Annotated in this window: 48 protein-coding genes, 2 tRNA genes and 3 pseudogenes (2 of these 53 running past the window's edge); 14 read left to right on the top strand and 39 right to left on the bottom strand. The window is 64.5% G+C overall.

Annotated elements, in window-relative coordinates:
* The 6 genes and pseudogenes from LL964_RS09680 to LL964_RS20150 all read left to right on the top strand — a co-directional run.
* Positions 1-1,246, top strand: the 3' portion of a protein-coding gene (locus tag LL964_RS09680) for an RNA-directed DNA polymerase (protein ID WP_104587541.1). It extends 131 nt beyond the left edge of the window; the window shows 1,246 of its 1,377 coding nt (coding positions 132-1,377); its start codon lies off the left edge, out of view; the stop codon is at positions 1,244-1,246.
* Positions 1,239-1,595: a hypothetical protein gene (locus LL964_RS09675; protein ID WP_104587542.1), complete on the top strand. Its 357-nt coding sequence runs from the start codon at positions 1,239-1,241 to the stop codon at positions 1,593-1,595. Before LL964_RS09680 ends, LL964_RS09675 begins: the two co-directional genes overlap by 8 nt.
* Complete coding sequence (locus LL964_RS09670; RefSeq protein WP_104587543.1) at positions 1,588-2,241, top strand: ASCH domain-containing protein; 654 nt, start codon at positions 1,588-1,590, stop codon at positions 2,239-2,241. The genes LL964_RS09675 and LL964_RS09670 overlap by 8 nt, the downstream gene beginning before the upstream one ends.
* On the top strand, positions 2,238-2,411 hold the full coding sequence (locus LL964_RS09665) for a hypothetical protein (protein WP_167395330.1): 174 nt from the start codon (positions 2,238-2,240) through the stop codon (positions 2,409-2,411). Before LL964_RS09670 ends, LL964_RS09665 begins: the two co-directional genes overlap by 4 nt.
* Complete coding sequence (locus LL964_RS20155; protein ID WP_104587544.1) at positions 2,404-2,757, top strand: helix-turn-helix domain-containing protein; 354 nt, start codon at positions 2,404-2,406, stop codon at positions 2,755-2,757. The genes LL964_RS09665 and LL964_RS20155 overlap by 8 nt, the downstream gene beginning before the upstream one ends.
* Before the next feature lie 176 nt (positions 2,758-2,933).
* Positions 2,934-3,581, top strand: a pseudogene (locus tag LL964_RS20150) (tyrosine-type recombinase/integrase); the annotation flags it as partial.
* Between the two features lie 142 nt (positions 3,582-3,723).
* Here LL964_RS20150 and LL964_RS09660 read toward each other — a convergent pair.
* Positions 3,724-3,799 (bottom strand) — tRNA-Phe (locus tag LL964_RS09660).
* Between the two features lie 178 nt (positions 3,800-3,977).
* Here LL964_RS09660 and LL964_RS09655 point away from each other — a divergent pair.
* From LL964_RS09655 to dxs, 5 genes are all read left to right on the top strand, one after another.
* On the top strand, positions 3,978-4,514 hold the full coding sequence (locus LL964_RS09655) for a lipocalin family protein (protein WP_104587545.1): 537 nt from the start codon (positions 3,978-3,980) through the stop codon (positions 4,512-4,514).
* 88 nt (positions 4,515-4,602) lie between these two features.
* Entirely contained in the window at positions 4,603-5,079 is a 477-nt protein-coding gene (locus LL964_RS09650; RefSeq protein ID WP_104587546.1) for an LEA/WHy family protein, read from the top strand.
* A 37-nt stretch (positions 5,080-5,116) separates the two neighbouring features.
* Positions 5,117-6,910 carry an acyl-CoA dehydrogenase C-terminal domain-containing protein gene (locus LL964_RS09645; RefSeq protein WP_104587547.1) on the top strand — a complete coding sequence of 598 codons (1,794 nt, stop codon included), beginning with the start codon at positions 5,117-5,119 and terminating at the stop codon, positions 6,908-6,910.
* Positions 6,911-7,123: 213 nt separating this feature from the next.
* Complete coding sequence (locus LL964_RS09640) at positions 7,124-7,780, top strand: HNH endonuclease (RefSeq protein ID WP_104587548.1); 657 nt, start codon at positions 7,124-7,126, stop codon at positions 7,778-7,780.
* A gap of 348 nt (positions 7,781-8,128) precedes the next feature.
* Entirely contained in the window at positions 8,129-10,045 is a 1,917-nt protein-coding gene (gene dxs, locus LL964_RS09635; protein WP_104587645.1) for a 1-deoxy-D-xylulose-5-phosphate synthase, read from the top strand.
* A 330-nt stretch (positions 10,046-10,375) separates the two neighbouring features.
* Here the strand turns inward: dxs and LL964_RS09630 are convergent, their stop codons facing one another.
* From LL964_RS09630 to thrS, 28 genes are all read right to left on the bottom strand, one after another.
* Positions 10,376-11,629, bottom strand: a complete 1,254-nt coding sequence (locus tag LL964_RS09630; protein ID WP_104587549.1) for a glycosyltransferase — start codon at positions 11,627-11,629, stop codon at positions 10,376-10,378.
* Positions 11,619-12,230, bottom strand: coding sequence for a hypothetical protein (locus tag LL964_RS09625; protein WP_104587550.1), 612 nt, complete (start codon positions 12,228-12,230; stop codon positions 11,619-11,621). Before LL964_RS09625 ends, LL964_RS09630 begins: the two co-directional genes overlap by 11 nt.
* On the bottom strand, positions 12,208-13,359 hold the full coding sequence (locus tag LL964_RS09620) for a glycosyltransferase (RefSeq protein WP_104587551.1): 1,152 nt from the start codon (positions 13,357-13,359) through the stop codon (positions 12,208-12,210). The genes LL964_RS09625 and LL964_RS09620 overlap by 23 nt, the downstream gene beginning before the upstream one ends.
* Positions 13,350-14,309, bottom strand: coding sequence for an NAD-dependent epimerase/dehydratase family protein (locus LL964_RS09615; RefSeq protein WP_104587552.1), 960 nt, complete (start codon positions 14,307-14,309; stop codon positions 13,350-13,352). The genes LL964_RS09620 and LL964_RS09615 overlap by 10 nt, the downstream gene beginning before the upstream one ends.
* Positions 14,306-15,154: an MBL fold metallo-hydrolase gene (locus LL964_RS09610; RefSeq protein WP_104587553.1), complete on the bottom strand. Its 849-nt coding sequence runs from the start codon at positions 15,152-15,154 to the stop codon at positions 14,306-14,308. Before LL964_RS09610 ends, LL964_RS09615 begins: the two co-directional genes overlap by 4 nt.
* The gene (locus tag LL964_RS09605) at positions 15,154-16,185 is read right to left on the bottom strand and encodes a 3-oxoacyl-[acyl-carrier-protein] synthase III C-terminal domain-containing protein (RefSeq protein WP_167395332.1); all 1,032 of its coding nucleotides are present in this window, start codon (positions 16,183-16,185) and stop codon (positions 15,154-15,156) included. The genes LL964_RS09610 and LL964_RS09605 overlap by 1 nt, the downstream gene beginning before the upstream one ends.
* Positions 16,186-16,338: 153 nt before the next feature.
* Positions 16,339-17,352, bottom strand: a complete 1,014-nt coding sequence (locus LL964_RS09600; RefSeq protein ID WP_104587554.1) for a TraB/GumN family protein — start codon at positions 17,350-17,352, stop codon at positions 16,339-16,341.
* Between the two features lie 80 nt (positions 17,353-17,432).
* The gene (locus LL964_RS09595; protein ID WP_104587647.1) at positions 17,433-17,894 is read right to left on the bottom strand and encodes a cupin domain-containing protein; all 462 of its coding nucleotides are present in this window, start codon (positions 17,892-17,894) and stop codon (positions 17,433-17,435) included.
* Positions 17,895-17,923: 29 nt separating this feature from the next.
* Positions 17,924-18,715 carry a WecB/TagA/CpsF family glycosyltransferase gene (locus LL964_RS09590; protein WP_104587555.1) on the bottom strand — a complete coding sequence of 264 codons (792 nt, stop codon included), beginning with the start codon at positions 18,713-18,715 and terminating at the stop codon, positions 17,924-17,926.
* A 7-nt stretch (positions 18,716-18,722) separates the two neighbouring features.
* On the bottom strand, positions 18,723-19,517 hold the full coding sequence (locus tag LL964_RS09585) for a polysaccharide pyruvyl transferase family protein (protein ID WP_104587556.1): 795 nt from the start codon (positions 19,515-19,517) through the stop codon (positions 18,723-18,725).
* A 40-nt stretch (positions 19,518-19,557) separates the two neighbouring features.
* Complete coding sequence (locus tag LL964_RS09580) at positions 19,558-20,757, bottom strand: GumK N-terminal domain-containing glycosyltransferase (RefSeq protein ID WP_104587557.1); 1,200 nt, start codon at positions 20,755-20,757, stop codon at positions 19,558-19,560.
* Between the two features lie 64 nt (positions 20,758-20,821).
* Positions 20,822-22,324, bottom strand: coding sequence for a lipopolysaccharide biosynthesis protein (locus tag LL964_RS09575; RefSeq protein WP_104587558.1), 1,503 nt, complete (start codon positions 22,322-22,324; stop codon positions 20,822-20,824).
* Positions 22,321-23,370, bottom strand: coding sequence for a glycosyltransferase (locus LL964_RS09570; RefSeq protein WP_104587559.1), 1,050 nt, complete (start codon positions 23,368-23,370; stop codon positions 22,321-22,323). Before LL964_RS09570 ends, LL964_RS09575 begins: the two co-directional genes overlap by 4 nt.
* Positions 23,367-24,509, bottom strand: coding sequence for a glycosyltransferase family 4 protein (locus LL964_RS09565; RefSeq protein WP_104587560.1), 1,143 nt, complete (start codon positions 24,507-24,509; stop codon positions 23,367-23,369). Before LL964_RS09565 ends, LL964_RS09570 begins: the two co-directional genes overlap by 4 nt.
* 179 nt (positions 24,510-24,688) lie before the next feature.
* Positions 24,689-25,774, bottom strand: a complete 1,086-nt coding sequence (locus LL964_RS09560; protein WP_104587561.1) for an acyltransferase family protein — start codon at positions 25,772-25,774, stop codon at positions 24,689-24,691.
* Positions 25,771-27,060, bottom strand: coding sequence for a polysaccharide biosynthesis protein GumE (locus LL964_RS09555; RefSeq protein ID WP_167395340.1), 1,290 nt, complete (start codon positions 27,058-27,060; stop codon positions 25,771-25,773). Before LL964_RS09555 ends, LL964_RS09560 begins: the two co-directional genes overlap by 4 nt.
* A 94-nt stretch (positions 27,061-27,154) precedes the next feature.
* Positions 27,155-28,609, bottom strand: a complete 1,455-nt coding sequence (locus tag LL964_RS09550) for an undecaprenyl-phosphate glucose phosphotransferase (protein WP_104587563.1) — start codon at positions 28,607-28,609, stop codon at positions 27,155-27,157.
* A gap of 242 nt (positions 28,610-28,851) precedes the next feature.
* A complete protein-coding gene (locus LL964_RS09545; protein ID WP_146092373.1) occupies positions 28,852-30,291 on the bottom strand; it encodes a GumC family protein in 1,440 nt (479 codons plus the stop codon).
* Positions 30,273-30,971: a polysaccharide biosynthesis/export family protein gene (locus LL964_RS09540; protein WP_167395333.1), complete on the bottom strand. Its 699-nt coding sequence runs from the start codon at positions 30,969-30,971 to the stop codon at positions 30,273-30,275. The genes LL964_RS09545 and LL964_RS09540 overlap by 19 nt, the downstream gene beginning before the upstream one ends.
* Positions 30,972-31,440: 469 nt before the next feature.
* A tRNA-Pro gene (locus LL964_RS09535) sits at positions 31,441-31,517 on the bottom strand.
* Positions 31,518-31,578: 61 nt separating this feature from the next.
* Entirely contained in the window at positions 31,579-31,935 is a 357-nt protein-coding gene (locus tag LL964_RS09530) for a MerR family transcriptional regulator (protein WP_005995911.1), read from the bottom strand.
* Positions 31,916-32,215 carry an integration host factor subunit alpha gene (locus LL964_RS09525; RefSeq protein WP_002811076.1) on the bottom strand — a complete coding sequence of 100 codons (300 nt, stop codon included), beginning with the start codon at positions 32,213-32,215 and terminating at the stop codon, positions 31,916-31,918. The genes LL964_RS09530 and LL964_RS09525 overlap by 20 nt, the downstream gene beginning before the upstream one ends.
* A gap of 21 nt (positions 32,216-32,236) precedes the next feature.
* Positions 32,237-34,615: a phenylalanine--tRNA ligase subunit beta gene (gene pheT, locus LL964_RS09520; protein WP_104587564.1), complete on the bottom strand. Its 2,379-nt coding sequence runs from the start codon at positions 34,613-34,615 to the stop codon at positions 32,237-32,239.
* Between the two features lie 115 nt (positions 34,616-34,730).
* Positions 34,731-35,726 carry a phenylalanine--tRNA ligase subunit alpha gene (gene pheS, locus LL964_RS09515; protein ID WP_104587565.1) on the bottom strand — a complete coding sequence of 332 codons (996 nt, stop codon included), beginning with the start codon at positions 35,724-35,726 and terminating at the stop codon, positions 34,731-34,733.
* A gap of 370 nt (positions 35,727-36,096) precedes the next feature.
* The gene (rplT, locus tag LL964_RS09510; RefSeq protein WP_003484828.1) at positions 36,097-36,456 is read right to left on the bottom strand and encodes a 50S ribosomal protein L20; all 360 of its coding nucleotides are present in this window, start codon (positions 36,454-36,456) and stop codon (positions 36,097-36,099) included.
* Positions 36,457-36,466: 10 nt separating this feature from the next.
* The gene (rpmI, locus tag LL964_RS09505; protein WP_002811096.1) at positions 36,467-36,664 is read right to left on the bottom strand and encodes a 50S ribosomal protein L35; all 198 of its coding nucleotides are present in this window, start codon (positions 36,662-36,664) and stop codon (positions 36,467-36,469) included.
* Between the two features lie 242 nt (positions 36,665-36,906).
* Positions 36,907-37,449: a translation initiation factor IF-3 gene (infC, locus tag LL964_RS09500; protein WP_104587566.1), complete on the bottom strand. Its 543-nt coding sequence runs from the start codon at positions 37,447-37,449 to the stop codon at positions 36,907-36,909.
* A 48-nt stretch (positions 37,450-37,497) separates the two neighbouring features.
* Positions 37,498-39,402 (bottom strand): threonine--tRNA ligase, encoded by a 1,905-nt coding sequence (thrS, locus tag LL964_RS09495; RefSeq protein WP_005930235.1) that lies wholly within the window; start codon positions 39,400-39,402, stop codon positions 37,498-37,500.
* 321 nt (positions 39,403-39,723) lie between these two features.
* Here thrS and LL964_RS09490 point away from each other — a divergent pair, with 321 nt between their 5' ends.
* Positions 39,724-40,845 (top strand): LacI family DNA-binding transcriptional regulator, encoded by a 1,122-nt coding sequence (locus LL964_RS09490; RefSeq protein ID WP_167395334.1) that lies wholly within the window; start codon positions 39,724-39,726, stop codon positions 40,843-40,845.
* Positions 40,846-41,013: 168 nt separating this feature from the next.
* Here the strand turns inward: LL964_RS09490 and LL964_RS09485 are convergent, their stop codons facing one another.
* From LL964_RS09485 to LL964_RS09475, 3 genes are read right to left on the bottom strand one after another with little or no spacing between them, the layout of a single operon-like run.
* Positions 41,014-42,639 carry an alpha-amylase family glycosyl hydrolase gene (locus LL964_RS09485; RefSeq protein ID WP_167395341.1) on the bottom strand — a complete coding sequence of 542 codons (1,626 nt, stop codon included), beginning with the start codon at positions 42,637-42,639 and terminating at the stop codon, positions 41,014-41,016.
* Between the two features lie 47 nt (positions 42,640-42,686).
* Complete coding sequence (locus LL964_RS09480) at positions 42,687-44,165, bottom strand: MFS transporter (protein WP_104587569.1); 1,479 nt, start codon at positions 44,163-44,165, stop codon at positions 42,687-42,689.
* Entirely contained in the window at positions 44,162-46,348 is a 2,187-nt protein-coding gene (locus LL964_RS09475) for a glucosidase family protein (RefSeq protein WP_104587570.1), read from the bottom strand. The genes LL964_RS09480 and LL964_RS09475 overlap by 4 nt, the downstream gene beginning before the upstream one ends.
* 241 nt (positions 46,349-46,589) lie before the next feature.
* Between LL964_RS09475 and LL964_RS09470 the strand changes: the two genes are divergently transcribed.
* Both LL964_RS09470 and LL964_RS09465 read left to right on the top strand, forming a co-directional pair.
* Positions 46,590-48,671, top strand: coding sequence for a glycoside hydrolase family 97 protein (locus LL964_RS09470; protein WP_104587650.1), 2,082 nt, complete (start codon positions 46,590-46,592; stop codon positions 48,669-48,671).
* A gap of 308 nt (positions 48,672-48,979) precedes the next feature.
* Positions 48,980-51,754 (top strand): TonB-dependent receptor, encoded by a 2,775-nt coding sequence (locus LL964_RS09465; protein WP_104587571.1) that lies wholly within the window; start codon positions 48,980-48,982, stop codon positions 51,752-51,754.
* A gap of 752 nt (positions 51,755-52,506) precedes the next feature.
* On the opposite strand, the gene LL964_RS09460 is transcribed toward LL964_RS09465, so the two are convergent.
* The 7 genes and pseudogenes from LL964_RS09460 to LL964_RS09430 form a co-directional block, all read right to left on the bottom strand.
* Positions 52,507-54,123 carry an alpha-glucosidase gene (locus tag LL964_RS09460; protein ID WP_104587572.1) on the bottom strand — a complete coding sequence of 539 codons (1,617 nt, stop codon included), beginning with the start codon at positions 54,121-54,123 and terminating at the stop codon, positions 52,507-52,509.
* 180 nt (positions 54,124-54,303) lie between these two features.
* Positions 54,304-54,540, bottom strand: a pseudogene (locus LL964_RS09455) (type IV secretion system protein); the annotation flags it as partial.
* Positions 54,541-54,622: 82 nt separating this feature from the next.
* Positions 54,623-55,696 (bottom strand): peptidoglycan-binding domain-containing protein, encoded by a 1,074-nt coding sequence (locus tag LL964_RS09450; RefSeq protein ID WP_228329416.1) that lies wholly within the window; start codon positions 55,694-55,696, stop codon positions 54,623-54,625.
* Between the two features lie 30 nt (positions 55,697-55,726).
* On the bottom strand, positions 55,727-56,047 hold the full coding sequence (locus LL964_RS09445; protein ID WP_146092374.1) for a hypothetical protein: 321 nt from the start codon (positions 56,045-56,047) through the stop codon (positions 55,727-55,729).
* A gap of 32 nt (positions 56,048-56,079) precedes the next feature.
* Positions 56,080-56,964: a hypothetical protein gene (locus LL964_RS09440; protein WP_228329415.1), complete on the bottom strand. Its 885-nt coding sequence runs from the start codon at positions 56,962-56,964 to the stop codon at positions 56,080-56,082.
* A gap of 40 nt (positions 56,965-57,004) precedes the next feature.
* Positions 57,005-57,499, bottom strand: a complete 495-nt coding sequence (locus LL964_RS09435; protein ID WP_104587574.1) for a DUF4189 domain-containing protein — start codon at positions 57,497-57,499, stop codon at positions 57,005-57,007.
* Between the two features lie 31 nt (positions 57,500-57,530).
* A pseudogene (locus tag LL964_RS09430) lies at positions 57,531-57,671 on the bottom strand (type IV secretion system protein) (its annotated part continues 297 nt past the right edge of the window); the annotation flags it as partial.

Raw genomic sequence — 57,671 nt, 5'->3', positions numbered from 1 at the left:
CAACAACAACGGGTTCGCGTTGGCGGTTCGCCGCGCCGGTGAGTTTCAGGGGAATGGAGTCCAGCTGCAGGATCTGTATCAAGCCTGGCGTCGTGCACGCCGGCAGAAAGTGCCCAGCCACAACCAGCTGCGCTTCGATTCGGAATGGATGTGCAAACTGCTGCAGTTGCAGCGGCAGATTACAGCCGGCGAATGGTCGCCGCGTCCATCCACGTGCTTCATTGCCACACGGCCGAAGGCGCGCGAGATCCACGCGCCTGACTTTGCCGACCGCGTGGTGCATCACTGGCTCGTGCCGCAGCTGGAAGCGATCTACGAGCCAAGCTTTATCCATGACAGCTACGCCAATCGCACCGGGCGCGGTGGCCACGCCGCTGTGCGGCGCGCGCAAGACTTCACCCGTCAGGTGGATAGCGGCCAGGGTGGCGGCTGGTATCTGCAGTTGGACATCGCCAACTTCTTCAACAGCATCCACCGGCCGACGCTGTGGGCAATGCTACGCAAGCGACTGGAGCGTGCTGGAGCCGATCGCCAGGTCATGCAGACAACGCACGCCCTGCTGCGCCGCTCGCCGCTGCATGCTGGCGTGCAGTACCGCGCTACCGACGCAGAGCGGGCGCAGGTGCCGATGCACAAGCGACTGGAGAATGCTCCGGTCGGGCATGGCTTACCCATTGGCAACCTTTCGTCGCAGTTCTTCGCGAACGTCTATCTCGACGCGCTGGATCAGTTCGTCAAGCGCACCCTGAAGGCCAAGCGGTATCTACGGTACGTCGACGACTTCGTTCTGTTCCACCAAGACCGCGCACAACTCCAGACCTGGCAGACCCAGATCGAAGACTTTCTGCACCAGACGCTTCGCCTGCGGTTGAAATCCGATATCCGCATGCGCCGCCTAACCGACGGCCTGGACTTCCTGGGCTACGTGATCCACCCAACGCACACGCTCGCTCGGCAGCGCGTGGTCGGCCACGTGCGGGCAGCCATAGCGGAATGGGAAGGCAAGCACGTCCAGGGCAGCACGATCAAAGCAACTCCGCAGGAACTGCGCGACATCCGCGCGCGGCTGGCCAGCTACGACGGCCACCTGCGTCACGCCAATAGCTATCGGCTCCGGCAGCGGCTTGTGCAGCGCTTCGCCTGGCTACCGGCGGCCACTCGGCCGCGCCGATTCAGCGCCCGCCAAGAAGGCCGGCGGCTATCCATCAATTTCGCATCACCACACAAGGAACAAAGCCATGCGTGATTTGACGCAGAAAGAGTTAGACGTGCTGCGCCACTCGCTGGGCACCGGCGAAGACGGACGCAACCCGAGCTACCGAAACCACTTCGTCACCGGCGAAGGAAGCACCGACCATCCGACGTGCATGCAACTGGTTGACCTGGGACTGATGCAGCACCGCAGCGGCAATGCGCTGTCTGGTGGCGATGACATCTTCATCGTCACGGCAGCCGGGCTCGCCGCCGAAGCTGCGCGGGTCGAGCCTGCGCCGAAGTTGTCCCCCGGGCAGCGCCGTTATCAGGCATTCCTGGATGAGGACTCGAACATGACCTTCGGACAGTGGCTTAAAAGCCGAGGGCCAGCCCATGCGTGAACGCCCCATCCTGTTCAACGGCGCCATGGTGCGCGCCATCCTGTCCGGCGCGAAGACGCAGACCCGGCGCGCGGTGAAGATGCCGCCGGGCTTCGACTTCATCGGCGGTTCCGGAGACGACCTCAACGATCCCGCCAACTGGGGCGCAGAGGACGAGGATGCACGCTGGTGGGCGCTGGCCGCTGGGCCGGACACCGATCATGTGCTGCCCTGCCCCTTCGGCCAGCCCGGCGACCGGCTGTGGGTGCGGGAGACTTTCATGGTCGAAGCTCACCCGGCAGACTTCGGGCTGACACGCGAAGACTTGCCGCACACCTGGGATACCCTAGTCGCTGCGGCTGGGACCGTGATCTATGCGGCTGATGCCGATAGCTGGATAGCCGCTGATGGCCGCCCGTGGCGCCCCAGCATCCACATGCCGCGCTCGGCCTGCCGCCTGGTGCTGGAGATCACCGACGTGCGCGTCGAGCGGCTGCAGGCGATCAGCGAGGCCGATGCACAGCGCGAGGGCGCCGGCGACAACGTGGACTACACGCGCAACCGCACCTACCGCGACGACTTCCGCGACATCTGGACCAGCACCGGCGGCAACTGGGACGCCAACCCCTGGGTGTGGGTCATCAGCTTCCGGAGGATCGAACAATGAAGTCGGCCGACACCCAGATCCCGCTCGGCATCAAGCCGAAACCCACTGCCGATGACTGGCGCCAGGCCGCAGAGAGGTGCGCCGAGCAGTACCCCGGCGATCAGCGGCGATTGAACTACTACCTCGACGGCTTGGCGAAGGTCGAGAACATGGAGACGGCACATGGGTGAGTCCGAGACGACCGAAGTAATGACCCTGCCCCAGGCAGCCGACTATTTGCAGCTGCACCCAGTCACCCTGCGGGCAATGATGAAAGCACGCAAACACCCGCCTGGACGCAAACTTGGCGGCAGGTGGCGGTTTCATAAAGCAGCACTCGATGCATATCTCTCTGGTGAACCATGGCAAGAAGTCCCTACACCCTCACTCAGCGCGGCAAAAAAGGCATCTGGCACGTCCGCTACACCGACCCAAGCGGACAGCGCGTATTTCGAAGCACTGGGACTGCCGACCGGACGCTCGCAACCGAGTGGGCTTCAAAGCTCCACGCGGAGACGTACCGCACGAGCCGCCTAGGCGAGAAACCGCAGCGCAGGTGGGTGGAAGCCGTGCCACGCTGGCTGGCCGACAAGCAGGCCAAGCGAAGCCTCGGCAAGGACCTACATAACCTGCGCTGGCTCGACTCCCATCTGCGTGAGAAGAAGCTGGGGGAGATCGACTCGGATCTGCTTGCAAAGCTGTTGGTCCTCCGCATGGCCGAGCCGCGCGTCAAGCGCGCTGGCCGCAAGGACGAGCGCACAACCTCCCGTTGCACCGCGGAGAAGATGCTTGCACTGGTGCGTTCCATCCTGCGCGCGGCGCACAGCTGGGGATGGCTCGACCATGTTCCCGCGATGCGTCTGCAGGAGAACGGCAAACCGAAAGAAGACTACCGGTGGCTTACCGTCAAAGAGGCCGAGCGGCTGCACGGCGAATTGGCCGAGCATCTTCGGGCGCCCTACCTATTTGCACTGGCCACTGGCTGGCGCGAGCAAAATGTCTTGCGCCTGGAATGGAGCCGGATCGATCTGCGCCGCAAGGTGGCTTGGGTGGCCGGCACCCAGGTCAAGGCCAAGCGCGCGATCGGCTCGCCACTCAACGATCAAGCAATGGCCGTGCTGGCCACCCAGAAGGGCAAGCACCCGCGCTGGGTGTTTCCGAACGATGAAGGTGAGCCATACGACCGCGGCAACAACCACGGTTTCAAGGCAGCACAGCGTCGTGCACGCATCGCGCCATTGCGTTGGCACGATCTGCGGCACACATGGGCCAGCTGGCACGTGATGGCCGGCACTTCGCTGCGGTCGCTCATGGAGCTGGGCGGATGGCGCTCTTACCAATCGGTCTTGCGCTACGCTCACCTGTCACCGGAACACCTGGCGATCGACGCAGCACGTTTACCGACTTTGGCAACTGGTGCAAAATCGGATCAAATCAACGGGAAGGCTTTGGGGTCAACAGCGCACAGAAGGGGCGAAACGCCTGCGCTGCAATACTTAGAAATGGTGGCCGAGGACGGAATCGAACCGCCGACACGGGGATTTTCAATCCCCTGCTCTACCAACTGAGCTACTCGGCCACTGTCGCAACATGCTGCCTGCGTTGCGAGGACGCGCATCATAGCGAGCAGCCGCACTTTGGGCAAGCGTTGTGACGAAGTTTGTTGTGCGCCCGCCTTCCGCCCCGATTCCTGGGACCGGTTCACGCCGCGTGGCAGGGTCCATGGCCTAGCCTGCGCGCGTCCACCGGAGATCGCCATGCGCCTGCCTCGCCTGCTGTTGTCGTGCCTTGTCCTGTTGCCATCGGCGGCGTTTGCGCAGCAGCCGGTGCGCGCGGTGACGCAGCTGGAGATCTCGCGCTATGCCGGGCAGTGGCATGAAATCGCGCACCTGCCGGTGTCGTTCCAGAAGAAGTGCCGCAGCGACATCACCGCCAGCTACACGCTGCGCGACGATGGGCTGATCGGGGTCCGCAATGGCTGCCGCACCGCCGACGGCACGCTGGCCCAGGCCGACGGAGTGGCGCGTCCGGTCGAAGGCCATCCCGGCCAGTTGCAGGTCCGTTTCGCTCCCGAGTGGCTGAGCTGGTTACCGCTGGTGTGGGCCGATTACTGGGTGATCGCCCTCGACCCGGAATATCAATGGGCGGTGGTCGGCGAGCCGGATCGCAACTACCTGTGGATCCTGTCGCGTTCGCCGCAGATGGAACGCGCCCGGTTCGAGCAGCTCAAGGCGCAGGCCGCGCAGATGGGCTACGACCTGTCACCACTGATCGTGGCCGCACCGCTGCGCTGACTCTCCACGGCCCGCCCGGCGGCCGCGCGGCGATGCCCATACTGCGTAGTATTCTTGGCACCGTCTCATCCGCCAAGGATTCCGCCGCATGCGTCGTGTCTCTCGTCTCCTGATCGTGTCGCTGGCCTGCGGCCTGCTGCTGAGCGCCTGCGGCGGCGCGGTCCGCCGCGTGTCCGAGCCGGCCGCCAGCATCCAGCAGCTCACCGTGCGCGCCGACGGCTCCTGGTCGCTCGACCTGCGCCTGCAGAACTACAGCAGCATCCCGATGCAGTTCGAACGCGTGGCGCTGGACATCTCTGCAGGCGATCAATTGGCCGGCAAGCTCGACCAGACGGTGGGCATCTCGATCGGTCCGGAGACCGCCGATGTGGTGACGGTCAGCGTGCAACCCACCTCGCTGGGCCGGATCACCGTCGCCGACGTGCTCGCCGGCGGCCGCTCGCTGCCGTACACCCTCAAGGGCACGGTATGGGCCAGCCCGCAGGACAAGAAACAACGCGAGTTCGCGGTGCAGTCGCGCAACACGCTCAGCCCGGCCCCCGGCCTCGACGGCGTGCTGCGCTGACGCGCACGCCCTCCCCCCAATCTTCGAAGGATTTCGCATGAGCAGCTACACCGCCCCGCTGACCGAGTTCCGCTTCGCCCTGCACGATGTCCTGGGCGCCGACGCCCTGTTCGCCCGGCTCGGCTATACCGAAGCCAGCGCCGACATCATCGATGCCGTGCTCGAGGAGGCCGGCCGTTTCACCAGCCAGGTGCTGGCACCGCTGAACAGCGTCGGCGACGAGATCGGCTGCGCGTTCGACAAGGGCAGCCATGCGGTGACCACGCCGCCAGGCTTCCGCGCCGCCTACGATCAGTTCGTCGAAGGCGGCTGGAACGGGCTGACCGCAGAGCCGGAGTTCGGTGGCCAGGGCATGCCGCATCTGCTGGGCGTGCCACTGAACGAAATGATCAACTCGGCCAACCTGGCCTGGGGCAATTTCCCGCTGCTCTCGCACGGCGCCACCGAGGCGCTGCGCCAGCATGGCGAGGCCTGGCAACAGCAGGTGTTCCTCAAGCCGCTGATCGATGGCCGCTGGACCGGCACCATGTGCCTGACCGAGCCGCACTGCGGCACCGACCTCGGCCTGCTCAAGACCCGCGCCGAGCCCAACGCGGACGGCAGCTACGCCATCACCGGCACCAAGATCTTCATCACCGCCGGCGAGCACGACCTCACCGACAACATCGTGCATCTGGTGTTGGCCAAGTTGCCCGACGCCCCCGCCGGCGCCAAGGGCATCTCGCTGTTCGTCACCCCCAAGTTCAAGGTGGGCCGCGACGGCGTGGTGGGCGAGCGCAATGCGCTGCATTGCGGTTCGATCGAGCACAAGATGGGCATCAAGGGATCGGTGACCTGCGTGATGAATTTCGAGGGTGCCCAGGGCTACCTGGTCGGTCAGCCGCACAAGGGGCTGCAGGCCATGTTCACGATGATGAACACGGCCCGCCTGAGCGTGGGACTGCAGGGGATCGGCCTGTCCGAGCGCGCCTACCAGAATGCGCTGCGCTATACCCGCGAGCGCCTGCAGTCGCGTGCACTCAGCGGCGCCAAGGCGCCCGACAAGCCGGCCGACCCGATCATCGTGCACCCGGATGTGCGGCGCATGCTGCTGACCATCAAGGCCTTGACCGAAGGCAGCCGCCTGCTGGCACTGCACGCGGCCAGCCTGGTCGACGTGGCCCACCGCGGCGCCAGCGAGCAGGAACGTGCCGACGCAGAAACGCTGGTGAGCTTCCTCACCCCCATCTCCAAGGCCTGCCAGACCGAGTGGTCGATCGAGAACACCTACCACGCACTGCAGTGTTTCGGCGGCCACGGCTATATCCGCGAATACGGCATGGAGCAACTGGCGCGCGATGCCCGCATCACCACCATCTACGAAGGCACCACCGGCATCCAGGCGCTGGACCTGATTGGCCGCAAGACCGCTGCCAGCCAGGCTGCCGGGCTGAAGCTGTTCCTGGCCGAGCTGGACACCTTCGCCAAGGCACAGGAAGGCAATGCCGCGCTGGCCGAGTTCATCAAACCGTTGCGCGACAAGGCCAGCGAGTGGGCCATGCTGACCCGCGACGTGCTCGACCGCGCCGCACGCAACCCCGACGAGCTGGGCGCGGCAAGTTACGACTACCTGTTCTATTCCGGCTATGTGGTGCTGGCCTATTGGTGGGCACGTAGCGTGGCAGCGGCCGATGCCTCCGCGCACGGCGACGACTTCAAGCGCAGCAAGCGCGAGACCGCCCGCTTCTATTTCGCCCGCATCCTGCCGCGCACCCTGACCCACGCGGCCACGATCCGCAGCGGCGCCGCCCCGCTGATGACGCTGGAAGCAGAGCTGTTCGGCGAAGGCTGAATCGCGTCTCGCGGCCGCCGCCGCGGCAGGAGCGGACCTGGCCGCGACGACGCCATACCGATCGGCAAGACGTCGCGGCCGAGAAGTGACCCCACAGTGGCGCCCGGCATCGCCGCTTGGTCGGTCTGCGCTAATCCCCAATAGCCAGACCGCGCCGACGCCCTTCGCAGCGATACACAAACTGTCAACGATCGGGTATAAGCTGTCTTCCCGATGGAGACAGACACGCACGCAGGTGATGTGATCGTCCCCGGAGGCAGCCCTGCTCCGGTCGCGGGCAACGCTGTCGCTGCGATCCGGCAACCTCCTTCCCTGCGTCTGCTTTCGCTCGATGCGCATGGCCGCGTGCTGGACTGGATCAACTGGCAGGATGCGGCCTGTCTCTATGCGCGCGATGCGGTGTCCTGGACGCTGGGCGAGCCCTGCATGCAGATCCACGGTGGCATTTCGCGGCTGACCGGCGAACGCAGCACGCTGGACCTGCACCCCATCATCGCCGCCCGCGGCCATGCGCGTTCGCGCGCGCTGGACCCCACCCCGACCTTGAGCAACACCGCCCTGTTCGCGCGCGACGCGCAATTGTGCATGTATTGCGGCCAGCATTTCAGCCGCCCGCATCTGACCCGCGACCATGTCATGCCGGTCTCCAAGGGCGGGCGCGACAGCTGGGAAAACGTGGTCACCGCCTGCTTCCAGTGCAATTCGCGCAAGGCCAACCGCACCCCGCAGCAGGCGCACATGCCGTTGCTGGCGGTGCCGTACCGGCCAAGCTGGATCGAGCACCTGATCCTGTCCAACCGCAACATCCTGTCCGATCAGATGGCCTTCCTGCGCGCGCAGTTGCCCAAACGCTCCAAACTCTCGCTGTAGGCGCGCGCCCGAACCGGCCGTCAAAACCCGCCGCATCGCTCCGCCTGATCGATTCCGGCAGCCGCCCAAAGCGGCTGCGGCACCACGGTGCCCACTGCGCGATCCGACCACCGGGCCGCTCGCCGATGTGCATGGCAGATCGGCGCGAACAGTGCCGATACGCGCACCCGGCCACCCCGATACCCAACGACCAGGGGGTGCGGCAGATTGCCGCAGGCGTGGGCGATCGTGGCGCAACCCAGCAATGACGGCCCGCGCCGCCATCACCGCACGCCGACAACCGAACCGGTTTGCTTGCCGGGCCTTCGCATGGGGAGGACAATGTGGTTTCAGCAGATTGACACGATGATGATCGACTCCACCCGCTATCCGCGCCTGTCGCGCATCCAGACCCCCGACGACCTGCGCCGCTTCGACGAGGCCGAACTTGCGGCGATCGCCGACGAGCTGCGCGCCTACCTCATCGAATCGGTGGGCAAGAGCGGCGGGCACTTCGCGGCCGGGCTGGGCGTGATCGAACTCACCGTGGCCCTGCACTACCTGTATCAGACCCCGGTCGATCAGCTGGTGTGGGACGTCGGGCATCAGACCTACCCGCACAAGATCCTCACCGGCCGGCGCGACCAGATCCATACAGTCAAGCAGAAGGACGGCGTGGCGCCGTTCCCCAAGCGCGAGGAGAGCATCTACGACACCTTCGGCGTCGGCCATTCGTCGACCTCGATCTCGGCCGCGCTCGGCATGGCGATCGCCGCCCAGCGCACTGGCGACGAGCGCAAGGTGGTGGCGGTGATCGGCGATGGCGCGATGACCGCCGGCATGGTCTACGAGGCGCTCAACCATGCCGGCGGCATGGATCCGGAGCCCAATCTGCTGGTGATCCTCAACGACAACCGCATGTCGATCTCCGAAGCAGTGGGCGGGCTGACCAAGATGCTGGGCCGTGCCAGCGGCAGCCGCACCCTCAACGCCATCCGCGAGGGCGGCAAGAAGATCCTCGGCGACAAGAAGAACAACCCGACGGCGCGCTTCGTGCGGCGCTGGGAAGAACACTGGAAGGGCATGTTCGTGCCGTCCACGCTGTTCGAAGAGATGGGCTTCCACTACACCGGTCCGATCGATGGCCACGACCTGCCCGGTCTGGTCAGCGCGCTCAAGACCCTGAAGACGCTCAAGGGCCCGCAGCTGCTGCACGTCGTCACCACCAAGGGCAAGGGCTACGAGCTGGCCGAAGGCGACCAGATCGGCTACCACGCGGTCGGCCCCTTCGATCCGAGCAAGGGCCTGGTGGCCAAGGCCGGCGCCAGGAAGCCGACCTACACCGATGTGTTCAGCGACTGGGTCTGCGACATGGCGGCCGCCGAACCGGGCCTGCTGGTGATCACGCCGGCGATGCGCGAGGGCTCGGGCCTGGTGCGCTTCAGCAAGGAGTATCCGCAGCGCTACTTCGACGTGGCGATCGCCGAACAGCATGCGGTGACGCTGGCGGCCGGCATGGCGACCCAGGGCGCGAAACCCGTCGTGGCGATCTATTCCACCTTCCTGCAACGCGGCTACGACCAGCTGGTGCACGACGTGGCGGTACAGAAGCTGGATGTGCTGTTCGCGATCGACCGCGGCGGCGTGGTCGGCCCGGATGGCGCCACCCATGCCGGCAATCTCGACCTGAGCTTCCTGCGCTGCGTGCCGCACATGGTGGTGATGGCGCCGGCCGACGAAGCCGAATGCCGCCAGATGCTCAGCACCGGCGTGCAGTACGAAGGCCCGGCCGCGGTGCGCTACCCGCGCGGCACCGGGCCGGGCGTGGCACTGGATGCCTCGCTGACCACCCTGCCGATTGGCAAGGCGCAGCTGCGCCATAGCGGCACGCGCGTGGCCCTGCTCGGCTTCGGCGCGACCGTGGACGCGGCCGAAGCGGTGGGCCGCGAACTCGGCCTGACCGTGGTCAACATGCGCTTCGTCAAACCGTTGGACAAGGCGATGCTGCTGGAGCTCGCCAGCACCCACGACGGCTTCGTCACCATCGAAGACAACGTGGTGGCCGGCGGCGCGGGCTCGGGCGTGTCCGAACTGCTCAATGCCGAGGGCGTGCTGATGCCGATGCTGCACCTGGGCCTGCCGGACAGCTTCCAGCACCACGCCAGCCGCGAAGACCTGCTGGCCGAAGCCGGTATCGACCAGGCCGGCATCCGCGCCGCCGTGCTCAAGCGGTGGCCGCAGTTGATGGCCGACAGCGCGCCGCCCTTGAACGCCGCAGCGGGCTGAGCCTGGGCCGCCCCTGCCGCCAACCGATCATTGGCGGCAGCAGGGAAACCGGCATCCACGCTGCGTGCAGGGGTTTTCGACGACTGATCCGACGGCGCATCCTGATTGACGCGTTGAACCAGGCGCCGCGCGCCTGGAGCCCGACAGCGGCCAGCAGAACGAACGCGCCATCGCCGGGTATGGACGCGGAGCATACGAACGGCTTCTGCCGATTCCGGGCATCGCCCGGCAGCGGCGTAGCGGTCCTGTCAGCTGGTTTCCGCAATCACCGCAGCATGCTGGCACCGCAAACGATGGCCGCTTCAACCCGCCGCATCGCACGCCGAACATCTACGCTGGTAGCGCGCCAGTGTGTTCAAACGCCTCCACCAACGCCGTGACACGCGCACTGGCCTGCAATGCATGCAATTCCGACTGCAGGCGGCGTACGCCCGGGCCCGGCGCGGTAGACGCCAACGCCTCGTGCAGGAGCGCCGGCAGTCCGTCCAGGTCCCGCAGCCACCAGGCCGCGTCGGCGACCTGCAGTCGCGCCGCGTGATCGAACTGGTCGTAGTCCAGTGGATACACGATCGCCGGCAGCCCCGCATCCAGGCAGGCATACAGGATGCCCGCCCCGCCGTGGTGGACCACCAGCGCGTAGCGATGCAGATGCTGCGCGTAATCCACGTATGGCAACCGTCGATAGTTGCCGTCCGCCGGCCGTTGCGGTGCGGCGGTGTCGCCATCGCTGAAGTGGAACACGGTATCGGGAAACTGCGGCGCCAACGCGCGCAGTACCGCATCCATACGCTGTTTGACCCATTGCAGGTGCGTCCCCAATGTCACCAGCACATGCCGCCGTCCGGCGACGAACGGCGGCGCCTCCACCGCCGACGGGGGCGTGCACAACTGCGGCCCGACAAAGCGCAGCACGGCGGGCCAACGCCGTGCGAACTCGAACGACGGCAGCCCCAAGGCCAGGATGCAGTGCGGCGAATACACCGCTTCGCTGCCATCGCTGCGGTACAGCGCCGGCAATCCGCAGGCGCGCATCTGCCGCCGATAGCAGACATGCAGGCTGCGCTTGAAGCCGCGCGTGAGCCGTCGCGCGAGCGCATGCCCGACCCGCTGGCGTGCGGTGGCAGCCGGTAGCAGGCCGCCGAAGTAGGCCGGCGGGCCGTCTGCGGTTTCGATCACGCAGGGTGATGGCATGCTGGTCCACCACGCGATGCCCATCGCCTGCGCGGCCAGGCCGGCGCTGGGCAGGGTGAAGTCGGCGATCACCAGATCCGGCCGTTGCACACGCCAACGCCTCTGCAGCGCATCTCCTACCTGTGCCATCAACCCCAGCGCGTTGTGCAGTTGCCGACGCAGACGCAAGGGGTTGTGTCCCACCGCGTGCGGCGGATTGGCGATGTCCAGCAAGATCCGGTCGGCTTGCGCATCCAGCAGCTCCGCGCCGCGCAGCCCGCAGTCCCGGATCCGCGTCTGCGCCGCCGGCGTGCTGATCACATGCACCTCATGATGTGGCGCAAGCTGGCGGGCGATGGCCAGGATCGGATGCAGGTGCCCGCTGTACGGCGGGGCGATCAGGTCAATGCGCATGCGCCCTGCCCCGCAGCGTCTGCTCGATGTCGGCGACGAAGGCCTGGCAGGCGGACAGCACCGCCGCGTTGCGCAGGTAATCCATATGCCCGCAGGCCGGTGCCAACTGCACCGGCCCGCGAAACAACGCGCGCGATATCCAGTCGCCACGCCCCTGCACGCTGTACAACTGCGCGAAGGTGGCCGGCGCATGGCAGACCGGACCGAACGCGAACACCGCCAGACGCGCACGCAGATCCTGCGGCAGCTGCAGCGCGGTGAGCAGCTGCAGTCCGCAGCTACCGGCCAGCAGCACGGTCATCGGCGCCTGCGCCAGCATTGCCTGCACCCGCAGGCGATCGTCCTGCGGCATGCGCGCGGCGCGCGCGGCCAGGTACTGGCGCGCGTTGGAGACGCTGGCGCGCCACAGCGGAATGCGACGGTGCGACGCCATGCCGGCACGGTACGGGTAATTGCACGCGACCAGCAGCCGGCCATCGCCCTGCAGCCGATGCAGGAAATCGTGTTGCTGCGCGCTCAACGCGCAGCTCGCCGGATCGCTCTGCCCGGTGAGGAAGGCGATCTGCAACGCAGGCGCGTCACTGCGCACGGAAGCGCCCATCGGCCAACACGCGGTAACGCCGGGTGCGCCAGGCGATGCTGCGCACGCAGGCCGCGTGCAGCAGGTGCAGCGGCTGCAGGCATTCGGCCAGCACCGACAGCAGCGGGCGGTGACGCGCCGCGCCGCTGGCGCGCCATTGCACCAGGCACAGCAACAGCGCGCGCAGCAGCAAGGTCGCCAGCCCGCATGCGATGGACCAGCCGCTGGGCTGCACGCAGATGCCAAGCAACACGCTCACCAGCAGCAGCGGCGGCAGCCCTTGCAGCACCGAGATGGCAGCGGCGGCACCGCCGCGTTGACGGCGCAGCAGGAGCACCGCGAACAGCATCCATCGATGCATCTGCCGTACGTAGCTGGGCAGGTCCGGCAAGGCGGTCCGCATCGCCACCGGCGCGACGGATTGCCGGATGCGGCCGCCGCGCTCGCGCACCAGCTCGGCCACCGCCAGATCGTCGGTGAGCTGCTCCAACACCCCGGCAAAACCGCCCCAGGCGCGCAAACACTCGGTGCGCGCGGCGTAGCACATGCCGTTGATGGTCAGCGGCGCGGCGAACGGCAACCAGCCCAGATAGGTGAGCGCAGCGTTGTTGTTGACGAATTGCGCCAGGAGCCGTGCGGCAAAGCGATCGCCGTCGCGGTAGTACGGCAGCGCCGTCACCAGATCGGCGTGCTGCAGGTCGCGCAGCAACTGCGCCAACGCGGGTGCGTCCAGCTGCGCATCGTCGTCCAGGATCAGGCTGATCGGCGCCTGCACCCGTGCAAGCGCATACTCCAGCTTCCATGCCTTCGGGTTGAGCTGTGGGGGCGCGGCGGGTACCTGCATGCGGCTGATGCGCAGTTGCGGATGCATCGTCACCAATGCGTCTGCCACCGCGTTGCCGGCGCGATCGTCGGCATCCAGCAGCCAGAAAAAGTGTGCCTGCGGCAGCGCCTGCAGGTTGGCGGCGAGTACCTGCTGCAGGTGCGCATCGCCGCCAAGAATCGGCTGCAGGATGGCCACCTGCGCCTGCTCGCCCCACCCGGACTGCGCCGGCATCGCGCGCGCGCCACGCATCACCCATAGCGCAGCCGCCGCCTTGGTCAGGAGCAACAGCAGATACAGCGCCGCCACCGCCGACACTAAGCCCATTGCGCCGCCTGCCAGCGGACGAATGCGTCCAACCCCTCCTCCAGGCCGACACTAGGCGTTCCCAGATCGGCCAGCGTGCGCTGCGGGTTGAAAGTCTTGGAGTAAGCGAAGGCGCCCACCCCGAAGCGCGTGATCGGCGGCTCGCCGCGCAGCCGCAGTAGCCGGTACGCACCCTCCACCACGCTGGCCATGCGCAACGCGGTGCCGATGCGCAGCTCGCGTTGCGGCAATGGCAGATGCAGGCGCGCCAGCACGTCCAGCAACAGCTGCTGCAAATCCACCGGCTGCGCATTGGTCAGGTTATAGGACCGCTGCAGCCGTGGCGCGGTGGCGGCGCGGTACAGGTAATCGCACAGCGTATCGATATAGATCAGATCGCCCATCACCGGCTCGGTCTGGCCGACGAAACGCGGCAGCGCGCCCTTGCGGGCCGCGGCAATCACGCGCGGGAACAGCACCGTGTCGCCCGGTCCGAACACCGCACGCGGACGCAGTATCGCGGCCTGGCCCGGATACGCATCGAGCAGGGTTTCGCCCAGATACTTGGTGTGCGCGTAGGTATTGACGAACGCCGGGCCGATCGGACTGTCCTCGTCAAGGTCGTACTGGTGCTGCTCGCGGTAGAACACCGAGCTGGACGAGACGTACAGCAAACGCGGGCAACCATGCCGCATGCAGAAATCGACGACATTGGCGGTGGCCTGCACATTGTGTCGATGGAACTGCGCGCGCGTTCCCCACGGCGAGGCCAGCGCAGCGGCATGGATCACCACATCCGGTCGCCAATCCAACGCAAATGGCTGGCTAAGATCGATGCGGTGATAGTTGGGCAAGTCGCTGGCGCGGCGCCCGATGCCGTGGATTTCCACGCCAGGCGTCGCGTGAAAACGGCGCAGGAAGGCACCGCCGACGAAGCCGGATGCGCCGGTCACGAGAATCCGCAGGCTCATCGCCACTCCGGTTGATAACGGTCCAGACTGGGCTGGCAGTGTGAGGGCAGGATCGCCACCTCCGGGTGCGCCTGCGACAGCTGATGCAACTGGCGCACGGTACGCTGGAACGCCGACCAATCGTGCATCAGCAAACGGGTGGGCCAGGCAGGCCATTGCAAGGTCTGCCAGGTGGCCGACGACCACACGGCATCGGCGCACAGCAGCACCTCGCGATCGTGCTGGTCGCGCAGCCATAGCCCCATCTGGCCAGGCACATGGCCTGGCAACGGGACGGCGAGCACGCTGCCATCCTCGAACAGATCGTAGGCAGCGCCCAGCCCCTGCCAGGCGCCGGTCAATGCGCGCTGCGGTGCCAGCTCGGCGAACTGCAGGCGCCGATCGAAATCCTCCGGCAACAGCTGTGGCAGCAAGGCGCGGCGCAGGCCGCCCAGGCGCGAGCAGCTGCGCATCTGCTGGTAATCCGCACGCAGGCAGATGAAACGTGCATTCGGCACGTCGCGCAGGCCGCCGATATGGTCGGCATGGAAGTGCGAGATCAGGCACCAGGCAATCTCGTCCAGCTGCACGCCACGGCGCGCCAGTTGCGCCTCCAGGGTCTGCTGCGTTGGCAGCGTCACCGGCGTGGCCCAGCGGTACAGACGCTCCGGCCACGGCTCGGTGGCGCGAAAGAAATGCGCCGCATATCCGGTGTCGTAGAGCAGTGCGCCGCGCTGCGGATGCCGGATCAGCACGCTCAAGGCCGGGAACTCGACCGCATGCCAATGTCCATCCGCGCGCACCATGCGTTCGCAATGCCGGCAATGGCCCACCCGCAGCAGTTCGAGGGAAACCCGCGGCATCATCAGTAGCGCAAGACCATGCCGCCGATGGCCAGGCCGGCGCCGGTGCCGAGCAACGCGATCAGCTCGCCACGCTGCAGCTGCCGATCGACCACCGCATGATGCAGGGCGTGCGGCAGCGAAACGGCTACCTGGTTGCCGGTGCCCTGCAGAATGCGCACCACCTGGTCGGCAGGCAGCCCGAGCGTCTGCACGACATGATCCAGTCCGCTCCCGGAGGCCTGATGCGGCACCAGCCAGCGCAGCGCGGTCGGCGCGATCCCCGCCTCGTCCAGCAGCTGCGTCCAGAACGCCGGCAGGTGCCGTGCCGCGAAGCGATAGGCGCCGCGGCCGTCCATCTGGAACACGCGCGACGCCCGGGGCGTGCTTGCATCGGCATGCGGCGCACGGGTGCCACCGCCATCGATGCGGCACAGGTCTGCGCCGCTGCCGTAGCTGGCGAGGCGACTGCACAACAGTGCCGACGTCTCATCGGCGGCGCTGCGCCCTACCACCACAGCCGCAGCGCCATCGCCGAACAATCCGGCGGTGGCCGGTACGGCATCGTCCAGACCGGCCGATGCCACTTCGCTGGAGACGATGAGTACACGCCGATAGCGGCCCAGCGCCAGCGCATCGGCGGCCATCTCCAATGCGACCAGGAAGCTCAGGCAGGTGGCATTGACATCGAATGCGGGGATGCCGGAATCGCCCAGCCCCAGCGCACGCTGGATCAACACCGCCTGACAGGGAATCGGTTGTTCCATCACGGCGCAAGCGGAGATCAGGCAATCGATCTGGCTGCCTTCGAGCCCGGCGTTCGCCAGCGCCTGGTGCGCTGCAGCGGCCCCCATCGACGACGCGGTTTCGCCCTCCCCCACATAGTGACGGGTGAACACGCCCACACGGCTGGCAGTGGTTCCGGCCGGCAATTGCCAACGCGCGTCCAGTTGATGCGAGGTGACTTCCCGCGCCGGGACATGACGTCCGGTGCCCAGGATGCGCAGCGGCAGTGCGTTCAACACGGCGTTCCCATTCGACAAGGCGCGCAGCATACCGTGACTGCAACCACCGTCCTAACCGGTCGGCCCGCGCTCCACCGTCCTGCGCATGCGCCCCGCACCGCGCCACAGCGCCGTCCGGGTGCACCGCCAGCACCTTGCACGGGCTCGGCTCCCGCAACCTGGGCGACGCGCCGGATCAGACGATCAAGGCGCCTCCACCGCATAGCCCAGCGCCTGCAGGCGGGCCAGATAGCCATCGGTTGCGGTCAGCCGACTGATCGGCAGCACCGCGAAGGTGCTGCGATTGCGTTGCAACGCGGTGGTGGCGATGCTCAACCAATGCTCGCGCATGCGCCGCTCCAGATCGTCGATGCCGCGCTTTCTGGCCGCACCGGAACTGGCCATCGCACTCATGCACGCGGCCTGCGGATCTTCGCGCGGCAGCTGGCGCAGCGCCTCGATATCGCCGACCGACCAGGCGTTGGCACGCTCGACCATGGTGGGCAGGTCGCGCTCCACCGTCACCAGGATGCTGCGGAAACACGCGGTGTCGTCCATGCCGCCGGCACGGAATTCCTTGAGCGCCTGGCGTGGATCCTTGACCTTGTAGTCCAGCGCCGTGGGCGTGGGCTTGATGCCCGCACGCTTGGCTGCGCGCTCCACCACCGACCAGATCACCGGCGCGCGGGCCAGGCCGGAACGTTTGATCGCTGCCTGGTACAACTCGCCGGCCGCCAGCATCGGGCGCTTGCGTTCCACGCCGCGATCCCTGCCCAGGTAACGCGCCTTGGCCACGCTCCACCGCGCATACAGGTCGGCCGGCAACACCTCGCTCAGTTCGCGGCCGTCCTCGTTCTTCATCGCCTTCATGGCCGACGGCAACAGGGCCAGCTTTCCGAACAGGCCCAGATCCGCATCGACCTGGACGGTTGGCGCCATCAATACCTGCTGGGACTGCCCAATGATGGTTTCCACCTCGGTCGACCGCCATTGCAACCGCTTGGGCAATGGCGACACCGTGCCGAGAATCCACAGCACATGCTCGCCCTTGCTCACCTTCCATAGCCCGGGTCCGGGCTGCTCGCCACGGACGACCATCGCCTCCAGATCGACCACCGGCGGCATCGCCCCGCCCGCGTGCGGCGGCGTCTCGCTGGCGCTCGCCAGCAACGACGCCAGCATCAAGCCCGCCCCCCATACCGCTGCCCTGTGTCGCATCGCGCATCGCCCCCTGGTTTGAGCGGACATTACGTGAAGCGCAGCATCGTCGCGTTAGGGAAGCGTTCGGTCGCACACTCTCAGCGCGGGACCAGCGTTGCCAGGTGCGCTGCCAGCGGCGACGCCGCATCGAGCAGCGCAAAACCTTCCCAGACGAAACCCGGCGCCACCGTGCACCCCACCAGGGTGAACTCGCCCAGCGGGCGCGCCGCCTGCCAGTGCCCTGCAGGCACGACGTGCATCGGCTGGCCCCGTTCGGCGGCATCCAGGATCACACGCTGCAGCTGTCCACAGATTTCATCGTAGACCAGCAACTCCAGCGCATCGCCCTGCTGCCAGTGCCAGCTTTCGTCCGCGTCCACCCGGTGCCAGGCACTGCATTCGCCGGCACCGAGCAGAAAGCGGATCGCGGTCAGCGCCGGACGCAGCCGACCGTGGTCGTCAACCTGGCGGGCCGAGGTGTACACGCGACGGAAATACCCGCCTTCCGGATGTGGCGACAGTTCGAGCGAACGAATGAGGGCAGCGGCGGTCGGATGCATCGGCGCATGGTAGCGCCAGCCGGCGCGCATCAGGGCAGATGCTTGCCCGCGCGCAGGCAGGTACGGAAGAACACCAGCAGATCCCAGCTGTAACGCTTGAGCAGGCGGCGCGGCTCGTTGAGCAACCGGTACATCCATTCCAGATGCAGCCTGCGCACCCAATCGGGCGCCCGTTTGGCGGTGCCGGAAAGGAAGTCGAGCAACGCCCCGACCCCGAACACCAACGGCACACGCAGCGCGTGGCTATGGTCGAGGATCCAGCGTTCCTGCAGCGGATTGCCGAACGCCACCAGCAAGACGTCTGCGCCGGAGCGGTTGATGCGCTCGGCAAGCCCCTCGCCAGCGGCGGCGAACTCCCCATACCCATCGCAGATGCCGACCACCTGCTGCCCCAGGGTGTCGGTCAAGCTGGCCGCAGCGGTCTTGCCGACGCCGGGCCGGCCGCCCAACAGAAAGAATTTGAGCGGGTGCGCGCTCTGCCGGCACAGATACGGGATCAGGTCGGTGCCATTGAGATTGCCGGCAAAGCGGCGGCCATGGATCAGGCGTGCCGCCAGATCCATGCCGATGCCGTCGTTGACGATACGCACGCTGGGCTCGCGCATGCGCATGCGCAGCCCCTGGCACTGCACCACGAAATTGGTGTTGGCGAAGAACACCCGACGCGGTTGCTGCGCGGCCAGGGCATGGAACAGGTCCAGCGCAAACGCCTCCTGGGTCGTGGACATCACCGCAAAGCCGCCCAGCGGTATCACCACGCCCGCTGGCGCCGCCTGCCCGGCCGCCGTGGTCGTCTCCACATCCATCCCCTGGCTCTGCATCGTCGGATCACCAAAGATCGTAAGGGAACGCCGCCAGCAAACCGGCCTGCAACGCCTGCACGTCGAAGCTGCCGTTGCCGCCCAACTGCAGACACTCTTCCACGCTATTGCCGGAATGCCACTGAGTGCGCCCGGTACCGTAGTAGTAGTCGTCGTACTTGAAGCGGTCTTCGCCGTTACCCCAATCCAGGTACACCGCCGGAATGCCATAGGCCTCGGCGAGGATCAACCCGTGCAGCGAACTGCTGACGACCAGTTCCGCGCCAAGCAACTGGCTCATGAAGGTCGCCGGCTTGACGTTGGGGAACACCAGATGCTCGGCATACGCGCTGTACTTTTCGACCGGCTCGTTGAAATGCGGCACGATGGCCAACGAACGCTTCTGCACCTGGCCCAGCGCCTCGGCCGGGAAGAACATCGGCGTCAGTAATCCGGGATCGCCATAGACCTCCGGCACCGCGATGCCGCGCTCCAACAGGAACTGCCGGGTCTTGGGGCCGCGAACCGCACGTACATCGAGCGTGCTGAAGGCATTGCGCTCGGCCGGGATCTTGCCGTTGATCCCGCTGCCCCACACGGTGTCGCCATCCTTGGCGAAGTGCAGCACCGAGCCGATCGCGATCAGCTTCCTGCTCAGATCACGCTTTTCGAGCAACGTCTTGTCCTGCAGCGACAACACGCAGGACACGATCACCTTGGACAGGTGGTCTCCCATATTCACGCCCGCGTTTTTCGGCTGCCACCAGAACAATGCACGGCGCTCGGCATGTTCTACCCATTTCTGCAGCAAAGCGTTGGCCATTACAAAGGGTCTCCTGAAACGAAAGATAAGGTGCGCCGCATCAGTGCGAAAGCGCAGCCTCCGTGGAAGCATGCGTAGCCGATCCGGCCTGCTGCGGGTACAAACGCGTCTCCGGATACGCGGCCGGGTCCAGCACGCGGTCGGTGGTATCGGCCCAGTTCAAGCACTGGCGGTAACGCACGTGCGGCGCCTCCAATGCCTGTCTCAGCGCAGCGACGATCGAATCGGCATCGCCCGGGGTATAGCCAAAGCGCGACTGATACGGCCCGACCACCGCATTCGGGCACACCGCAGGTAATCCGAAGAAGTCGTACTGCAACAGCTTCATCGAGCTGTCGGCCAGGTACGCCGGCACCTGTTCGGAGGCATAAGGCGCGATACCGAAGCGGGCGTGCTTGATGTAACCGATGGTCTCGGCGTGCTTCATTTCGCCATACACCACCACGTTGTCGCCGTAGCCGGGATGGCGCCCCATGCCGGAGCCGATGACGTGGAAGGTGACCTGCGGAAACGCCTTGCTGGCGACCACGAAGAACTCCGGATCGAACAACATCGAACCAACCGCAACGGCGTGAATGCCATCGCCGTACGGCGATGGATCACCCAGCTGATCCAGGTTGTGATCCACCCCATGACCGACGTGATAGACGTTGTCGCGGCTCGCCACCTCCTCGGCCATTGCCGGGGACACCAGCGCGATCACATCCAGCGTCGGCGCCATCCGGTCGAACTCGCGTTCGATATAGGACGCCACATTGATCGTACTCAGGCCATCGGAAGCGCGATACACCAACTTGGCCGACGGGTTGACGCGCTTGGCCAAGGCGATGAAAGCCACCGCAATGCCGCTCTCGAACACGATCACGTCGGCCTCGCGCATCCAATCCAGCAGCTGACGCGGGGGATGCGCCGCATACCAGCGAAACATCGCGTCCTCGGCCGCACGCAGCCAGCTCCGCCGTGTATTGAACGGATGCACCGTGGTGCGCCAGAGATAGCAGTCGACGCCTTTGTGCGTCACCACGCGATTGGCTGTCTCGTCCAACGGTAGACGCATATCCCCCTTCATGCGCGACAGTCTGCTGTAACGCAGCGAAAAAAAACGCGTCGTACCGCGCAATGCGAGTTGATCGGTGATGAAGTGGATGTTGGCGCGGCGCGGCGTGCGGTAATCGTGTGCGGACAAGACCAGATAGCAGGGCCGGCGAATGCCGGAAGCGGCGGCGGGTGTGTCGCTCATGGGCCGTGTCCTATGAATGAGTGAGAGGGAGCATGCATCACTGCTGGCGAAGGCGATGTCGATCTCATCGGTGTGCCTTGGCCTGGGACAACAGTTTGCGAATGTTGAGGATGGAGATCACGTCGCGGCGGAACGCTGGCCAGATGCCCAATGCCAACAGGCACGCGGCGGCCATGACCGCCGCGCCGACGGACAACTGCTGCCACAACGGGCCGCCAACGGAGATCGAGGCGTAGTAGGCGCAGGTGCCAGCCAGGCCATAGGCCACCATCGCGCGGACCGCATTGACGAACAATGCGCCTACCGGCGTGTCGGAGATCCGGCCCACCCAGATCAGCGACAGCGGCCAGGTCACCAGCAGCCCGAACGAATACCCCACCGCCACGCCCATCGCGCCCCAGCGCGAGCCGAGGAAGATGCAGCCGATCAATACCAGGCGGCTGACCAGCGAGAACAGCAACTGCTGCCGCATCAGGCCGCGGGCAAGAAACACCCAGTAAGTGGCGTACGACGCGGTCTGGAAGATCCCGCCCAGGGTCAGCACCTGGAACAGCGGCACCGCCTCGCGCCATTGCTCGCCCAATACCAGCACGATCAACGGCATCGCCAACGCACAGGCGAAGGCAAACATGGCGAAGATCAGGTGCACCATCACCGTCTGACCGCGCAGCAGGAACGCACCGAAACGCTCGCGATCGTCCTGAAGCTGCGACAGCACCGGCAAGGCCACGCTCGTCGCCGGCGCATTGATCTGGTTCAAGGGCATCATCAACAGTTGGAACGCGCGGTTGTACAGGCCCAGCGCATCCGGTCCTGCACGCCAACCGATGATCACCTGCCCGACGTTACGGCTGGCATATCCCAACAACTGCGCGGCCATCAGGTTCCATCCGAAGCTCATGAAGTCGCGCATCGGCGCGGAACGCTGATAGCGACCCGGCAACCAGCGCGCGCAGCCCGCAGCGATCACCAGGTTGACCGCTGCCTGCACCACCTGCTGCACCACCAGTGCCCAGTATCCCCACCCCAGCAACGCGGCAGCCACCGCGGCCGCCAGGCCCAGGACCTGCGAACCCACGTCGCTCAGGGCCACCTGTCCGAAGCGCAGCCCGCGACTCAGGTGCGCGCGGTACTGCGTGGTCATGCCGTTGATCAGGAACGTCACGGCCAGCGCCTGCGAGATCGTGACGAGCGCCGGCTCCTTGTAGAAGTTGGCGATCAGCTGCGCCGACGCGAAGACGCCGACCGACAGCAGCAGCCCGATGCCGCTGTTGATCCAGAACAGGTTGTCGCGCTGCGCACGACTGACCTGTTTGGCTTGCACCGCTGCGGCGGACAGGCCGAAATCGCGCAGGATCTCCGCAGCCCCGACGATCGCCGTGACCATCGCCATCAAGCCATAGTCGTATGGCGTCAACAGGCGCGCCAACAGGATGATGCCGCCGAACTGCACCACCATCTTGACCGACTGGCCCAGCATCGTCACCGCCGCACCTCCGGCGGCACGCGAGCCCAGGCTCCGCTGCGGCGGCGCGGGAGGCGGCGTCGTGGGGGTGTCCGCGGTCACGGCGCAACGTCTCCATCCTTGCCCAGCGCTTCCAGATAGGTGCAGTAATGCAGTTGCCCGATCCGCGGCCAATCGCGCTGCGACAGATCCGGCGCAGCGCCACGCGGCGCGGCACGCACCCGATCCAGGATGCCGCCCAGCAAGCTCGCGTCGAATTCGTCCTCGTACAGGAACACCCAGCCCGGCCCCACTTCCTCGGCGATGGCGGCGTTCGACTCGCTCCATGGCGCCAACACCGGCCGCGCCAGCGACAGCGCCAACAACAGGGTTCCGGAGTTGTGCATCTGCCGATACGGCAACACCACCAGCTCGGCCTCGCTCACTTCGTGCGCCAGCACCGGCTCTTCCACATAAGCGAGCAATGCACCGATGCGCCGATCCTGCACGCAGGCCTGTTCGACCAGGCTGCGCATGTGCGGTGTGGCGGGGTTGCCCACGATGCGCAGACTCAACCGCGGATCGTCCACCTGGCGCATCACCTCCAGCAGCGTCTCCACCCCCTTGTACGGGCGAATCAGACCGAAATGCAGCAACCGCCCGGGCACGGTGGTGCCCTGCGCCATCGTGGCGAACCAGTCGCGGTAATGGCCATGCAGAATGGTGTCGGTAAACGGCGGTCGCGGCGGCGTGGTCGCATTGATGCGGATCCAGCGCCGGGTCAGCCGATCGATCCAGCCCAGCAAGGCGCGTTCGCGCCAACCGCGATCCTCGTGCGGCGCCAGATTGTGCAAGGTGCGTACGATCGGCGTACCGGTGAGCTGCAACTTGAGCAGCAACAGGGCCGCACAGACCTGCTTGGCCAGGGTGCCTGCCGCACTGGGATGCCGCAGCAGATACTCCGGCCAATGCAGATGCAGCACGTCATAGCGCGACAGCAAGGCATCGCGCATCGAGAAGAAGCGCAGCTGCACCGCATCCGGCAGCGCCGCGTAGAGCTGGGTCAGGTAAGGATTGGTATTGGCGTTGGGCTTCTCGGTGGAGAACAGCACGGTGAGATGCGGCGCCTGCGCCACTGCCCTCTTCGCCGTCGATGCAGGCTCGCTCATCGCCGCGTCTCCTGCGGACGCGGCGTGCCCAGCGCAGCGTGATACTCCTCCACGTAGCGCCCCACCACGTGTTTCCAGTCGTACCGGCTCACATACGCCATCGAGGCAGCGCGGCGCGTGGCGAAGTCGATGTCCGCTGCCAGCGCCAGCGCCTGCACTTGATCGGCGGCCGCCTCGATCCGCTCGCGATTGACCACCACACCCTGCCCCGATTCCGTGGCCAGGCGCACGAACGGTGGAATGTCGCTCAGGATCGGAATCAGGCCAGCGCTCATCGCCTCGACCGCAGCGATACCGAAGCCCTCGTGCCGCGACAGGCAAACGAAGAACTGTGCCTGCTGCATCAGCGCACGCAACTGCTCCTGCGACGGCGACATGCTCAATTGCACCTTGTCCTGCAGACCGCGCTCGGCAATCGCCTTGCGCAGATCCGTCTCGTTCAGATCGTATTCGCGGCCGGCAACGATCAGGCGCCACTGCGAGTCGCGTGCAAGCGCGGCCTGCAACAGCTCCAGGGTTTCGATCAGTCCCTTGTTCACCGACCAGCGACCGAAATACAGCATGGTCCGCCCGGGAGCCGACGCGCCCTGCCCGGCATATTTCTCCACGTCCACGCCGTTCTCGATCACCCGCAGACGGGACGGCGCCACGACCTTGGCGAACAGATCGCCATCGTTCTCGCTGGTCGCAATCACCCGCGCGTACGCGAGAGCCGAGGCACGGGTCAGGGTCTGGAACCAGAGCTGCTTCAGGCGCGATGCGTAGGCGGTATGGAAGAACCCGCCATGGGTGGAGACCACCATCGGCTTGCCGTGCAGCGGCTTGGTCAGTGCGAGGTAGTCGTAGAAGAAGTCGATGCCGTGCAGGTGCACCAGATCGGCGGAACCGATGGCGCTCAACACCGAAGGCGCCAGTGGATACCGCGACGAACCACGGTAGCCGATCCGCCGAATCGGCAGGCCCTGGTGGACGTCCTGCGACGCGAGCCGTGCCCCTGGATCGGTGAAGACCCGATCCAGGGTGACGATTTCCACCGCATCGGCACTGATGGCCCGATGCTGCCGAGCCACGTTGAGGACGACCTCCTCCATACCTCCGATCGAAGGATGGAATTGGCGGACGACATGCACCACTTTCATTGACACCACTCTCCTGTGCCAGCGGCGCACGCGCCACCGCAGCTGATGATCCCGGAACCCGTCATCGACCCTTCAACCCCAACATCCAGGGCACCACCCGCACCAGCACTGCACGCATCGGCGCCGCGGCAGCGATCGCCACCGCGCTCAACGGCGCGGCCCTCATGCTGCAGCGCCAGTCATGCCGCCACCGCACGCGCACCCAAGGTCCACGGCGCGAAACGCATCAGTATCCAGCGCATGGGCACGCACGCGGCCAGCGCGAACAGGGTGACGAACACCGCCCAACCCAGGCCGGGACGCGCCCCGCCAAACCCGCCTGCCAGCGCGGCCACGCCCGACAGTACGAAGAACACCAGCATGTGCGTGCACAGGATCAGCAGCGTATTGCGGCCGATCCACTGGATCCAGGACCAACTCTGCACCAACCGCGCCGCGCAGATCACCATCAACGAGCCCAGCACCGCGCTGAGCAGGAACAGCCCATGTGCGTGCCCGAACTGCAGCATATTGACGTCGATGCGGCCGTTGCGCTGCGACAGCCACACAAGCACCGAGGCCAGCAGCACCGTCACCAGCGCGCTTGCCGGCAGTGTCCTGGGCAGATGCGGCGATACGTGGACCAGCAAGGCGCCCAGCGCATAGAAGCACAGCGACACCGGTAGTACATCCAGGCCGAAGAAAAGCCGCATGCCCTGGCCCGGGAACCAGTGCATCCATCCCCATGCCAGCGGCAGCGCCAGCAGCGCGATCGCCACCGGCGGCAACAGGCGGCGCAACAGCAGGTAGGCGATCGCCGTCACCAGCATCACCGGCAGGAACCACAGCGGCGGCTGCACGTACAGGTCCGGGCCGATGCCGGTGAACAGCGATACGATCGGCTCCCACCACGGATGGCTGCCCCAACGCGCGGCTTTCTCGCCGATGTTCCGGGTCAACAGCCAGTACGCATAACCCAACAGATAAAACGTCGCGTAGGGAAGCAACAGGCTGCGCGCCTGCTTTGCGATGGTCTGCGCCAGATTGGTCGTGCGCGAAGCATAACCGGCCGCCAACCACCCTGACACCAGGAAGAACAGCGGCACATGGAAACTGTAGGCGAACAAGGTCATGCCGTGCGGCACGCCCTTGGCATGGCAGAACACCACCAACAGGATCGCAATCGCCTTGGCGGCATCGATGCGCGGATCACGTGCACGCCCGCCGCCGGTCGCCTGCAGCTCGGCTGGGCGTGTACCGCCCGCAGCGGAGGCGACGCTGCTCATCGCACCGCTCCGGCGGGCATCGGTGTCCCGGCGTGCGCGTGATTCGCATCGTCCCCGCTCGGCACAGAGGCGACGGTCGCAGCGGACCAGGTCGGGCGCAGATGCCATAGACAACCGCATACGAACCACCACAGTGCCGAAGTCTTGATCGAGAAGTAGCCGTTGGAAACCAACAGACTCAGCGAAAACGCGAAGATGGCCAGGTTCTTGAACTGCTGCCCTTCCTTGCTCGGCATCAGCAGCAGGAACGAATACGACAACAGGAAGGCCAGCACCCCAATGATGGATTGCGATGCGATGAAGTACGAAATCCCGCTATCGAAGTAGCGATACGCCTGCGCGAAGTCCAGCCCCAACCACGAATTGAACGACAGATTGTTCATCGAATTGACGGTGAAGAACACCCGTCCCATGGTGGTGTCCTGGTATGCCGTGATGCCGGTGACCCAGACCAGCAACCACGCGCTCATGATCACCAGCAAGAACAGCAGGAACGCCAATCGCTGGTCCAGACGTTTCAACAGTGGCGCCAGCAGCACCATCAACACGCATGTACCGGCGGCCAGTCGCCCGTCTGAAGCGACAATCATGAAGCCGATCAAGCCAACCGACAGGAGCAGCGCCGCCGGACGCATCCAACGCCAGAACACCAGCACGATGGCAGTGAAGAAACAGATGTAGTTGCCCATGGTCACCGGCTCGATGAACATCGAGGAGGCGCGCGGAAGATTGGAACCCGGCAGGAAGTTCCGCTCACCAGGGCGTGTCGCGCTGACGAACAGATTGCTGTCCTCGTTCCAGAATCCCTCTGCGGCCATGCCACGCGCATTGACGAAGAAGCTCTTCGGATTGACCAGGTCGCCGTATGCGATGGGCATCGCCAGCTCGAACGCGGCGACCAGCGACACGATGATGGTCATGCGGATGAACAACTTGGGCAGCGAACCGGTGTAGGCAGACCCGAGCACCACGAACGCGAACACCACCAGTGCGTCGCGGAAGAATTTCGGATCGATCTGCCAGTTCACCAGGAACCGGACGAACATCAGCAATACCACCAGTCCCAGCCCGCTGATGATCAGCGCCAGACGCTTGCGGCTGAGCGAGCCCAGACCGAGCAGGAAGCAGGCGCCGTAGACGAGGAATTCGACCGCATAGGTGATCACCGGTCTGACGGTGAACACATTGGCGTTGATCAGTGCCAATACCAGGTTGTAGCCCACGCCCACCAGCAACGTCAGCTCGATCAACGCGTTGTGCCAGCGCACACGCGTCTGCTCGTCCATCCGGATCAACATGCGGCCGCCTGCGGAAATGCGGCGGCTGTCACGCAGCCGCCGCAGACGCCGGACGCGCCAGTTCGCATGCGTCCGGCCCTCATCAGTACGCTGTCTTCTGTCCGAGCACGCGCACGGCAGTCAGCACGATGATGCGGATATCCAGCCACAACGACCAGCGACGGATGTAGTCCAGGTCGTACTGGATACGCTTCTTCATCGTCCGCAGCTCCGGAGTCTCGCCGCGGAAACCGTTCACCTGCGCCCACCCGGTGATACCCGGCTTGACGTAATGGCGCTGCATGTAGTGATTGATCAGCTTTTCGTAATGGGTGTTGTGTTGCGCCGCATGCGGGCGCGGACCCACGATGGACATGCTGCCACCCAGCACATTGAAGATCTGCGGCAGCTCGTCCAGGCTGCTACGCCGCAGGAAGGCACCGAAGCGGGTGATGCGGCTGTCGTTGCGGGTAGCCTGCTGGATGGTCGGGCCATGATCGTCGTGCACGCGCATGGAACGGAACTTGTACATATGAAATTCGCGGCCGCCCAGGCCATGGCGACGCTGGCGGAAGAACACCGGCCCCGGCGAACTCAGCTTCACGCCAACCGCAATCGCCGCCATCAGCGGCCACAGGCCCATCAGTGCGATCACCGCAAGGATCTTGTCCTGCAAGGCCTTGGCGACCACGAAGTAGTTGTCGCGGTCCACACCGCCCTGGCGCAGGTTGATCACCGGGGTATTGCCGATCTGCTCGCCGGACTGGTTCAACAGACCGAAGTCGAACAGATCGGGCACCAGCTTCACGTTGATCGGATAGCGATCCAGCCGCTGCAGCAACTGCTTGATGTGGTCGCGCTCGCCCAGCGGCAGCGAGATCCAGACCTGCTCGACCTGGTTCTGCTTCAGGTAATCGATCAAGGCATCCGGCTCGCCCAGGCAGGGCAGCGACTGGCGCTGCTCGGTCACGGCGATGTCGTAGGGGGTACGGAAATAGCCCACCAGATTCATGCCGACCCAGGAATTGCGGCTCAGATAATGGTTGATCTTCATCACCGGGTGACGCAATCCGACCACCACCACCCGCTGCACATCCACGCCCTGCGCACGCAGGTGATTCAGAAAGCCACGCAGCAAGGTCCGCGCAGCCACCAGCGATGCCAAACCACCGACGAACCACAGCCCGATCCAGCCACGCGACACCTGCTCACCTACCTGCACGATCAGCGCATGCACCGCGAATAGCGCGAACACACCGCCGAACGCGCCGCCAAGCACCATCAGCTCGCGCAGCAGCCCACGTCCGCGCCAGCTGCGATACAACGGAAACAGCGCGAAGCAGATCACCGAATACAACAGCGTGGTGGCGATGGCGACACGATACGGAGCGGCCGGCACCCAGGTACCGAACACGATGCGGTAGGCGATCAGTCCCGAGACGACCACCATGGTCAGGTCGAAGACGCGCAGTACCAGATCGGCTGCAGCCGAGTACTTGGACAACAATCGCGGCGAGGAAGTCGTGTAGGTCGCGCTACTGAGGTCTGCCAAAAGCATGGGGATGTCCTCCAAACTCGATACGGTGCATGCGGGGGAACATACGAAGCGCACGCGAGCTTTCAATCATCTCCGCCGGGCGATCACGCGGTAATACCTACCGACCCCAGATCGCCCGACAGCCCTTTGTTTCAACAGAGACAAACTTTCCATTGGAAGAGTCCGCAACATACTGGATCCCTTCTTTGCCACGCTGAATCGGTTGTCACTTCAATTAACCACCGTTTTGCAACACCACGATGTCAGTTCACTCGCGGTTCCTGTCCGGTACCGCGCAGGAAGTAACGCACCAACGCCACCGCCAGCCCCAGGAATACGCCAAAGATGAAGCCCAAGGCGAGGTTCAGTTTCAATTTTGGTGAAGTCTTCGACGTAGGCACATCTGCGGTGTCGACGATGGTCACGTTGTTGGCGCCAACGTTGCTGGCCACGCCGATTTCCTTGTAGCGCTGCAGGAGTGCGTCGTAGAGCTGCCGGTTGGTATCGACGTCACGCTTGAGCATGTTGTAGCGGATGCTGCGGCTCTGCAGGTCGAGCTCGTTGTTGCGCAAGCCGGCAATTCGATCGTTGAGCAGTTGCTCCTGGTGCACGGAGGCGTCATAGGTGGCCTTGAGCGACTGGCGCACGTTGACGATCTCGCCATTGATCTGCCGCCGCGACTCCTCGATCTGCGCCTTCAGTCGCTGCATTTCCGGATAATCCGGCTTGAAGGTCGACAGCTTCTGCTGGTACTCGCTGGTCAGACGAACCTGCTCGCCGCGCAAGGTCTGGATCAGCGGGCTGCTGAGCACCTGCGGCAGCGACATCGCATCGCCGCTGGATGCCTGGCGCCATGCCGCTTCGGCCTTGATGCGCGCATCCTGCGCCGATGCCAGCAGCGCATTGAGGTCGGTCAGGTTCTGTGCCGGCAGCGAGGGCTTGTCGTCGCCCACCGAAACGATCTGCTCCTCGGTGGAATAGGCCACCAATTGCTTCTCCGAATCCTCCACCTTGGCGCGCAGTTGTTCGAGGCGTTCAGCCAGGAATTTGGTGGCGAAGGAGGACGCCTTCATGCGGCGCTGCTGCGTGCTGACGATGAACACCTTCGGATAGGTGTTGGCAATCTTGGCTGCCAGTACCGGATCGGGCGAATCGTAGTTGACGTAGACCAGACGCGAATTGAGGATCGGCTCCACCACCAGCCCGGCCAACAGCGTATCGGTCAGGCTGCGCTCGATGATCGCCTGACGCGAGTCCACCGACTTGCCGGCCTCCGGGTTCTTTGCGGCCGCCTTGGCCAGCGCGTCCTCGACCTGCTGCTTGAACGCCGGCTCCTGATCGAGCCTGGCCTCACGAATCACCGCGCGTGCAAGCGAGCGGCTCTGCAGCAACTGGTATTGGGTCTGATAGAAGTCGCGATCCTGCGGCGACTCCACCGGCATCAGGTTTTCGACGTTGACCACATTGAGCGCATCGCGCTCGATCTGCAGCGTGCTCGTGGCGCGATACTTCTCCGGCATCAGCAAGGTAATGCCCAGCGCCAGCACCACTGCAGCCACGGTGATCGAGACGATCAGCCAGCGCTGGGATACCAGGGCACGCCAGTAGTCCATCAGGCTCACGTCTGCCAGCTCGAGCTGTCCATGGCGCTGCGACGGCGAGGAACGATTGTCGGAATTCATACTCATCGGTAAGCGCGCCACACCATCACCAAGGGGGTCAGTTCCAGCATGGTGCGCAGCCAGACGCGCGCATCCGAGCGATACACCACGATGATGTCGCCGCCGTAGATCTCAGGGTCGGGGTTGGTCCCCTTCTCGATCTCGGTCAGATCGAAGCGCGCGATCATCTTCTGGCCCTTGACCATGCGGAACACGATGACGTTGCCGCGGCTCGCCACGGTGCTGACGCCCTTGGCCTGCGCGACGGCCTGCTGCAGGGTCAGATTCGCGCCGATGACCGGGTAGATCCCGGGCTCGGTGACTGCGCCGGTCACGGTGACGCGGCGGCCATTGGATTCCTGCACGAACACCGACACTTGCGGGTTCTGCAGATAGCCGTTGCGATACCTGTCGGCGACCATCTTTTCCAGCTCACCGACACCCAGGCCAGCCGCATTGACGTCGCCGATCAGCGGCAGCGAGATGTGACCGTTCTGATCGATGCGCACCTGCCGTTCCAGGTCGTCGATCTGGAACACCTTGACCAGCAGCAGGTCGCCTGGCGAGAGCCGATACTCGGGTTGCACGGCAGACATGGCCAGCGGATCCGGGAGCGGCAACGAGGTCGCCATGTCTTTTCCAGTGCTGCAGGCGCCCAGTGTCATCGAGCAGATCAGCACCAGGCTCAGGACTTGGCAGAATCGTCCGATCAGTTTTTTCATGCGTGTGGCTGGCTGCCTCGGTTGGGTTGGACAGGAGCTCGCGCAGCATTCAACCGGCCAACGCGCCAGCACGAACGTACGACAGAGGATCACTCCGAACATGTCGGAGTCACGACAGAGATGACGTGTTGCACTGCACTATGGCACAGAACCCACGCATCGCAAGGCGCAACACGCCATTTTTTTGACGGCGTTGGCCTATTGATTCAAGTTCGTCGATAGCGCGTTAACGAAACGTGATACACGTCCAGATCCGTGTGCAATGTTTTGAAGCGATTTCGGTCACTTAGCGCAGTTATGTGATGCACGCCCAAAGCGGACAGGACCGCATGGAGCAAGCGCTAGCGCTAATTTCACACGTTGCACGTGATACGCCGATCAGCATATCCATGGCTGCGTGAAGACGTGCACGCAGGGATGTTGCGACGCAACAAAAAAGCCCATGTCATGACGACATGGGCTCGTTGTTTGGTCGGGGTAGCCGGATTCGAACCGACGACCACTAGTCCCCCAGACTAGTGCGCTACCAGGCTGCGCTATACCCCGAAGATGCTGCATCCCGCCGCGAGGGCGGCCTGCGATTATAGCGGCTTTGTGAAACGTTTTCCTAGCGGCGCAGCAACTGCAGCACTTCTTCCAGCTCCATGCGCACCTGCTTGATGATCTGGTTGCTCAGCGCCGATTCGCTTTTTGCCCCGTCACCCTCCAGGCGCAGGCGTGCACCGCCGATGGTATAGCCCTGCTCGTAGAGCAGGCCGCGGATCTGGCGCACCATCAGTACGTCGTGGCGCTGGTAATAGCGTCGATTGCCACGCCGCTTGACCGGCTCCAGGCTCGGAAATTCCGTTTCCCAGTAGCGCAACACATGCGGCTTGACGTCGCACAACTCGCTCACCTCACCGATGGTGAAGTAGCGCTTGGCCGGTATCGGCGGTAGCTCGCGATTACTGCCCGGATCCAGCATAAGCCTCCACCCGTTCCTTGAGTTTCTGGCCCGGGCGGAAGGTCACCACCGTGCGGGCCGAGATCGGAATTTCCTCACCGGTCTTGGGATTGCGACCGGGCCGTTGATTCTTGCGCCGCAGGTCGAAGTTGCCGAAACCCGACAACTTCACCTGGCGGCCCTGCTCCAGCGCATCGCGCAGCACGTCGAAGAACGCATCGACAAATTCCTTTGCCTCGCGCTTGTTCAGACCGACCTCGTCGAACAGACGCTCGGCCATCTCCGCTTTCGTCAATGCCATGCCAATCCCCTGGTTACCGCCTCAACTCCGGATCCGGGCGCCGTGTTCGCGCTCCACCACAGCCACCGCGTCGGCGACCACCGCATCCACATCCCGGTCGGTGAGAGTGCGCGAGTTATCCTGCAAAATCAAGCCCATAGCCAGACTCTTGAAACCTGGCTCGACCCCCTGGCCGACGTAGCGGTCAAACAACTGCACCTCGCGCAGCAAGGGCCCTACTGCGGCCTGCACGCTGGCCGACAGCGCCGCCCAACTCACCTGCTCCGGTACCAGGAACGCGAGGTCGCGGCGTACCGACGGGAACCGCGACAATTCGCCAGCCCTCGGCAGGGCGCGCTGCACCAGCGGCGCCAGTTCCAGTTCGAAAGCGACCACGTCCACGTCGATCTCCATCGCCCTGCACAGGCGCGGATGCACCTGCCCGATCCAGCCAATGCAGGCGCCATCGCGGTAGATGTCGGCCGAACGCCCCGGGTGCCCGAACGGCTGCGTCGACGGCCGGAACTCCAGCACCGCGCCACTGGCCGCAGCCAGCGCCATCAGATCTCCCTTCACATCGTGGAAGTCCACCTTGCGCGCGGTTTCGCCCCATTGCAGTGCCAGGGCATCGCCGCACACGGCTGCGGCAACATGCTGCGCCTCGCGCGGCGCCGCACCGGTATCGCCTCCCGCAGCGAACACCTTGCCCAGCTCGAATAGGCGCACACGCCCGGCCTGGCGCGCCGCATTGCGGCCCAGGGTCGCCACCAGGCCCGGCAGCAACCGCGGACGCATGATGGCGAGTTCCGCGCTGAGCGGATTGGCCAGCGGTACCAGCCCCTCGCTCAATTGCCAGCGCTGCAGTAGGGCGGCATCGACGAAGGCATAGTTGATGGTTTCCTGCAGTTCGCGTGCCACCAGCTGGCGGCGCACGCTCAACTCATCCAGCTGTGTCTCGCTGGGCATTGCGATCCGGCTGGCACCGCCGGGCAAGGTGGTCGGCACCCTGTCGTACCCGTGGATGCGTGCCAGCTCCTCGATCAGGTCTTCCTCGATGGCAATGTCGAAGCGACGGCTCGGCGCCATCACCTGCCAGCCCTCGGTCACCGGTGCGAGCTGCATGCCCAGCGCGCTCAGGATGCGCACGACATCCGCATCGTCGATGTGGATGCCGAGCACGCGCGCGATGCGCGCACGACGCAGCAGGATCGGCGCGGCCTGGGGCAGATGCTCGGGGAGTTGCGCATGCACCACCGGGCCCGGCGTGCCGCCGGCCAGCTCCAGCACCAGACGGGTAGCCACTTCGATCGCCTGCGGCGCCAGCGCCGGGTCCACGCCACGCTCGAAGCGATGGCCGGCATCGGTGTGCAGGCCGAGCTTGCGGCCGCGACCCATGATCGCGGCCGGGTCGAAGTATGCCGACTCCAGGAATACGTTGCGGGTGGTCTCGGTGACCCGCGTGTCCAGCCCGCCCATCAACCCGGCCAGCGCCACCGGGCGACCGGCGTCGGTGATGGTCAGGAAGCTGTCGTCCAGGGTCACTTGCCGCCCGTCCAGCAACGCCAGCTGCTCGCCGGCACGCGAGCGGCGCACGCCGATCGGGCCCTGCAAGGTGTCCAGATCGAAGGCATGCATCGGCTGCCCCAGCTCCAGCATCACGTACTGGGTGATGTCCACCAGCAACGACACCGGGCGCACGCCGCTGCGACGCAGACGCTCGGCCAGCCACAGCGGCGTGGTCGCAGCCGGATCGAGGCCTTCGATCACGCGCCCGCAGTAGCGTGGCGCTTCCTTGCCGGCCTCCAGCTCCACCGCCAGCGTCCGCGTGGACACCGGCGCCACCGCGGCGGCGTCGAACGCCACCACTTCGCTGGCGCAGGCAGCAGCCACGTCGAAGGCGATACCGCGCACGCTGAAGCAATCGGCGCGATTGGGAGTGAGCTTGATCTCGATGCTGGCATCCGGCAGACCGAGGTACTCGGCCAGCGCCTGCCCTACCGGCGCGTCGTCAGGCAGCTCGAACAGGCCGGAGGCATCGCTGTCCAGGCCCAGTTCTTTGGCCGAACACAGCATGCCGTTGGATGCCACACCGCGCAGCTTGGCTGCGGTGATGGTGAGCTCGCCGATCTGCGCACCGACCAGCGCCAACGGCGCTACCAGACCGGCGCGCGCGTTGGGAGCGCCGCACACGATCTGCAGCAACTCGCCCTGCCCTGCGTCCACACTGCAGACCTGCAGCCGATCGGCCTCGGGATGCCGCACCGCTTCGACGATCCGCGCCACCACTACCTGGCCCAGCGCCTGACCCAAGGGTGTGACCTCTTCCACCTCCAGACCGATCGCGGTCAGCGTCGCAGCCAACTCCTCACGGCTGGCCTGGATCGGGACGTGGCTACGCAGCCAATTTTCAGAGAATTTCATGAGGGGCCGGGATTGGGGATTCGGGATTGAGGATTAGCTGAAACGTGTCGAGGGAGTCTGGGGCGGACCGGGGCGCCGTTGCGAATCCCCAATCCCGAATCGCCAATCCCCGCCGTCAGGCGAATTGCCTGAGAAAGCGCACATCGTTTTCGAAGAACGCGCGCAGGTCGTTGACCCCGTAACGCAGCATCGCGAAGCGCTCCACGCCCAGACCGAAGGCGAAGCCGGTGTAGCGCTCCGGGTCGATGCCGACGCTGCGCAGCACGTTCGGGTGCACCATGCCGCAGCCCAGCACTTCCAGCCAGCGCGTACTGCCGTCGGGCTGTTGCCAGGCGATATCCACTTCCGCGCCCGGCTCCACGAACGGGAAATAGCTGGGACGGAAGCGCATCTCAAAATCGCGCTCGAAGAACGCCCGCACGAACTCGGACAAGGTGCCCTTGAGGTCGGCGAAGGTGGAGTGCTCATCCACCAGCAGGCCTTCGACCTGATGGAACATCGGCGAGTGGGTCTGGTCCGAATCGGAGCGATACACCTTGCCGGCGGCGATCATGCGCAACGGCGGTTTGTGTGCGTCCATGTAACGCACCTGTACGCCGGAGGTATGCGTGCGCAGCAGGCGGCCGTCGCCAAAGTAGAAGGTGTCGTGCATCGCGCGCGCCGGATGGTGCGGCGGAAAATTGAGCGCTTCGAAGTTATGCCAGTCGTCTTCGATCTCCGGGCCATCGGACAACTCATAGCCCAGCCGCGCGAAGATTTCGACGATGCGCTCGAGCGTACGCGTGACCGGGTGCAGGCCGCCACGTTCGCTGCGACGCCCCGGCAAGGTGACGTCGATACGCTCGCCGGCAAGGCGCGCGTCCAATGCAGCGGTTTCCAGCGTGTTCTTGCGCTGCGCCAACGCTGCGGTCAGCGCGTCGCGGGTCTGGTTGATGGCCTCGCCGGCAGCCTTGCGTTGCTCGGCCGGCAGCGTGCCGAGCTGCTTGAGTTGGGCGGTAACACTGCCGCTCTTGCCCAGCAAGGCCACCCGCAATGCTTCCAGTTGCTCAGGCGTCTGCGCGGCAGCGACATCGGCCAGCGCGCGCTCGGTCAGGGATTGAATTTCACTCATTGCACTTGCGCCTCAACTGCTAGCCGAACGGTGTTTCCGGATGCACCGGAACGCATTGTCACTGCACCTACCTGCCATCACCCATCTGGTGGCTTCGCAAAAACGCAAAAGGGGAAGGACTCGCGCCCTTCCCCCTGCATCTCTGCGTTTCACGCATCGAAAGCATCCGCACCGAGGTGTGACTACTGACGATGACTCGCTTCTGTCAAAAGTCCGCACATGGATGTGCGGGCTCCTGCGAGGGACTCGCACATACGGCGTGCGGGCTCTTGCGAGGGACTCGCACACAAGGCGTGCGGGCTACTGCGAGGGACTATCTCGTTAAGAAGTCCGCACATGGATGTGCGGGCTCTTGCAGAGGGACCTGCATTTACGCCGCCAGCGCGCCCTTCGCCTTCTCGGCCAGCGCGGCAAAGCCGGCGGCGTCGTGCACGGCGATATCGGCCAGCACCTTGCGGTCCAGGGTGATACCCGCCTTGAGCAGGCCATTCATGAAACGGCTGTAGCTCAGGCCGTTGATGCGGGCAGCCGCATTGATGCGAGTGATCCACAGCGAACGGAAATTACGCTTCTTCTGCTTACGGCCGATGTAGGCGTACTGCTGCGCCTTGATGACCGCCTGCTTGGCAACGCGGAAGACCTTGCGGCGTGCGTTGTAGTAGCCCTTTGCCAGGGTCAGAATTTTCTTGTGGCGGCGACGCGCCTGTACGCCACGCTTTACTCGTGCCATGGGTCAGTCCTCAGAGGTAGGGAAGCATACGATCGAGACGGCCAGCGTCCTCGGCACGAACGTGGTTCGTCTGCCGCAGGTTGCGCTTACGCTTGGTCGCTTTCTTCGTGAGGATGTGGCTACGGTTGGCGTGGCCGCACTTGTACTTGCCGGAGGCGGTCTTGCGGAAACGCTTGGCCGCCGCCCGGTTGGTCTTGATCTTGGGCATTGCTATGTCCTTGATGGTGTTTTGTCACTGACACGGGCGGCAGTCTTGCGACCACGCTTTCCATCCTTGCCCTTGCCTGCTTGTAAGTCCTTGATCGAACACGATCCGGACAGGTCCTGGTACCGCTCACGCGGCGCCCCGGCAAAACCGGGCCGCGCAGTCTACCCGTTACCGGGAATTCTTGCAAATCGGCGTCATTGTCACCGTGGCCAGCCCGGTCGGGGCCGCCACGGTGCAGCGCTTCAGACCTTCTTCTTGGGCGCGATCATCATGACCATCTGCCGCCCTTCCAGGCGCGGGCGGGACTCGATGATGATCTCGTCGCCCAGGTCGGCCTCGATCCGGGCAGCCATCTCGCGCCCCAGTTCCTGGTGGCTCATTTCGCGACCACGGAAGCGAATGTTGACCTTGACCTTGTCACCCTCTTCCAGGAAGCGGCGCATGTTGCGCAGCTTGATCTGGTAGTCGCCCTCGTCGGTGACCGGCCGGAACTTGAGTTCCTTGATCTCGACCTGCTTGGTTTTCTTCTTGGCCTCGTTGGCCTTCTTCTGCTGCTCGAACTTGAACTTGCCGAAATCCATGATCTTGCAGACCGGCGGATCGGCCTGCGGCTGGATTTCGACCAGATCCAGGCCTTCATCCTCGGCCTTGGCGAGCGCTTCGTCGCGCGACAACACGCCGACCATCTCTCCGTCGCTGCCGATCACGCGGACGCGCGGCACACGGATTTCTTGGTTCTTGCGGTTCTGTTTGTTGTCAGGGGTACTGATATTGCAATCTCCCAGGGGAATCGAACCGGCTCATCCGGATCATCCAGACCGGCCGGGGTTGGCTCACGCTGCCTGTTCTGCCTGCAGCCGCTCGATGAAGGCCGAAACCGTCATGGTTCCAAGGTCTTCGCCCGATCGCGTCCGCACGGCCACGGCGCCATTTTCCTTCTCGCGGTCGCCGACCACGAGCAGATACGGCACGCGTTGCAGCGTATGCTCGCGGATCTTATAACCGATCTTCTCGTTACGCAAATCGGCGCTGACACGGAAGCCTTGATTTGCAAGGGTTTTCCGAACCGAGTCCACATATTCGGCCTGAGCGTCGGTGATGTTGGCGACAACGACCTGGACCGGAGCCAGCCAGGACGGGAAGGCGCCGGCGTGGTGTTCGATCAGGATGCCGATGAAACGCTCCATCGAGCCCACGATGGCCCGGTGCAGCATGACCGGATGCTTCTTCTGGCTGTTCTCGTCCACGTACTCGGCGCCGAGGCGGCCCGGCATCATGAAATCGACCTGCATCGTGCCCAACTGCCAGGTGCGGCCGATGGCGTCCTTGAGGTGGTATTCGATCTTGGGGCCGTAGAAGGCGCCCTCGCCCGGCAGCTCCTGCCACTCCACCCCACACACGCCCAGCGCGCTGCGTAGCGCGGCTTCGGCCTTGTCCCAGGTGGCGTCGTCGCCCAGGCGCTTTTCCGGGCGCAGCGCGATCTTGATCTGGATGTCGTCGAAGCCAAACGCGGTATAGACCGCCAGCGCCTGCTGGTGGAAGGCGGTGACTTCGGATTCGATCTGCGATTCCAGGCAGAACACGTGCCCGTCGTCCTGGGTGAAGCCGCGCACGCGCAGGATGCCGTGCAGCGCGCCGGAGGGCTCGTTGCGGTGGCAGGCGCCGAACTCGCCGTAGCGGATCGGCAGGTCGCGGTAGCTGTGCAGGCCCTGGTTGAACACCTGCACGTGGCCGGGGCAGTTCATCGGCTTGACCGCGTAGGTGCGCTTTTCCGATTCGGTGAAGAACATCGCGTCCTGGTAGTTGTCCCAGTGGCCGGATTTCTGCCACAGCGACACGTCCAGGATCTGCGGGCAGCGCACTTCGCCGTAGCCGCTATCGCGATAGACCTTGCGCATGTACTGCTCGACCACCTGCCACAGCGACCACCCCTTGGGGTGCCAGAACACCAGGCCGGGCGCCTCTTCCTGCAGGTGGAACAGATCCTGCGCCTTGCCGATGCGGCGATGGTCGCGCTTGTCGGCTTCTTCCATGCGCAGGATGTAGGCATCGAGCTGCTTCTTGTCGGCCCAGGCGGTGCCGTAGATGCGCTGCAGCTGCTCGTTCTTGGCATCGCCGCGCCAGTAGGCGCCGGAGATGCGGGTCAGCTTGAAGGCCTTGAGGAAGCGGGTGTTGGGCACGTGCGGGCCGCGGCACATGTCCACGTACTCCTGGTGGTAGTAAAGGCCCATCGCGGTGATGTCCTCGGACATGTCCTCGATCAGGCGCAGCTTGTACTCCTCGCCGCGCTGGGCGAAGACCTCGATCACCTCCGCACGCGGGGTGACCTTCTTGATCACGTCGTAGTCCTGCGCGATCAGTTCCTGCATGCGCTGCTCGATCGCGGCCATGTCCTCGGGTGTGAACGGGCGTTCGCTGTAGATGTCGTAATAGAAGCCTTCGGCGATGACCGGGCCGATCACCATCTTGACCTCCGGGTACAGCTGCTTGACCGCGTGCCCGACCAGGTGGGCGCAGGAGTGGCGGATGATCTCCACGCCTTCGGCGTCCTTGGCGGTGATGATGCGCAGGCTGGCGTCATGGTCGATGACGTCGCTGGCGTCGACCAGCTGGCCGTCCACCTGGCCGGCGATGGTGGCCTTGGCCAGGCCGGCGCCGATCGACTGGGCGACCTGCATCACCGAGACGGGGGATTCGAATTCGCGGCGGCTGCCGTCGGGGAGCGTGATGTTGATCATGGGCAAGAATGAGGTCTGGTCTGGCTGCAGCCGGCGGCTGCCATGGGAGGCCTGACCATTGCTGGACAGGCTCGGGAGAAGCGGGAAAGGTCATGCGGAAGACCGCGTCGCGGGCGCCACGGACACGGGCGCCGGTCGGGATCAGCGGTGGGCGGTGGTAGTGCTCATGTCGCACGCTCGGCCGGCGCGGGGCGCGGGCCACCTTCTCGCAAGGGGTCTCGGGCGTGAATGGTAAACCAATCAGCCGGCCGCTGCGTGGGGCGGCACGGTACCGGCAGGCGCATGGCATGATGCCGGCCACCCGTCCTGCCGCTGCCGACCATGACCATCAAGGGTAAAGCCACCTCGCTGGATATCGCCTACCTGGCCGGCGTGTCGCAGCCGACCGTATCGCGCGCCCTGCGCGGCAGCCCGATGGTCAACGAGGAAACCCGCAAGCGCATCCTGCGCATCGCCCGCGAGCTGAACTACAAGGTCGACAAGAACGCCTCCTCGCTACGGCTACGCAATGCCGGCACGCTGGCGCTGCTGTTCTTCGAAGACCCCACCGCCGACGATTCGCTGATCAATCCGTTCTTCCATTCGATGCTGGGCTCGATCACCCGCGCCTGCGCGCTGCAGGGCTACGACCTGCTGGTGTCGTTCCAGCAGCTGTCCAAGGACTGGCAGGCCGACTACGAAGACAGCAACAAGGCCGACGGCATCATCCTGCTGGGCTACGGCGACTACCAGGAGTCACGCCAACGGCTGCAGCTGCTGGTGGAGCAAGGCACACACTTCGTGCGCTGGGGCGCGGCGCTGCCGGGCCAGCCGGGCATTTCGATCGGCAGCGACAACTACCAGGGCGGGCTGGACATTACCGAGCACCTGCTGGCGCAGGGATGCCGGCGCGTTGCCTTCCTCGGCCACGCCTCCAACCACTACCCCGAGTTCGAAGAACGCTACCGGGGCTATGCCGCCGCGCTGGCGCAGCACGCGCTGGCCGCCGAGGCGGGCCTGCAGTTCGATGCGATCACCACCGAATCGTCCGGCTATGCGGCATGCCTGGCCTTGCTCGACAGCGGCCAGGCCTTCGATGCGGTGTGCGCCGCCAGCGACTTGATCGCGATCGGCGCGATGCGCGCCCTGCGCGAACGCGGCCTGCGCGTGCCACAGGACGTGGCGGTCAGCGGCTTCGACGACATCGCACTCGCCGCATCGGTGGCGCCGGCCCTGTCCACGGTGCAGCAGGACACCAAGCAGGCCGGCACGCTGCTGGTGGAAAGCCTGGTGGCGTTGATCCGCGGCGAAGCGGCGCAGAGCCGCACGATTCCGGTGAAGCTGGCGGTGCGCGATTCCTCGCGCAGCAACGGCTTGCAGCCGCCGCTGGGATGGAGTCCGCCCGGCTTGGAAACCAGTGAGGCGGTCGCCGGCCTGGCGGCGGATGGCGCTGCCAGGCGCTGAGTCGGGATTCGGGATTCGGGATTCGGGATTCGGGATTCGGGATTCGGGACAGCATGCACGGTGTGCTGCGATCGGTGGCGAACTGCTGATTGCGTTGCAGGAGCGGACCCGGCCGCGACGAGGCGTTGCCGATACCGGTGATGCCCCATCGCGTGCGGGTGGACGCCCCTACAGATTACGGGCGTCGCGGGCGGCTTGGTCGGCCATCTGCGCGTCGAGTTGCTTGCGCAATGCGGGATCGGTGATCGGTGCATCCGATAGCAGCACGCGTACGCCATGCGCCGGCACCTGCGCGACCAGCCGCCTCTGCACCTGCAATCGCTCGCCGCTGACCGCATCGCGCCAGGTACCGGATTGCAGCAGACGCTTGACCTCGATGCTGGCTGCCGCATCGCCCTTGTTGAGCAACACCAAAGCCGTCTGGGTCGTGCCGGCATGCTGATACACGCGCAAAAACGCAGCCTGCTCTCCGCGCAGGGCGATATCGACCTGTACGCCGCGCTGCAGGGCCGGCGTGTCGCGACGCAGCCGGGCGATTTGCTGCAACGGCCCGAAGATCGGGCTCTGCGGCGCCGTGCGGATGCGCTCTACACCGAAGTAATTGCGGTTGCCGGCATGCTCGGCGCGCCCGCGCATGAAGCCGGTTTCCGAACCATAGTAGATCACCGGGATGCCGCGCGCAGTGAACAGCCAGTTGTGCGCATCGATGAAGCCGCTATCGCTGGCATCCAGCCGCGCCATGTCGTGGTTGTCGTAGAAGCTCATCAGCTCGTAGGGATTCGCATACGGTCCCTGGCGCAGGAACAGCGGCTTGGCGAGCTTCTCGAAGCCCGCCTGCTCTCGGCCGAAGACTGCAGACAGCTGCTGCTTCAACGGAAAATCCAGCACGCTGACGCCAGCGTTGCGGGCCCAGGTATGCCCGGCGATCTTGTCGGCGTCGTAATCGAAGGCTTCGCCGAACATGAAAAAGCCCGGGCGCTTTTCGCGGATGCGCGCCACGAAGGCATGCCAGAAACGATCCGGCATCCAGCCGATGGTATCGATGCGGAACGCATCGGCGCCCTGCTCCATCCACTGCAGATACGCACCGGCCAGATAGTCGAGTACGGCCGGATTGTTCTCGTCGAGGTCGGACAGTTCCGCCAGCCCGCCGCTGGTGTTGTAGAACGCATGCAGCGGGTTGTGCCGCGGGTCCAGCTGCGCGGGCGGAAGATTCTGGTGGTCGGCGACCAAGCGCCCCTGCGCATCGTAGAGCTTGCCGAACCCCGGCTGCGGCTGCGGCATGGTGTAGGCCGGCGACCCATGGTTGCCCACGATGTCCAACACGACCTTCAGCTTGCGGGCGTGCATGGCGCGGGTGAAGCCGGCGAAATCCAGGCCCGGGCTGGGCAGATGCTCGTCGAGCGTGTAGAAGTTGACGCCCCAGTAGCCGTGGTAGCCGGTCTTGCCATGATCGCTGAGCGTGCTGTCGCAGGTGATCGGCTTGCCACCGGTAAACGCTTGATCAGGATTGTCGACGATGGGTGTGATCCACACCGCGCCGAATCCCAGGCCGCGGATGTAATCGGCGTGCTCGACGATGCCCTTGAAGTCACCCCCGAGATAGCCGATGTTGTCGTCGCTGCCATCGGCGCAGGGCGTGGGCACATCGAAGCTGCGGTGCGCCCCGCCCTGCTCGCGCTGGTCGTTGCCGGTATCGCCATTGACGAAACGGTCGGTCACCACGAAATACACCGCATCGGCGGCAAACGGCTCCAGCGTGCCGTAGTACTCCTTCGCCGCGGGCGCCGCCATCGCCGCGCCTGCGTACATCGTCAACGCTACGTACATCGCACTGCGCATCACTGCCCTCCAGAGGCGACTGGAACCCGCACCACGCACACGCCTGCAATCAGCAGACTGAGCCCGCCGATGGCCAACGCATGGATCGGCTGCCCGCCCAGCCACGCGCGGAGCACGAAGCCCAGTGCGCTGGCGGCAACCAACTGCGGAATCACGATGAAGAAATTGAAGATACCCATGTACACGCCCATCTTGGCGACGGGCACGCTGTCAGACAGCAAGGCGTAGGGCAGCGACAGGATCGAGGCCCAGGCGAAGCCCACGCCCAGCATCGACAGCAGCAACCAGTGCGAGTCGCGGATCACCACCATCGACAACAGGCCGGCCGCGCCCAGCCACAGATTGCACAGATGGCTCCAGCGCAGCCCGATCGCGCGTACCAGTAACGGGATGACCAGCGCCGCCAGCGCCGCGAAACCGTTGTAGGCACCGAACAACACCCCCACCCAGTTGGCGCCATCGTTGTACGCGGCCGATGCGGTATCGGTGGTGCCGAAATGCACCTGGGTCACCGCAGCGGTGGTGTAGATCCACATCGCGAACAGGGCGAACCAGGAAAAGAACTGCACCCAGGCCAGCCGGCGCATCGTGCTCGGCATGCTGCGCACATCCTGCACGATCGCCACCAGCATGCTGCCCGCCGGCAGCACCCGCGCCAGCGCCAGCAGTGCGCCGTAGGCGATGCACAGGCCGGCGAGCACATACAGCATGCGGTCGCCCTGGTGCCAGGCGATGGCCATCGCCATCAGGATGCCAGCGCCGCACCACACCGCACTGACCATGGGCGACGGCAGCACACCGGTCATCGTCACGGTGACGGCAGGCGGATGCGCATCGTCGAAGGCGGCCAGCTGGCGCGGGCTGTATTCGCGGGTGCGCAGCACCGTCCACCCGATCGACAGGAACAGCACCGCCGCGCCCAGGTAGAACGCATAGCGCACGCTGTCGGGCAGCTGCCCGGCGGGCGCGGTGTTGGCCACGCCCCATTGGGCCAGCAACCAGGGCAGCAAGCTGGCCACGATCGCGCCGATGCCGATGAAGAAACTCTGCATCGCATAGCCGGTGGGCCGCTGCGCCGGTGGCAGCTGGTCGCCAACCAGGGCGCGGAACGGTTCCATCGAGATGTTGATCGAGGCATCCAGCACCCACAGCGTGCCGGCGGCGATCCACAGCAGCGGGGCGTTGGGCATCACCAGCAGGGCAAGTGTGGTGAAGACCGCTCCGACCATGAAATAGGGACGCCGACGGCCCCAGGAGGTCCAGGTGCGGTCGGACAGATAGCCGATGATGGGCTGCACGATCAGCCCGGTCAGCGGTGCGGCGATCCACAGACCCGGCACATCGTCGACCTGCGCGCCCAGGCTCTGGAAGATGCGGCTGGCATTCGCATTCTGCAGTGCGAACCCGAACTGGATGCCGAGAAAGCCGAAGCACATGTTCCAGATCTGCCAGAAATTCAAGCGTGGCTTGGCGGTCATGGCGCGGCCTCCGCGTCGGCTGCCGGCCCGATCAGCAACGCACTCACCTGCGCTGCATTGACCACGCCATCGCGACCACCACGGCCGCCGTTGTATTGCGCGGAATGGTCCAGGGCGCTCATGTTGAAGCCATCCTCCAGGCGAAACGTGCAGGCCTGCCCCGCCACTGCATCGAAGCTCACCTGGGTGGACAGCTGCTCGCTCACGCTATGCGGCATCACGATGAACTGCGACTGCGGCGGCTTGCCGGGGCACTCCAGCACCAGCCGCTTCACCGCAGCGGTGACGCCGGTATTGATCGGGCCATTATCGTTGCGATAACGCAACAGCACGCGATACCGTCCCGTGTGCACGGCTTGCCACCGCCAGGTCTGGCTGCCGCGCAGGCTCTGCGATGAGCCAAGCGTCAGCGAGGCGCTATGCAGCGACTCCAGGCCATCCACGCGCCGGGTGAGGCTGAGGACATGCTGCAGACCGTCGTCTGGCAACGCGTAGTGGCCTTTGGCATTGAGGGCTTGCCCATCCATGTAAAGCGTGGTGCCGGCGGGAATCGCAACTCGATACCGATTGGCGTGCTCCTGCACCTCGGGCGGCATCGGTGTTGCCGGCGCGAATACCTGCGCCGGCTGCGGCGGCGCCGTCAGGTCGGCCTTGCGACCAACCAGCTGCACCTGCGTGGACTGGCCTTGCTGCTCGACACGCCCGGCCACCAGCAACTCGCCCTGCTCATCGGACGGACGCTGCAGCACATACCGCCGCGCGCCCTGCTCCAGCACGATCTGCTCGCGCTCGCCGAACAGCAGCGGCACCAGGCTGCGCGGCAACTTCGGGGTGACACTGCCATCGGCAGACAGGCCGAACACGCCTTCCAGCACGGCAGACAGATAGCCCGCCACCGACCACAGCTGGCGCGGCGAATTCACCACCGGGCCGCTGCGCGCGCCTTCTTCCACGTACACGGCCAGGCTGTGCATCTCGTAGTTCTCCATGTTGGAGCCAGCCAATGCGGCCCCACGCATCAACGACTGCAGTTCCAGCGCGATGCGCGGCGCATCCTCCAGCGCACGCGATGCGCGCAGCGCGTAGGCGCTGACGAATGGCCAGATGGCGCGGTTGTGGTAGATGGGCTGCGCGGCCTCCTGCGGCCATACCACCGGGCTGCCACCGGCCACCACCGGGTAGTTGCGCAGCGCCAGGCGCGCACGTTCGGCCGGAAACACCTCGGCCAGCACGCCCAGCGACAGACCCAGCAGATCGACCTTGGCATAACGCACCGGATGCGCGGCACTGCCCAGGTAACTCACATACTGCTGGCGTTGCGCATCCCAGAATCGCGCATCGATGGCCAGACGCAGCGCATCGGCCCACTGCGCGTACTCCGCGGCGCGTGCGTCGCCGCGCTGGCCTGCCATCTGTTCGGCCAGGCGCAGCGCCTGGTAATGCAGCACATTGGTCGACAGCGCGAAGGACTCGGCGATGAAGCGCACGTCCTGACGCGTCCAGTCCGGGTAGGTCTGCTCGCGCCAGTCCAGAAACGAGGTTTCACCACGGTAGAGGCCGATGCGCGCATCGAACACCGCGTCGCGATCCTGCGCGAGGGTGGCCTGCAGCGCCTGCCATACCTCGTCGGCGAAGGACTGATCGTCCAGTAGGCCACGCGCGGCCAGGAACCACACCACCCGGTCGCTGCTGATCGGCCAGCTGCCACCGGAGCCGGTGTCCTGCGCCACGAACAGGCCGGGCGTACGGCCGTCGCGCGCGGTGGAGAGCTTGAAGCGCAAGGAGTTACGCGTGCGCTCCGGTTCCAGCCGCCCCAGCGCCAGATCGGCGGCGAAACTCACATCGCGCGTCCACACGTATGGCCAGCGCTCGCCGGTTTCGAAACATCTGCACGGCACCGGCTTGCCGGCGTTGAAGGCCGGATCGCGGATCGCCTCGACGCGGTCGTCGGCCATCTCCTGCTGTGCCAGCGCAAACAAGGCATCGAACATCGGGCTGGCGGTATGCGTGCGCATCGGCTGTGCGGCAATGCGGCGCTCGCCTTGTGGCCACCGCAGCACGAAACCACCATCGTCCAGCGCCTGTGCCTGCGCGCGGCGCCCCTGAAATTCCAGCTCGTCGGCCAATACCGGCGAGCTTGCCGCAACGCTCAGCGTCGCAGCCATGCAGATCATCTTCAGCATCGAAGCGGCGAAACGGCTTGCACCGTAGGCCTTCCTCCCTCGTTGCACGCGTTGTGGTGCGTGGCACGGATGCGCCACGGCCGCGGACCCTCCCAGGTGCCGTCAGCCATGGTAGACGTGTGACTTGCCGTTCCGCATCCCTGCATACGTATTCATGGCATTCGTGATCGTGCATCACGGCCCCGCGCTGGCGCAGCGCTGCATAGTCTCCGCTTACGCACCGGCCACCTTGGGAGTGGAAATGCCGCTGTTTCCATGTCGAGCACGCTCGACGCTGCGCGCACACTGGATCGCGCGTCTGCTCGTGCTGGCCTGCGCTGCAGGCATGTCGCCGCTGGCACAGGCCGAGGTCACCACCATCGACGTCGCCTCACCGGGCAAGATCCTGCAGGTGACCCTGGAACTGGACGGCGGTACGCCGTACTACCGCGTGCAACGCCTGGGCCAGCCGGTACTGCAACGCTCACGACTGGGGTTCAACCTGCACGACGGACGCCTGGACCGCGGATTGACGGTGCTCGCGCAGGCACGCCAGAGTCACGACGACACCTGGGAGCAACCCTGGGGCGAAGCACGTCTGATCCGCAATCACTACAACGAATTGCGCGTGCGTCTGGGCGAGCGCGACGGCGCGCGGCGCAGCTTCGAGGTGGTCTTCCGCGTCTACGACGACGGCCTGGGCCTGCGCTATCACTTCCCCGAACAAGCCGGCCTGCGCGAGGCGATCATCGACGACGAACTCACCGAGTTCGCCATCGCCCAGCAGGCGCAGGCATGGTGGATTCCGGCGGGCGAACCGATCCATTACGAGTATCTCTACAGCCGCACGCCACTGAATCAGCTCACCCTGGCGCATACGCCGCTCACGCTACGTACCGACAGCGGCTTGCATATCGCGCTGCACGAGGCGGCACTGGTGGACTACGCCGGCGTGTGGCTGCGCCGCAGCGACGACCAGCGCCTGCGCGCGCAATTGTCCCCGGCCGCCGAAGGCTGGAAGGTCCGCCGTGCCCTGCCCTTCGATACGCCGTGGCGCGCGCTGCAGATCGCCGACCAGGCCATCGGCCTGGTGGAATCCAACCTGATCCTCAACCTCAACGAGCCCAACGCGCTGGGCAATGTGGACTGGGTCAAGCCCTCCAAATATGTCGGCGTGTGGTGGTCGATGCACCTCAACCAGCAGACCTGGGCCACCGGCCCCAAGCATGCGGCAACCACGGCCACGACACGACGCTACATCGATTTCGCCGCTGCACACGGCTTCCGCGGTGTACTGGTCGAAGGCTGGAATCCAGGCTGGGACGGCGAATGGTTCGGCAATGGCGGCAGCTTCGACTTCACCAAACCCACGCCGGATTTCGATCTGCCGGCGTTGAGCAAGTACGCCGCCGGCAGGGGCGTGCATCTGATCGGCCATCATGAAACGGGGTGCGCGGTGGACCACTACGAAGACCAGATCGCCGAGGCGATGGACCTGTACGCACGTTTCGGCGTGGATTCGGTCAAGACCGGCTATGTCTGCGACGACGGCCAGGTGGAGCGACGCAATCCGAACGGCGGTACGCCGCTGCGCGAATGGCACGACGGCCAATGGATGGCCCGCCATCACCTGCGCGTGGTGCGCGAAGCCGCCGAGCGGCATATCGCGGTCAATGCGCACGAACCGATCAAGGACACCGGCCTGCGCCGCACCTATCCCAACTGGATTTCGCGCGAAGGCGCGCGCGGCATGGAATACAACGCCTGGGGCCAGCCGCCCAATCCGCCCGAGCACGAGGTCAACCTGGTGTTTACCCGGATGCTGGCCGGGCCGATGGATTACACGCCGGGTATCGTCAGCCTGAAGGGCCGCAACGGCCAGCCGATTCCCAGCACCCTCGCACGCCAGCTCGCTCTGTACGTGACGCTCTACAGCCCGATCCAGATGGCCGCCGACCTGCCCGAGCATTATCTGCAGCACCGCGACGCCTTCCGCTTCATCGAAGACGTGGCGGTGGATTGGGACCAGACCCGTGCGTTGAATGGAGAGGTGGGTGACTACGTCACCATCGCGCGCAAGGACCGGCACAGCCGCGAATGGTTCCTGGGCAGCATCACCGACGAACATGGCCGCCTGCTGCAGGTGCCGCTGGGATTCCTCGAACCGGGCGTGCGCTATACCGCGCAGATCTATCGTGATGGCGATGGCGCCGACTATGTGAGCAACCCGTTCGCCTTCGTGCGCGAAGAGCGTCAGGTCGGCAGCAGCGACACCCTGGAGTTGCGGCTGGCACCGGGCGGCGGGCAGGCGATCCGCTTCGTGCCGATCACTCGCGCCCGCTGAGCACCGTCGCGGTGGCGGCCCGCACCCATGGTCGCCGCGAACGATTGCACACCGCAGTGGAACCGCACCGCTGCGGATGATGCGCCTCACCAGCGCGGCGCCCCGCGGCAGGCGGCACACCTCGACGGAAAGGCATGCATGGAATCGATTTCAACGCCATCGGGGCGGTTGAATACGTATGCAGCAACCGTCAGCAACCAGATGCGCTGTCTACCATACGTTGCAGTCGCCATGCCCTGCACGGCGCAGCATCTTCAGGCATCTGCCGGATCAAAACTCAAAGAACAACATGTACCTGGGAGGGGAAAATGTTGAAGCACAAGCGCTCCGCGCTGAGTATCGCCCTGGCCGTCGCCATGGCACCCACATTGGCTGCTGCGCAATCGGCAGCGTCTGCACAACCGACCACCACCGCACAGACCGCATCCACGCCGGCCAACGGTGACGTCACCGAGCTGGACAAGGTCCAGGTCACCGGCCTGCGCCGCGCGATCGAAGGCGCCATTTCGGTCAAGCGCGATTCCACCTCGATCGTGGAAGCCATCTCCGCCGAAGACATCGGCCGCCTGCCCGACGTCAGCATCGCCGAATCGCTGGCGCGCCTGCCCGGCCTGGCCGCGCAGCGCGTTGCTGGCCGCGCGCAGGTGATCAGCGTGCGCGGCCTGTCGCCGGACTTCTCCACCACCCTGCTCAACGGGCGCGAAGTGGTCAGCACCGGTGACAATCGCAGCGTGGAATTCGACCAGTATCCATCCGAACTGGTCAGTGGCGTCACTGTCTACAAGACGCCCGATGCCGGCCTGGTCGGCCAGGGCCTGTCGGGTACGGTGGACATGCAGACCGCGCGCCCGCTCAGCTACAACGAACGCGTCATCGCCATCGGCGGCCGCTACCAGCGCAATTCGCTGGGCAAGGCCGCCAACGTCGATCCATACGGCAACCGCTTCAATGTCAGCTACATCGACCAGTTCGCCGACCGCACCATCGGCCTGACCATCGGCTACGCGCACACCGACATGCCGATCCAGGAAAACCAGGTCGGCCTGTACGAACCCTGGCAACCGGTCAATGCGCAACGCCAACGGCCAGGCGTCGCCGACGGCGTGTATTTCTCCGACGGCATCAAGGCACTGCGCCGCACCGGCAATCAGAAGCGCGACGGCGTCATGGCCACGCTGCAGTACCGCCCGTCCAATGCCTGGACCAGCACGCTCGATGCCTTCCACACCGAAGCCGAGCAGATCGACACCGCCAACCAGTTCGAGCTCAACCTGAGCAATTACAACGGAGGCTACACGCCCGGCTTGAACATCACCAATGTGCGGGTCAACGACAACGGCAGCTTCATGGGCGGCACGGCCAGCGGCGTCTACCCGCTGGTCCGAGGCATGTACAACAAACGCGAAGACCAGATCGACGCCTTCGGCTGGAACAACGAGATCGTCGCCGGCGCCGTCAAGATCGTCGCCGACGTGAATTACTCCAAGGCCACTCGCGACGAACTGAACTTGGAAAACAATCTGCAGCGTGCTCCCATGCCGCAACTGGACACGGTGGGTGTGTCGGTCGTCGGCAACGGCTTCTCGCAGCTGACACCGGGCATGAACTACTCGAACCCTGGCGAGCTGTTCCTCACCAACACCATCTACGGCTCCGGCTATGGCAAGGTGCCGAGCGTGGAAGACGTGCTCAAAGGCGCACGCCTGCAAGCCAGCTTCCCCATGCCTGAAGCGCTGAGCTGGTTCTCGGATCTGGATGTGGGCGTCAACTACGCCAATCGCGAAAAGCAGAAAACCCAGCCGGAAGGCAACATCACGCTGGGCGCGCAGGGCGAAGCCACGGTGGCAGCGGATCTGCAATACGCGCCGGTCAATCTCGGCTTCGCCGGTCTCGGCTCGCTGCCCGCCTGGAATGTGCCGGCCGCCGTGTCGCGCTACATGCTGTTCAACCCCAGCGATGACGCGTCGTTCCTGGTCTCCAAGGCCTGGACGGTCGAAGAGAAAATCACCACCGCCTGGCTGCGTGCCAACATCGACACCGAGTGGGGCGTGGTCGGCGTGCGCGGTAACGTCGGCGTGCAGCTGCAACGCGCCGATCAATCCTCGCGAGCCAATTACTGGGATGCCTCGCAACCGGCCGGTAGCGAAGTGCGACCCATCGACGACGGCAAGACCTATCGCGACTGGCTGCCCAGCCTGAACCTGGCGTTCCAGTTCCCATACGAGCAGACCCTGCGTTTCGCAATGGCCAAGCAGGTCGCGCGCCCCCGCGTGGATCAATTGCGCGCATCGCTGGAATTCGGTGTCGACACCTCCACTGGCCGCCCCGGCGCCAGCGGCGGCAACCCGATGCTCGACCCGTGGCGTGCCAACGCCCTGGACATCTCCTACGAAAAGTACTTCGCCGACCGCGCCTACGTGGCCGCGGCATTCTTCTACAAGGATCTCAAGAGCTACATCTACACCCAGAGCCGCGACAACTACGATTTCTCCGCATTGGTCGCCGGCTACGTGCCGCCGCCGGGCTCCGCCCCCGTCCTGACCACCGGCACCTTCAGCGCACCGTTCAATGGCAAGGGCGGCACCTTGCGTGGCCTCGAACTCACCGCCTCGCTACCGCTGGATCTGATCTTCGCTCCTTTGGAAGGCTTCGGCATCCAGGCCAGCGCCACCTTCAACGACAGCGACGTCAAGATCCGCGACCCGGAAAGCGCCTCCAGCGTAGGCGACGGCGAAATCAGCCTGCCCGGCCTGTCCGAGCGCGTCTACAACCTCACCGCCTACTACGAGCACAAGGGCTTCGAGGCCCGCGTCAGCCAACGCCGTCGCTCGGACTTCATTGGCGAGATCGGCAATTTCAACGGCAACCGCACCTTGCGCTACGTGGTTGGCGAAAACATCACCGACGCGCAGATCAGCTACAACTTCAGCGAAGGAAGCAGACTGTCCGGCCTGACCCTGCTGCTGCAGGCCAGCAACCTCAGCAACTCGCCGTACCGTACCTACGCAGAAACCAAGGACCGACCGCTGGAATACATCGAGTGGGGCCGCACGTTCGTATTGGGTGTGAATTACACGTTCTGAGCCATTGCAGGAACAGATAGCAGGCTTCTAGCCCCTCTCCCTCCGGGAGCGGGATTGGGGTGAGGGTACGGCCTCCAGGAGAACACGTCCGCGCCCGAGATTCCGTGCCTTCAACGCGCGGTAGATCTTTCCGCAGGGCCTGCGATCCAGTCCGCGCAATGCTACACAAGCGACGTGATCCAGAATCTCAAGATGTCGCCCGTTGAAAAGCCGCCGATCGAAAACCGGCGGCTTTTCTTTTTGCGCGCCACCGCTACTCGGGGTAACACAATCACCACAAGAAAGGCCGACGAAGGACTGCGAAGCCGTCAGGCGGACGCGACCGGCTCGCACCTGGCTCCTGCCACTCGTATCCTCCGCCTCTGGGCGTACCGTCCACACCCAGCTGGCAACTGCTTGCAATGTCCTGTTCGCCGTTCTAGCTCACATGGATGCAGGCGCAGGGCGACACATCCTCACTGCTCACCGTTTCCGTGCCCAGCGTACGCCGCGACATGCGAGCCACTGTATCGGCTATCGCAGCCGGCCTCAGCAGACACCCGCTTCCGTAGCTGGATCGGGCCACAACAGAGACATTGCCGTCCCCTTCGATGGCAACACCATGCGACGCATAGTAAAACGCCTTCCGGGCACAGCTTCCGACGCGCGCACCGAGCCCCAGCCCGGCAATCCGTACAAGAAAGCGATGCATCCCAACGGAATGCCTCGCCACCATCACTCGATCACGCCACCCCGCACGTGGCTCGGTGCTGTCAGTTCCCGTCTATCGCGCAAACGACCGCGTGTCCAGGCAAGCGCAGGAGGCCACTCGCGATCGTCCCGTGCGCGACGCCTGGCACATCGATCTGTACCCACGCTCCCGCCGGTAGCGCGATCTCGGCCATGTCGACAGACAGATTGAAGGCCAACAGCATGGTCTGGCCCGCATGCTCACGCCGGAACATCAGCACCGGCTCGGCGGTGTCGTAGAAGGTGATAGCCCCTTCGCGCAGTGCCGGCATGCCTTTGCGCCAGGCCAGGAACGTCCGCACAGCACTCAGCACGGACTGCGCATCACCTTGCTGCACACTCACCGCCGCAAGCCGATGCGGCTCCGCCAGCGGCAGCCACGGCTTGCCACTGCTGAAACCCGCAGATGGCGCATCGGTCCATGGCATCGGCGTACGGCACCCATCGCGTCCCTTGAAGGTCGGCCAGAATGTGATGCCATAGGGGTCCTGCAGATCCTCGAAGGCCACGTCCGCCTCGCCCAGCCCAAGCTCCTCGCCCTGGTACAGACAGACCGAACCGCGCAGCGAGCACAGCAGGGCCACCACCATCCGCGCAAACCTCGGCGATGCATGCTCGCCGCCCCACCGCGTCACCGCCCGCACCACATCATGATTGGAAATCGCCCAGCACGGCCACCCTTCCAGCATGGTGGCTTCCAGCCGGCCCACCGTTTCGCGGATATAGGCCGCGCTGTAGTCCTGCACCAACAGCTCGAAGCTGTAGCCCATGTGCAGGCGGCCTGCGGCCGTGTATTCGGCCGTGGTCGCCAGCGAATCTTCCGAGGAGATCTCGCCCAGGCTCACGGCATTCGGGTAGCGATCGAGCAACCCGCGCAGGCGCTCCAGGAACAGCAAGTTCTCTGGCTGCGTATTGTTGAAATAGTGGTACTGATAGGCGTAGGGGTTGTCCGCGCTGAAACCACGTCCCACCCGCTTGTCGGCCGGCTTGGCGGGATTATCGCGCAGCTGGGCATCGTGGAAACAGAAGTTGATCGCATCCAGGCGGAAGCCGTCCACCCCGCGATCCAACCAGAACCGCACGTTGTCCAAGGTCGCCTGCTGCACCTCGGCGTTATGAAAATTGAGGTCTGGCTGATCCACCAGGAAGTTGTGCAGATAGTACTGCTCGCGGCGCGGCTCCCACTGCCACGCCACGCCGCCGAACAACGACAGCCAGTTGTTGGGCGGCGTGCCGTCCTCGCGCGGATCGGCCCACACGTACCAATCCGCCTTCGCATTGGTCTTGTCCTGCCGGCTTTCCTGGAACCACGCGTGTTCGATCGAGGTGTGGCTCAACACCTGGTCGATCATCACCTTCAGTCCCAGCGCATGTGCCTTGTCGAGCAGACGATCGAAATCGGCCAGCGACCCGAACAACGGATCCACCTCGCGATAATCGGCAATGTCGTAGCCGAAGTCGGCCATCGGCGACTTGAAGAACGGCGAGATCCAGATCGCATCCACACCCAGCCCGGCAATGTAGTCGAGCTTGGCGATGATGCCCGGCAGATCGCCCACCCCATCGCCATTGGAATCAAGGAAACTGCGCGGATAGATCTGATAGATGACGGCCCCGCGCCACCATGGTGTCTGCAACATGCACGCCCCTCCCGGGCCACTGCGGGCAGCCAACACGGCCACCGCCCAAGGCCGTTAGCCTAGCGGCGCAGCACCCCATGGGTGCGCGCGTGCATACGTATTCATTGCAGTCGCAAAGAAATCACCAAGCGTCGGCCAGTGATCGCAGCGCGGCCCCTCTGACCGCAGCGGAACGCGATACAAGTTCTTGTCGATTGCCTTGTACAAACTCTTCGAGCTGCCCGTCACCGTTTTGGTGATCGCCGCGCTGATCCCATCGGTCATCGTCCAATACAAGCGGCCCGAGCCTTGCGCCATGCTGGTCGCCAACCCGATAATCAGCGCCGCACGAAGCGCAGTGACCACCACCCCCATCGCCGCCTCGCGCGACTGACCGGTCACGATGCGGTAGCCCTGGATGAAGATCCACAGCGCCAAGTTACCGCTTTCAGGACTAGGGCCGAGGCCATCGGGATGGCCTCGGCGTGCGCACTACTTCAGCGTACAAAAGCAAAACTCGTTACATCGACATGGCAGGCGAAGCGGCCTGTTGTGTCTGCGCCTGCGATTGCATCAGCGCTGTCTGACGCTGGTTTTCCTCGGCGACCTGACGGCTGCTATGTTCCAGCGATTGTCCTTGCGCCTGATCGCGGTCCACGAACACACGACGCATCGCCGGGTCGGTCATCTCGCCCTGCACCGCGAAGAAGCCGTCACCGCTCTTGTTCGGCACTACATGGTCGATGCGCTGCAGACCGCTGACCTTGGCCTCGAATACTAGCTGTCCCGCTGCCTGTTCAAGTTCCTTGCGGTTAGCAAAGCCACCGCGCTCGCCCAGGGCTTCCAGCTTGCCCACCGCACCGACGAACATGCCGTTGTCGGGGTGGCGAGGATCGGAGAGCAACGGAGAACCCGATGTGGCTGGTGCCGAGGCAGCGTGAGTATTGCTCTGCTCGGGCTGTTTGGTCGTCTGCTGCGCCAATGCTTTGCCAAGTGCCGCCTGTGTCTGCCCTCCCACTACGCCATCGACCTGCAGGCCATGTGTGCGTTGGAATTGCTCCACCGCAAACTTGGTATTGCTGCCGAAATCGCCATCGGCCTGCAGCGGCTTGCCATCGCGGCCTACAGCGCCTAGCTGGGTCAGTTGGTTCTGCAACTGCTTCACGGACTCGCCGCGCTCGCCTTGTTCTAACGTGCCGGCGTGTCGAGAAGGATTGCTATGGTGCCTGGATGACGCATCTTCAACTGGCTGACTTGGCCTAGCTGCTTGAGTAGACTCAGTCGGCGTACGATCAGACAAGCTGTTACTGACACTGTTGGCGTAGACAGCATACTGATCCATCTTGCGCCCCATGGCTGCATATGCTTCAGCATTCGTGATACTGCCATCACCATAGAGGGATGAGTTTCCTTTGATAACCTCCGCACTCAGGACACTGCTGACTTTCCCATTTGGGTTGTCATGCACTGCCTGCAGGAATTTAGGCCCATCTCCTGTACCAAGGTTATGCATCGCGTAAACATTTGCCGCTATGTCCTTACCGCCATACTTTGCAGCCCGATCGATGTTTTCACGGGTGAATTCCGCCAACATTGCAGCCTGCAGTCGTGTATCTTGACGAAGCTAAGGCGCATTTGCCTGAGAACGTGTAAGGCTGCCCGCATTTTCAACACCGTACTTCTCGCCGTAGGTGTTAATCATTTGCTGCCAAGTGCTGTTCAAAAACTGGCCATATCCATAGGCAGAGGAGACTGCCATGGTACCATCGAATTGCCTGACTGTATTGTTCTCGGGATGGCTGATCGCAACCGGCCTAGCAGCTGGATTGAATCCAGATTCAAATCCAGCAATCTTGACCATCACACCCGGGTCTACACCTGCGGCATGCGCAGCATCTACCAACTCTTGTCGATGCTCAGCCCATCTCTCATCAATCCTTGCCATAACGCCCTCCTTAATCCGAATTGGGAAATAACTCAAGGATCCCAGGGATAAATCCCCTTCGCTTCATCATAAGCTACAAGCCGGGTCTCCAGCATGGTCTCTCCGCGCTTACGCGTGACCTCTAGGGGATACATCCCTGCCACTACTTGCCCATCGGCCTTGACGTTCAAACCATTAATCTCGCCAGGAGCGTTTTCGCTCACGCGCGGTATACCTGACACCTCACGAATCTCGCTACCGATGGGAACCTGAAGCGAGTAACGCGTCACTTGGACCCCTTGCCAAATGCTCCCGGCGGTAGAAAGCCAACCATAACGACCAGGTCCAACTTGGATAATCTTCGCATCGAGACAACCGCAATCGCCAGCCTGTCCCGTATCGATGGCTGGCTTTGCAGCCAGCATCTTGATCTTCTTGTCATCGCCCAAACCAGCAACGAATAGACCTTCCAGGCCAGGATCTACTTGCGAATAAATTTCAGCTTGGGGATCGCTGTGTGCTTGCACATAGACCTTTGTGCCATCAGCATCAGTGAAAATCTTTGAGACAGCGCCAATCATGCAGTAATCCAGTAATTCGCTACCTGCCTGAAATTCGTGTTTCCAGCAATTTCGTGACGAATCGAAGTTATTGGATCCGTACGCCACATTCATTGCATTCTTTATTATTTTCTCAATTTCCAGCGAATTCAAATTAACATTACTGAGACCACTACCAGGAGCACTAACAGGTCCATTTGAGGAACTTGCAGATGAGACACTTTCCGAGGAACTAGATTGCTCCTGTAGCGCACTCCCCTGGGGAGTAGGAGTGCAGGCTGCAACACTCAGAACCAACGGACACAAAGAGGCAGTTTTGAAGAACCACTTCGAAAAAAAATATTTATCCACGCCCAGCTTGTCGAGTACAATTCTCATGAATACCCAATGCTTACGGAGGACGAAGGAACATCATTCATCAGTATTTCTTGAAAAATGGATCAGAGCAGCCAGAATACATGACACTACATGACCCCGTATTACTCCTCTCACAAATAGCTAATACTCCCTCACTAGCAGCCTCCTTAGAAGATGATGCCTGGAAGAAAGTATCCCTTTTTGAGGAAGCCAAGGCTGAACACTGATTCCTATAAACTAGCTGGACTTTACAATCAGCGGCTCCATCTTTTTCGCACTGAATTATGGCTGAGTCTGTCGCCTCCTTTTTGGAAAACTTGCCAATAGACGTACCTACATCTCCGGTGGAGTTAGACATTGCAATTGCACCCCACGTTTTTATCCACTCGCCCGTTGGAGTAGGTGGTGGCGCTGGGATATCGCCTCTTGAGGTGCCAGAATCAGGCCCGCATTGCGGACTTCCTGGAGCTACTCCAACTGGGCATGCTGTCTGAGCGTAAACTGAGAACGCTAAACTCACCAGCAAGATCGCTATAAAAGAGATGATAGATTTCATGATTTGACCAATATTGGACCCGGAACGACGGTCACTTCTGAGCCAAGCCGCGGGTCCCAGAGGCTGAGTCTTGAGAAGGCGAAACTTCACTGTTTATATTTCTTGCTGTTACGTTCTCGTTTCTAGCAGTAGTTGTGCCCGAGTCCCTAGCCGGCGCCCCTGGCTCATAAGG

Source organism: Xanthomonas melonis (assembly GCF_020783655.1).
Taxonomy (GTDB): Bacteria; Pseudomonadota; Gammaproteobacteria; order Xanthomonadales; family Xanthomonadaceae; genus Xanthomonas; species Xanthomonas melonis.
Note: the sequence above shows the minus strand (reverse complement) of the source record. Positions and strands in the feature narration are given on the sequence as shown.

Bases quoted from the DNA above. Each gene is read 5' to 3' on its own strand.
- LL964_RS09675 (WP_104587542.1), top strand. From the start codon at position 1,239: ATGCGTGATTTGACGCAGAAAGAGTTAGACGTGCTGCGCCACTCGCTG.
- LL964_RS09670 (WP_104587543.1), top strand. From the start codon at position 1,588: ATGCGTGAACGCCCCATCCTGTTCAACGGCGCCATGGTGCGCGCCATC.
- LL964_RS09665 (WP_167395330.1), top strand. From the start codon at position 2,238: ATGAAGTCGGCCGACACCCAGATCCCGCTCGGCATCAAGCCGAAACCC.
- LL964_RS20155 (WP_104587544.1), top strand. From the start codon at position 2,404: ATGGGTGAGTCCGAGACGACCGAAGTAATGACCCTGCCCCAGGCAGCC.
- LL964_RS09655 (WP_104587545.1), top strand. From the start codon at position 3,978: ATGCGCCTGCCTCGCCTGCTGTTGTCGTGCCTTGTCCTGTTGCCATCG.
- LL964_RS09650 (WP_104587546.1), top strand. From the start codon at position 4,603: ATGCGTCGTGTCTCTCGTCTCCTGATCGTGTCGCTGGCCTGCGGCCTG.
- LL964_RS09645 (WP_104587547.1), top strand. From the start codon at position 5,117: ATGAGCAGCTACACCGCCCCGCTGACCGAGTTCCGCTTCGCCCTGCAC.
- LL964_RS09640 (WP_104587548.1), top strand. From the start codon at position 7,124: ATGGAGACAGACACGCACGCAGGTGATGTGATCGTCCCCGGAGGCAGC.
- dxs (WP_104587645.1), top strand. From the start codon at position 8,129: ATGATCGACTCCACCCGCTATCCGCGCCTGTCGCGCATCCAGACCCCC.
- LL964_RS09630 (WP_104587549.1), bottom strand. From the start codon at position 11,629: ATGCGCATTGACCTGATCGCCCCGCCGTACAGCGGGCACCTGCATCCG.
- LL964_RS09625 (WP_104587550.1), bottom strand. From the start codon at position 12,230: ATGGGCGCTTCCGTGCGCAGTGACGCGCCTGCGTTGCAGATCGCCTTC.
- LL964_RS09620 (WP_104587551.1), bottom strand. From the start codon at position 13,359: ATGGGCTTAGTGTCGGCGGTGGCGGCGCTGTATCTGCTGTTGCTCCTG.
- LL964_RS09615 (WP_104587552.1), bottom strand. From the start codon at position 14,309: ATGAGCCTGCGGATTCTCGTGACCGGCGCATCCGGCTTCGTCGGCGGT.
- LL964_RS09610 (WP_104587553.1), bottom strand. From the start codon at position 15,154: ATGATGCCGCGGGTTTCCCTCGAACTGCTGCGGGTGGGCCATTGCCGG.
- LL964_RS09605 (WP_167395332.1), bottom strand. From the start codon at position 16,185: ATGCTGCGCGCCTTGTCGAATGGGAACGCCGTGTTGAACGCACTGCCG.
- LL964_RS09600 (WP_104587554.1), bottom strand. From the start codon at position 17,352: ATGCGACACAGGGCAGCGGTATGGGGGGCGGGCTTGATGCTGGCGTCG.
- LL964_RS09595 (WP_104587647.1), bottom strand. From the start codon at position 17,894: ATGCATCCGACCGCCGCTGCCCTCATTCGTTCGCTCGAACTGTCGCCA.
- LL964_RS09590 (WP_104587555.1), bottom strand. From the start codon at position 18,715: ATGCAGAGCCAGGGGATGGATGTGGAGACGACCACGGCGGCCGGGCAG.
- LL964_RS09585 (WP_104587556.1), bottom strand. From the start codon at position 19,517: ATGGCCAACGCTTTGCTGCAGAAATGGGTAGAACATGCCGAGCGCCGT.
- LL964_RS09580 (WP_104587557.1), bottom strand. From the start codon at position 20,757: ATGAGCGACACACCCGCCGCCGCTTCCGGCATTCGCCGGCCCTGCTAT.
- LL964_RS09570 (WP_104587559.1), bottom strand. From the start codon at position 23,370: ATGAGCGAGCCTGCATCGACGGCGAAGAGGGCAGTGGCGCAGGCGCCG.
- LL964_RS09565 (WP_104587560.1), bottom strand. From the start codon at position 24,509: ATGAAAGTGGTGCATGTCGTCCGCCAATTCCATCCTTCGATCGGAGGT.
- LL964_RS09560 (WP_104587561.1), bottom strand. From the start codon at position 25,774: ATGAGCAGCGTCGCCTCCGCTGCGGGCGGTACACGCCCAGCCGAGCTG.
- LL964_RS09555 (WP_167395340.1), bottom strand. From the start codon at position 27,060: ATGGACGAGCAGACGCGTGTGCGCTGGCACAACGCGTTGATCGAGCTG.
- LL964_RS09550 (WP_104587563.1), bottom strand. From the start codon at position 28,609: ATGCTTTTGGCAGACCTCAGTAGCGCGACCTACACGACTTCCTCGCCG.
- LL964_RS09540 (WP_167395333.1), bottom strand. From the start codon at position 30,971: ATGAAAAAACTGATCGGACGATTCTGCCAAGTCCTGAGCCTGGTGCTG.
- LL964_RS09530 (WP_005995911.1), bottom strand. From the start codon at position 31,935: ATGCTGGATCCGGGCAGTAATCGCGAGCTACCGCCGATACCGGCCAAG.
- LL964_RS09525 (WP_002811076.1), bottom strand. From the start codon at position 32,215: ATGGCATTGACGAAAGCGGAGATGGCCGAGCGTCTGTTCGACGAGGTC.
- pheT (WP_104587564.1), bottom strand. From the start codon at position 34,615: ATGAAATTCTCTGAAAATTGGCTGCGTAGCCACGTCCCGATCCAGGCC.
- pheS (WP_104587565.1), bottom strand. From the start codon at position 35,726: ATGAGTGAAATTCAATCCCTGACCGAGCGCGCGCTGGCCGATGTCGCT.
- rplT (WP_003484828.1), bottom strand. From the start codon at position 36,456: ATGGCACGAGTAAAGCGTGGCGTACAGGCGCGTCGCCGCCACAAGAAA.
- rpmI (WP_002811096.1), bottom strand. From the start codon at position 36,664: ATGCCCAAGATCAAGACCAACCGGGCGGCGGCCAAGCGTTTCCGCAAG.
- thrS (WP_005930235.1), bottom strand. From the start codon at position 39,402: ATGATCAACATCACGCTCCCCGACGGCAGCCGCCGCGAATTCGAATCC.
- LL964_RS09490 (WP_167395334.1), top strand. From the start codon at position 39,724: ATGACCATCAAGGGTAAAGCCACCTCGCTGGATATCGCCTACCTGGCC.
- LL964_RS09485 (WP_167395341.1), bottom strand. From the start codon at position 42,639: ATGGCGGCGCCCGCGGCGAAGGAGTACTACGGCACGCTGGAGCCGTTT.
- LL964_RS09480 (WP_104587569.1), bottom strand. From the start codon at position 44,165: ATGACCGCCAAGCCACGCTTGAATTTCTGGCAGATCTGGAACATGTGC.
- LL964_RS09475 (WP_104587570.1), bottom strand. From the start codon at position 46,348: ATGCTGAAGATGATCTGCATGGCTGCGACGCTGAGCGTTGCGGCAAGC.
- LL964_RS09470 (WP_104587650.1), top strand. From the start codon at position 46,590: ATGCCGCTGTTTCCATGTCGAGCACGCTCGACGCTGCGCGCACACTGG.
- LL964_RS09465 (WP_104587571.1), top strand. From the start codon at position 48,980: ATGTTGAAGCACAAGCGCTCCGCGCTGAGTATCGCCCTGGCCGTCGCC.
- LL964_RS09460 (WP_104587572.1), bottom strand. From the start codon at position 54,123: ATGTTGCAGACACCATGGTGGCGCGGGGCCGTCATCTATCAGATCTAT.
- LL964_RS09450 (WP_228329416.1), bottom strand. From the start codon at position 55,696: ATGTTGGCGGAATTCACCCGTGAAAACATCGATCGGGCTGCAAAGTAT.
- LL964_RS09445 (WP_146092374.1), bottom strand. From the start codon at position 56,047: ATGGCAAGGATTGATGAGAGATGGGCTGAGCATCGACAAGAGTTGGTA.
- LL964_RS09440 (WP_228329415.1), bottom strand. From the start codon at position 56,964: ATGAGAATTGTACTCGACAAGCTGGGCGTGGATAAATATTTTTTTTCG.
- LL964_RS09435 (WP_104587574.1), bottom strand. From the start codon at position 57,499: ATGAAATCTATCATCTCTTTTATAGCGATCTTGCTGGTGAGTTTAGCG.